We start from the raw sequence: 52,049 nt of genomic DNA, 5'->3' as shown, positions 1-52,049 counted from the left end.
CCCGTAATCTTTCAAAATGCGTGTTTTTAGGCGCCTTTATTTTTTGTCCTGCCGCATTTTAAAAAGCGAGTAATGGCTCATTCCCTTGCGAGTTTTTTAAAAATGCGGCAGGGCGAAAAAGAAAAAGCATAAATCACGCATTTTGAAAGATTACGGGTATATAACCCCCTGTTGACGATCGAGATTATATGATTTTCATTCTATGGCAGCGAGTTATCTTAATTTACTTCAGTGCCAAACCAGAAATGGTTGCCCGCCTGCGCGGGCATGACAGGTTTTTTTGTCATGTACAGAGATGCAGGACTAAATTATATCTGGAATAAATAATACGTTATGTATGCCATTTGTGAGCCGTCAGGATGACAAAAAAGTCGCATTTTGAAGTATCTTGAGTATATACTTACTCATTTTTTTAAGGAACCAAGATGCGTCCTAGCAATCGTGAAGTTAATCAATTAAGAGGCATAAAAATTACTCGCAATTTTACTCATCATGCCGAGGGGTCGGTTTTAGTTGAATTTGGTAATACGAGGGTACTTTGTACCGCATCCGTGACCGACGGTGTTCCGAGATTTTTAAAAGGAAAAAATCAGGGGTGGGTGACGGCAGAATATGGAATGCTGCCTCGTGCGACTCATAGCCGAACAGAGCGTGAAGCTGCTAAGGGTAAACAAGGCGGACGAACCTTAGAAATACAACGCTTGATAGGCCGTTCTTTACGCACCTGTGTGGATTTAAAAACGTTAGGCGAACACACCATCACGTTGGATTGCGATGTGATTCAAGCGGATGGAGGAACTCGAACCGCAGCTATAACGGGCGCTTGCGTCGCTTTAAAAGATGCCTTAGATTGGATGTTGTCACGCGAAAAATTACGAAAAAGACCTGAGTTTCATTATGTTGCTGCGGTTTCAGTTGGGGTTTACCGAGGACAAGCAGTATTGGATTTGGATTATGCTGAAGATGTGTTGGCTGAAACCGACATGAACGTGGTCATGAATGATAAAAACCAATACATAGAAGTACAAGGAACCGCAGAAGATGGCGCGTTTACACGTGAACAACTCAATGAAATGTTGGCTTTGGCAGAAACGGGTATTCATCAGCTCTTTGACCATCAGAAGACAGCTTGATCTACAGAAAAATATAGAGTTAACCTATTCGAAGCTTTGAGCGCTGCATCCCAATAGAGCTTGAGTGTAAGCATGGATGCGGTGCTTAAAGCACAGCACGTTGATACAAGGAATATACCCGTAATCTTTCAAAATGCGTGTTTTTAGGCGCCTTTATTTTTTGTCCTGCCGCATTTTAAAAAGCGAGTAATGGCTCATTCCCTTGCGAGTTTTTTAAAATGCGGCAGGGCGAAAAAGAAAAAGCATAAATCACGCATTTTGAAAGATTACGGGTATATAGGTTCCACCCGTTGCTCTCCATTTATTCTGTGACAAAGTTAAACAGTACATTCTCGGATTGCAGCGAATCGTTGTTTTAAAACATCGTTTTATTCATTGCAACAGCGCGTGCCGTATCTCTAGAGATTAAGTTATCAGAAACTAACTTGGAAAGGTGCTGATCTAAAGTCAGCATTCCTTGTGCTTGTCCGGTTTGAATCGATGAGTACATTTGCGCGATTTTATCTTCACGAATTAAGTTTCTAATGGCTGAATTGCAAATCATGATTTCTAAAGCCGCGACACGACCCCCACCCACTTTCTTTAATAAGGTTTGAGCCACAACCGCTTGTAATGATTCAGATAACATGGATCGAACCATGGATTTTTCTTCGCCTGGAAAGACATCAATAATCCGGTTTATGGTTTTGGTCGCTGAGTTCGTATGTAACGTACCAAACACAAGATGTCCAGTTTCAGCGGCGGTCATCGCCAGTCGAATGGTTTCCAAATCTCGCAACTCTCCGACCAAAATCACATCAGGATCTTCCCTTAATGCCGAACGAAGGGCGGCACTAAAGCTAAAAGTATCTTTATGAACTTCACGTTGGTTCACTAACGATTTATTGCTGTTATGCACAAATTCAATAGGATCTTCAACGGTAAGAATATGATCATAGCGGGTGCTGTTGATATAATCGATCATCGCCGCAAGCGTCGTACTCTTACCAGAACCAGTAGGTCCTGTCACTAATACTAACCCTTTTGGATAACTGGCCATATCCGTAAAAACGCCAGGTAATTTTAAATCATCTAAGCCAAGAATTTTTGAAGGAATAGTACGAAATACCGCGGCGGCCCCACGCGCTTGATTAAACGCATTAACCCTAAATCGAGAAAGATTAGTAATTTCAAACGAGAAATCTGTCTCAAGTTTTTCTTCATAATCTTTACGTTGCTTATCATTCATGATGTCATAAATGATTTTAATGACGTCTTTATGTTCCATGGAGGGAACGTTGATTTTGCGTAAATCACCATCAACGCGAATCATAGGAGGCATTCCCGCTGATAAATGTAAATCGGAAGAATTATTTTTTACTGCAAAGCCTAATAATTCAGTAATATCCATTCAGTACCTTTAAATTGTTAAACATAATAATTCAAAGATTAGCTCAAGAATTAATCATCAGCAACTCGGGGCGTCATGATGCAGGTGTTGATCCTGAACACTCTAACTGACTTGTTCAGATCATCTCTACCCATGATCATTCAAAATGCGTGGTTTTAGGCGCCTTTATTTTTAGTTCTGCTGCATTTTAAAAAGTAAGTAATGGCTCATTCCCTTGCGAGTTTTTTAAAATGCAGTAGGGCGAAAAAGAAAAAGTATAAAACATGCATTTTGGAAGATCACGGGTATAGATATCCATTCAAACTGAAGATACTGGTATTGTTCGCGACTTGATTTTTGTGACAGAGCTATTTCAAGAATGAGTAAATATTTTTACGTAAGTGGAGGTAAAAATCATGGCGCAGGGCTTAATTTACTACGCGCATTTTTTTATTGCAAATCGCTGGCCACGCTAAAAAAAATATGCTTATATTATAGGTCTCCCGATCACAAAAAGTGACTTTATTGAAGTCACTGTGTTAAAATAATGAATTAATTGTAATTATAGTAGCAATTTATTCTATCTTTGTAGGTCAAAATTGCTTAATTTAAATAAAAATGGGGTTTATGTTATGTCCTCGGATGCTTCTATCGCTATACCCTTAACCGTTAATACAATAGACTTAAATCGCAAACATAACACCACCTGGATGCTCAGTCTTTATGGAACAGCAATTGGCGCAGGAACGTTATTTCTTCCCATTGACGCGGGGTTGAATGGCATACTCCCGTTAATTATCATGACCCTATTAGCTTTCCCCATGACTTATTTTTCTCACCAAGCATTATGTCGCTTTGTATTATCTGGTTCCGGTGAGCAGACTGATATTACCGATGTGGTGGATCAACATTTTGGTGAAAAGGCGGGCAAGCTTCTGACCTATCTTTATTTTTTCTCGATTTTTCCTATTTTATTGATGTATAGCGTGGCACTAACCAATACCACGCAAAGCTTCATTGCAAATCAGATGCATCTTCCGACACCCCCACGAGCATTGATCTCATTATTGCTAATCATCGGATTAATGTTGATTATCCGAATGGGACAACATATGGTGATCAAAGCGATGAGCTTTTTAGTGTACCCATTCATCATGATTCTTGTGATGTTGTCACTGTACCTAGTTCCACACTGGAACGGTGCTATTTTTCATTATCAACCTGTAGGCCACAACAGCATTAAATCCTTATTGATGTCGTTATGGCTATTAATCCCCGTCGTTATTTTTTCATTTAATCATTCGCCAATTATTTCTTCATTTGCTGTAAGCCAGAAAAAAAGATATGGCGAGAATGCTGCAGAAAAAAGTTCTGGAATTTTAAAAGCTACGCATTTATTAATGATCGCAACGGTGATGTTTTTTGTATTTAGTTGTGTTTTAAGCTTATCTCCAGAAAATCTTGCTGAAGCAAAGCAGCAAAATATTTCGATTTTGTCTTATTTGGCGAATCATTTTCATACCCCATTGATTGCTTATATCGCACCAATCATCGCTTTTCTAGCAATCGCCAAGTCATATCTGGGTCATTATCTTGGCGCCAGTGAGGGATTAGCCGGTATGATCAACAAATCATTAAAAAAACGCAATAAAACCCTATCTACTCGCACACTTGATATTGGCATCGATTTATTTATCATTTTAACATGCTGGATCATTGCGACGATTAATCCCAATATACTGACGCTCATCGAAACATTAGGCGGGCCTATCATCGCAATATTTTTGTTTATCATGCCTATGTATGCCATCAAAACCGTACCAAGTATGAAGCAATATCGTAAGCCTTTAGCCAATGCATTTACGGCATTCGTTGGACTTATTGCCCTGTCTGCAATTCTTTATGGACTTGAACATACATTAGGTGCTTAGTATGTCCATTGCGCTTAGCATAGAAGAGGTTTACCAGGCTATTAGCAAAGCAGCAGAAGCTTATGATCGCTCTCCTGACACCATTCAACTGTTAGCGGTCAGCAAAAACCAATCGATTGATGCGATCAAAAGTGCTTATGATGCTGGCATCCGAGATTTTGGTGAAAACTATTTACAGGAAGCGCTTCCTAAAATCCAGGCGTTAGCCTCGTTCAATATTCAATGGCACTTTATCGGCCAGATTCAAAGCAATAAAGCACACAGCATTGCTGAACACTTTGATTGGGTGCATAGCGTTTGTCGACTCTCTGTGGCTGAAGCCTTGAATAAGGCTCGAGCACCTCATCTCACCCCTCTTAATGTTTGCATTCAAATCAATTTGGATAAAGAAAACACAAAGGCTGGCCTAAGTCCGGCTGAAGCCCCAGCGCTAGTTGCCAATATTTTACGTCTACCCCACCTGAATTTAAGAGGGTTAATGATTATTCCCAAACGCGAAAATAATGAACTCCAGCAATATGAACGTTTTCTTTGTCTTCATCATTTGTTACAGTCCCTGAATCAAGAATTTGAAATGAATATGGATACGCTGTCTATGGGAATGAGTACTGATTTTCGAGCAGCCATTCGTGCAGGCAGCACTATTGTTCGAATTGGACAAGCCATTTTTGGAAAACGCCAATGAATATTACTTTTGTAGGATTCGGGAATATGGCAAAAGCCATTGCGCTTGGCCTGTTGAAAGAACAGACTTTATCCCTCTTTGCTTCTGCTCCGTCATTACCCGTTGGAACAACCGCTGAGGGTATAAAAACCCATTCCGATAACTTAGCCTTTCTACCTAAATCGGATGTAATCATTCTGGCTGTAAAGCCTGTGATGATGGAAAAGGTCATGCAGGAGATCAACACATCTATTCCGCCCAGTGCGCTTGTAATCAGCATTGCTGCCGGCATTAGCCTCTCTTGGTTTGAATCGTTCAATCCATCGCTTGCGATAGTACGCGCAATGCCTAATATAGGCTCATCCGTTGGCAAAGGTGCAACGCCTTTAGCGGCAAACTCACAAGTTACGCTGACTCAGAAACACCAGGCAGAATTTATTTTTGACGCGACCGGAATTACAACTTGGGTTCAAAACGAACTTGAGATGGATGCGTTTAACGCCCTTTCTGGTAGCGGCCCGGCGTATGTGTTTTTATTTATGGAAGAAATGATTAATGCCGCTAAACTGCTAGGACTTAAGCAATCAACCGCCAAAACCTTTGCATTGCAAACGGTAGCAGGGGCATTAGAGTTGGCGCTTGGAGAAACGCATGAATTATCTGAATTAAGAACGCAGGTCACTTCACCAGGAGGGACAACTGCTGCAGCTTTGGAAGTATTTAAACAACAGGAGTTCGGTGAGCTTATTTTCATGGCAATGAATGCCGCTTACAATCGCGCAAAAGAATTGGGAGAGCATTCCTAACGTTCACAAGGAGTGATATCACAATTCAAACAACTTAGTTTCTTGGAGATCACAACATGGGTGGCTTGTTATCGGCTGGTTATTTTTTATTTTCCTTATTTTTTAGTCTTGTCTTATTTATTTTATGGTTAAGAATCGCTTTACAGTACTTAAGAGTGAGTGTGCTTCATCCAGTTAGCCAGGTCATTCATAAATTAACCAATCCCGTTGTTAACCCGATAAACCGCTTGTTTAGTTTTAATAAAAGCCGACGCAGCCGCTATGATTGGGGAACGATGATTGTGTTACTGGTCGTCGAAATCATTAAGATTTCCTTAGCTAGTCTTATGTTCTTTGGCGTCTTTATGCCCATTGAATACTTTATTTTATATGTTCTGGCTGATTTAATTATCCAACCTTGCAATTTATTGTTTTACGCCGTTATTATTCGCGCCGTCATGAGTTGGGTTAATCCAACTTGGCATAACCCAGCCGCTGAGATCTTATACCTTCTGACCGAACCTTTGCTTCGCTTAGGTAGACGGGTTATTCCAGATATTTCTGGTTTTGATTTTTCACCCATTTTAGTGATCGTGGTTTTAAAGGTCATTACCCTTTTTATTGGCGGCCTGCTTCCTGTAGCTTTGCTTTAAGCAACTCACCTTGAGAGACCTTGTGGCTCATTGATATAAAGTGCGTGACTCGTTTATACCCGTAATCTTTCAAAATGCGTGTTTTTAGGCGCCTTTATTTTTTGTCCTGCCGCATTTTAAAAAGCGAGTAATGGCTCATTCCCTTGCGAGTTTTTTAAAATGCGGCAGGGCGAAAAAGAAAAAGCATAAATCACGCATTTTGAAAGATTACGGGTATATTAGGTTTAAGAGGTAGCTAATTTAACCTAAAAGAAGATGATTTACAGACCGCTCACGGAACGCCACACTCTTTCTTTACTAATTGTTTTAAATAACTACCATAAGTTGAGTTTCTGAAAAATTTATTGATATTTTTTAATTGTTCGATAGAGATCCAATCTTTAGAGAAAGCTATTTCTTCAAGACAAGCAATTTTTAATCCTTGTTTTTGCTCGACAGTTTGAACAAACATTCCAGCCTTTAATAAGTTTTTATAGGTTCCTACGTCTAACCAAGTAAATCTCGGCCTAATCGTTCAACATGCAACTGTTTTTTTTCAAGATAAATTTGATTAATACTTGAAATTTCTAATTCGCCTCGTACGGAAGGTTTTATTTGTTTCGCTATATTAACTACTTGATTATCATAAAGGACGGAGAGATCATAGAAGACGGTACTCATCACTCTCTTCTTCAGAATAAGAATAGCGTTTATGCTTCTCTATGGTATCATCAGCTGAAAGGATTTATACAAGAGTAATAAGGAATCGTGGAAATATGTGGTTGACAGCTTATTTGACATCCTATCCGCCTAAGAGATAGAGTGAATCGCTAAAAACAGCAAATTTTTTGGGTTCTGGCTATAATAAGGATAAGTTCTTTATTAGGTGCAATTCATGACGCGAAACTTTCTATTGTTTTTGGCCGCATCACTGCTACCTATGGCCATATTCGCACAGGATTCGATTTATTGCCCTGAAAATTCTGCTTATGTCAAAGTAGGAATGACTACTGACCAAGTCCTTGCGGCTTGTGGCCCACCGCTGAATAGGCAAGTTGGTGACCGAGTTACTAAGCGCGTCGCTGTGACCCAACTCATTTATAATTCGTTAAATTCTGGATTTGAATCCTGGGGTGGAGTCTCGAACGTATATGATCAATGGTCTTTGCCGCAAGGACCTAGCGGTGTAAATTTAGAAGTTAATATCATGAACAATAAAGTCATTGGAATACAGTTCAATGGCTCTAGCTCTAATGCTATATCCATGTGTTCAGGAGGTAACATTGCAATTGGAGATGATCAAAGCAAAGTTTATCAAGCCTGCGGATCACCTTCTACGGTTAATAACACTTACATCAACCAACCTGTACCCACCAATCAAAAACCAGAGGTTTGGGTTTATCAAAACGATAAATTTCAACAACCTTTTAGCTTGACAATCATAAATGGCAAATTAGAATCCATTAGCCAATGATCAAGATACGTATCAATCAAGATTTGAACGCATAACCGGGCCTACGCATGAACAGTTTGTTCTTGACTCAATAAGAAAATAACTGGTCTTTGCGAGCGTTAGCGAAGCAATCCAGATGGAAACGTTGTTAAAATCCTGTACTGGATTATTCACTTCGTTCGCAAAGACGACAATCTTTTTTATGCGAAGAAGGCCCTGACATAATGAGTGTGTTTTATTTTTATAATTTAGGATTCTTTTTATGAGTGAAACAATTGACGATTTAACCATCGCTTATAGCGAAAACGGTATTGAAACAATCAAAGAATTGGATAAGTGTATTCTTTCCAAAGGTGCTTGGACTACCATTTTATATCGCTATCAAGAATGGGAACATTCTAAACAAGCCTATGGCCCTGTAAAGTATTCAATACGCCGCTATCAAAAACGAAACAATCAATATTGGCAAAAATCTAAATTTAATATTTCCAGTGAAGAGCAAGCGCGTAAAATAATCAGTGTTTTGAGCGAATGGCTTTCAGAATCGCAAGAACAAACTAAATGATTCCCGTTAAATTAGCCCAAATCCTTCCTAAAATTTCATGCCACGCAATGTTTAAATAGGCGAAGTTTTTAGGATTTGGGAAAAACAATTTTTCCCATCGCTCATCAGACCAATAAAAGGTGAAATCAGTTGGAGCAGCGATTGGAGTCAAGCCTTGTTTTTGAAACAAGGCCATGGAACGAGGCATATGAATCGCTGAAGTGACTAAATAAAAAGACTGGCCTTTTAATAACTGTTTTAACTCACGGGCTTGGTCCGCTGTATTAATTGAAGCTGTTTCTAATACAATGTCTTTTGAAGGGATTTCAAACCACTGGGTTAAATCAAACATTCGGCTTGCTTCAGAAGGCTCGCCATTGAAATTTCCACCTGAAAGAATTAATTTGGAGCCAGGAAGCAGACGATATAGTCTAACCCCTTCCATTAGCCGCCGGGTACTTGCACTGGTTAGTAAATTATTTGAAGGCGAGTTTGCATATTGATATTGACCACCCCCAAGCACAACAATCCGCTGAATGGATGGATTTGGTTCCAAAATGGGTGTGTACTGCCCTTCAAGCTGTTTCGTTAAATAGCGAGGCAAAAAGGCGGTGCTAAAAGTCAGTAGACAGATAAACACCATTAAAAACCCTACTTTAACCGCTCGAGAATTTCCTCTCCTAGTCAAAACAATGAGGCACCCTAGAAATAAAATAACCGTGAGAAAAAAAGGATTAATGATTGCTTCTAAAAAGGGTCGGATAAATTTCATTTACTTCACTCGTTTCATTAAATAGAGTCCAAGTAGGGAAAACAATAAAAGCGGGCCAAATGCCGCGATAATGACTGGTAGCTGAAATACTTGACTAATAGGACCAAAAATACGGTTAATCATATGAAAACCAAACCCCATGGTTGCTCCTGCTAACAATTTTGACCCCATAGTAGACGATCGTAAAGGACCAAAAATAAAGGGAATGGCCAATATCATCATGATAACAGTGGTTAATGGTTGCAACAGTCTTTGCCAATAGGCCAGCTGATAATTCACAGCCGACTGGTGGTTTTTCTTTTGAACCCGCAGATAACGTTGGAGTTCGGGAAGGGTCATCTCATCAGGCTCATCGCCGCCAATTTTTAAAATGTTTGGTTTTAAGGGAACATCCCAAGTCAGGGTGTCATAGTGAGTCGCTTTGGTATGATCTGGGTTGATCGTGGATTCATGAACATTATGGGCCGTCCAAATGCCTTGCTTGAAGTTTAATGAATCGATTTTTCGGGTATATCGCAAACGATGTGTCTCATCAAAATGAAATTGAAACACCCGTTTTAATTCATATTCAGATAGTACGGTCCCAATGGTTATAAAATCATTTTGATTTCTTAACCACATTCCTTTGGCGGTCCGAAGGGCTTGACCTTCACTCATCGCTTGCAGTTTTTGATCATTAGCCATCGCCGCAAGCCGAGGCACAATCGTTTCACCAATTGCGGTCACCAGAAAAATCACTAAAAACGCGGCCTTCAATACTGCCAACGTAACCTGCCAAATGGACATGCCTGCCGCGCGCATCACCACTAGCTCATGGTAATTCGCCATAATGCCTAGACCAATCAAACTTCCTAAAAGACTGGCCATAGGAAAAAACAAATAAACTTGATAAGGCATTTGCAGCATAACAAATTGAGCCGCCTCTATGATGCCATAATTGGCCTTACCCAAATCATCTAGTTGGTTCACAAACAAAATAAAAATTTGTAAGCCAGCCAGCATTAGGGTCACTAGTGCAATCGCAGATAATACGTTTTTAGCAATGTATCGGTTTAATAATCTAGGTGTCATGATAATTTGACCTGATTGCGCCAGATTAAATAAATTCCAAGTATAAGTACCGGAATATGTATCCACCAAATGCCGAGCCATAGAGGCGTTTTACCGGCAATGAGCCAATCACGCGCGACAAACATGAGGTTGGCATAAATGATATACACCATCAGCGCTGGCAGTAGTTTTGCAAATTTTCCTGCTCGCGGATTCACACGACTCAAGGGAACTGCCACTAAAGTAAGCGTGAGCACCATGATTGGAACAGACAAGCGCCATTGAAGTTCTGCGACTTTTTTTGGATCGGAATTCAATATCGGCAACAAGGCTTTGGTTTCTGCCGTTCGAATATCATTTTTTACTGCAACGACAGGATGGGGCAATCGCGTCTGGTATCGTTCAAACTCTACAACCTGATAATCCGCTCGCCCCGGTACACCCTGATAAGCTTTGCCATCCTTAAAAACGATATAATTTTCCCCAGTTTGATCATCAGATTTAACAAACGCTTTATCTGCCCACAAAACATCCCATTGGTTTTTACCGTCACTCTCATTAAGCTTCGCTAAAAAAACATGTTTTGCGATGGTATGAGCGGGATTCATCTCTTCTACATAAAACACTTGGCGCCCAGCTTGAACTTCTCGAAAACGCCCAGGAACAATGGTCTGAATTAAGGTTTGTATGCCTGAGGTTCTTAATAGCTTTGCTCGCTCCACCGCAATTAAAGGACTCCCCCAAAGCATGATGACTAAGACAATTACAGAAACCACCACTGCCATAATAAAACTATGCTTCAGCAATTGGTTGGGGCCATACCCACATGCTTGTAGCACCGTCATTTCACTTTCTGCATACAATCGGCCATAAGCAATTAATAAGGCCACATAAAACCCTAATGGCAACAATAACCCCATGAGATTTGGCATTTCCAACATCATGAGCTTCAGGATGAATACCGCAGGAATCTGGCCGCTAGCTGCTCGACTTAAATAACGCATAAATTGATTGCTCATAAAAATGAGCAAGAGGATCGTGGTTAGCGATGCCAGCGTGACAAATACTTCTTTGGCCAGGTATCGGAAAATAATCACGCGTCTATTTACCCTCATATTACGTTTGAAGCATCTACCTAGTAGAAAACTAGGCTTAACCTAAGTAAACTAATCCTTTTACCTCAGATGAGGATTTTACATGAATTACAATTTAATCACTGACTTAAGCCATAGCGCCAGTGAATGTTTGGTTCTTGGTCTATTGGATGATAAAAAATATTCCAATTTTATCGCAAATTTATCTTCAGATCATCAAAACTTAGTTGAAAGACTGAGCACACGTCTAAAAGAAGCAGGTGATTATGTTTGGCAAATGGATGTTGATGGGCATAGTTTACTGATCATTCATTGCGGTAAACAAGAAGATTATACCGCCGAGGCATTACGAAAGCGCACCAAAGAATTGGCTGCTCACTTATTAAAACATCGATTCAAATCAGCAACATTGGCATTGCCTGCTATTCATGATTTAAATCCTAACCAGCAACTTGAACGGATGATCCTAGACTTTGATGCTGAGTGTTATCAATTGCTCGATTATAAGAGCAAAGGGAAAAAGCCCTATGCGCTCAAAGAAGTAAACGTATATTGTCCTGAAGCGCTTCCTAAAACAGTCATTGATGCCAAAGCGCTATCTGAAGGCATTCGATTTTGTAAAACTTTAGCCAATACGCCAGCGAACATCTGCACCCCTACCTATCTTGCCAATCAAGCGATGGAATTAGGGAGTACTCAGAAACAATTAAGTGTAAAAATCATTGAAAAACATGAGATGCAAGAGCTTGGTATGGGCGCTTTGCTGGCAGTTGCCCAAGGTAGTATTGAACCGCCTAAATTAATCGAAGTTCATTATCATGGCGGCGGTGATAAAGCGCCTATTATCTTAGTAGGTAAAGGCGTCACCTTTGATTCAGGCGGGCTTTCATTAAAACCAGCCGAGGCAATGACAGAAATGAAGTACGATATGACCGGCGCGGCATCCGTACTAGGCACGTTAAAAGCATGTTCTCTACTTGAATTACCGGTAAACGTAATTGGGCTTTTAGCCTGTGCTGAAAACATGCCAAGCGGCACAGCTGTTAAACCAGGGGATGTTATAACCAGCCTATCAGGCCAAACCATTGAAATCTTAAATACCGATGCCGAAGGTCGTTTAGTCATGGCGGATGCGCTTACATATGCTGAGCAATACAAGCCTGAGATGGTCTTGGATATTGCGACCCTAACCGGTGCTATGATCGTTGCCCTAGGAAGCGTTTACACCGGTTTCATGACACCAGATGATGCATTGGCAAAACTCATTGAGTCCGCTGCACGTGAAAGCTTGGATAAAGCCTGGCGTTTGCCCCTGGATGAGGCTTATCAAACAGCGATGGATAGTCAAGTTGCAGATATGATTAACTCAGCGTTTGACCGTTCTGCCAGCAGCATAACCGCAGCTTGTTTTTTATCTCGTTTTACGAAAAATTACTCCTGGGCGCATTTAGATATTGCTGGCAGCGCTTGGGTTAGCGGTAAAAAGTGTGATGCCACTGGTCGACCCGTTCCTTTACTCATTCAGATGTTAAGACATGTCGCAGCGCGTTGATTTTTATCTTCTAGAACACAACCAGCCCCAAGGAGAATGGTTGCTGGCTTGCCGTTTGCTTGAAAAAGCCTATCTTCGAAATCATCGAGTGTTTGTGTTTTGTAATTCGCAACAAGACGCAGAATGTCTTGATGAATTATTATGGACGTTTAAAGACGATAGCTTTATTCCCCATAACCTCCAAGGAGAAGGGCCTGAGCCACCACCTCCGATTCAAATTGGTTATCGCGATGAACCTCGCGGATTCAACGATATTTTATTAAATCTTGCTACCAGCATCCCGCCCTTTGCTGCAAGATTTAAACGAATCATCGAAATTGTTGCCGCTAATGAGGAAGCCAAAGAAATAAGCCGAGAACATTATCGCCATTATCGCTCAAACCGTTGTGAGCTCTATACCCATAACATTGACGATCAGTAAGCATCACCCATAACGCTCAGCTAAATAATAAGCCATTGCTTTCATTGCCATGGCTTCCCCGCCTTCTGGCTTTCCTGGTTTACTAGAGACATTCCAAGCCATAATATCGAAATGGACCCAAGAAAGTTCTTCGGGGACAAATTCGTTTAAAAACAGGGCTGCGGTAATTGCCCCTGCATAAGGTGAGGCACTTGCATTGGCCAAATCAGCCACAGAAGAATCCAGCAAGCTCTTATAGCCAGAAAACATAGGAAGGCGCCATACAGGATCGTTTGCTCTCATTGAAGCTTGAGTGATATTGGCCGCTAGCTCATCATCCTCCGTAAACATAGCCGAAATATCCGTACCAACCGCCACACGCGCAGCTCCAGTTAATGTAGCAAAATCGATGAGCAATTCTGGTTTTTGCTCGCACGCTTTAACCATCGCGTCGGCTAACACTAATCGCCCCTCAGCATCGGTGTTATCAACCTCTACGGTAAGGCCGTTTCTCATGGTAAGCACATCCCCTGGTCGAAAAGAATCGCCACTAATCGCATTTTCAACCGCTGGAATTAATACCAGTAAACGAATGGGTAATGATTTACTCATAATCCATTGAGCCAGTCCCATGGCCTGAGCGGCTCCGCCCATATCTTTTTTCATCAGTCGCATGGCCGTAGATGGCTTTACATCAAGTCCACCTGAATCAAAACAAACCCCTTTTCCAATTAAGGCCACCAAAGGATGCTTAGGGTCGCCCCAAGTTAGAGATAATAATCTTGGCGCTTCTTTTGCTGCACGTCCAACGGCATGGATCGCCGGAAAATTATGACTCAACAACTCATCCCCGACCCACTGCTCAAATTCAGCATTATAGCGGCTCGCTAAGTTCGATACGGCTTTTGCTAACTCTACAGGACCTAGATCATTTGCTGGAGTATTGATTAAATCACGCACATAAAACACCGCTTCAGCTTCCCTGATCACTTCGTTTAGAGTCAGCTCATCCAGCGCTAACACGCGTGTTGGCGTTTCTGAATTATTTTTATAACGGTCAAAACGATATTGCGATAAAGCCCACATCATCATAGCCTGCTCAGGAAGTGTATCTTCAAAATAATAGGTTCCTTGAGGCAATCTATTAACAGATTGAGCAACAGCTTGAATCGCATCGCCATTCCCTGAGCCAATAAACACTTTCTCGATCTTACCTTTTGCGTCAAAGATCACCGCAACATTGCCTAAATTTCCTTTAAACTGCTGAGTGTCCATCGCATTTTTTATAGGCTCAGGAACATCTGAAATTCGTTCTTTAAATTGAGCTTTCGTCATTAAACTAAGAGGAACAGCCTGCTCCTTCGTGGTTTGGTAAAACGATTCTGCTTGCATAATTTACTCCTTTACCTGACCGCGAAACTGCCTTGGACGCATCCCAACAATACCGAGGGAGACTATATAAATAATCATCGCGATAAACACTTGCATTAATAATAAACCTAACCGGTGTAAAATAGGTTTTGTCATCCAGTAAGCAACATCACCCACAGCCCACCAAAGGTAAGCTGTCATCACGATATTGGCAATAAGCAACTGAATTAAAAATTTTGACCAACCTGGAGAAGGTTGATAAATATCGCGTTTTAATAATAAAAACAATAATATACCACAGTTAATATACCCAGCTATCGTAGAAGCGAGTGTTAATCCGGCATGGGCTAACGGGCCAATCAATAATGCGCAAAAAATAGTATTAACCACCATAGCAAACGCCCCAACCTTAACCGGGGTTTTAATATTTTGCTTGGCATAAAAGCCCGAAGCCAGAACTTTGACCATCATAAAGGCTGGCACGCCTAAAGCTAACGTAAATAAGCTTTTTTGCGTCTGTAAAACATCGTTTAAGCTAAATTGCCCGTACCCAAAACAACTCGCAATTAATGGGATTGCAAAAAAAGCCAGTCCCAACCCCGACGGAATACCAATAAGCAATAACACACGCAGTCCCCAATCCAGCGCTTTCGAATAAAGTTTTGAGCTGTTTTCCGCATGTTTTCTTGAGAGATGGGGTAAAATTACCGTAGCGATAGCAACACCGAAAACCCCTAAAGGAAAATCAGTTAAGCGATCGGTATAAAATAACCAAGAGACGCTCCCCACTTGCAGAAACGAGGCAAAAATCGTATCGACCATCAAATTAATTTGAGCAATGGATACCCCAAATAAAGCCGGCACCATAAGTGTTAATACTTTTCTCACACCAGGATCATTAAATATAAAACGTGGTTTTACTAATAACTTGCGGTGGTAAAGAAATGGAATTTGAAATACTAACTGAGCAATTCCAGCAATGAGCACCCCCCAAGCGAGCGCTAATACCGGTTGATCAAAATGAGGACTAATGTATAACGCCGCGATAATCATGGAGATATTAAGCAATACAGGGGTAAACGCGGGAACCCCGAAATAGCCATAGGTATTTAAGATTGCGCCGGCCATGGCCGTTAAAGAAATGAGCATTAAATAAGGAAACGTTAACTGCAGCATTTCACTGGCTAGTACAGAACGAGTACTATCTTCTCCAAACCCAGGAGCAAATACAAACACAATCACAGGTGCAGCAACCACACCAATCACCGTTACTAGTGTCAAAACGGCGCTGAGGCTACCAGCAATTCGTGCCAGAAATTGCCGAACCTCATCGATGGTTCGCGTTTTCTGATATTCAGCCAATACAGGAACAAATGCTTGTGAAAATGCGCCTTCGGCAAATAGTCGACGCATAAAATTAGGGATTCGAAAGGCTACAAAAAATGCATCCATCCCTGCCCCTGCGCCAAACGTTTGCGCAATCACCATATCGCGTAAAAAGCCCATAATGCGTGACATAAACGTCATTACGGAAACGAGTGTTGTTGAACGCAACAAACTTTGCTGTTTTGGAACCATAGCCTCAGATGCTGACATGTTACTAAAGGGAAAATCAAAATTTCCATATAATAACTGTATGGTCTATTAAATGCTATTTTTATTGGTCTTGGTTTAGTTTGGTTTTTCCTAGTTACTCAGGGGCAATATACCCGTGATACTTTTCCGCGGCATTGCTAGTGCCTACGGATGTTCCCGGAACCAGTCCGGGATCTTGACATAGAGGAAAAAAAGTTGACTTAGCCCACTGGCAATAGTCCAAAATATAAATTTAAGTCACTTATAGACTAATTTTATATAAGGACCATTCATGGAAAGGTCACTCTGACGCTGGGTTTGACTGATGATAGCAACCGTTCCAGCTTCCCAAGCAGTTGGCACCAAAGAACTAGGCAGCACCTGATAAATCGAATTAATGTAGTCTTGGAACAAATAACCAAGTTGGAAGGTTAATGTTGAATTTTGATTAAAAGTCGTTGTGTAAAATAATCCTATGTTACCGTCTATCTCAGGAACAACAACGGTCTGTCGCTGATTCGAAAGCGTTGTGTTGGTTGGCGTACTGTTAGTCGGCCCGTTGGTATTTGCCGTCCATGAAGTAAAATTGGTGCTTGAAGACAAGCTTCCGACGAATAGGCTACTTCCAATTCCAACATTCGCTCCGAAGTGATTATTCACAAAATAACGACCTTCAACTGCTAACCGTGGACCAAATCCTGTAAGGCTAGAGTCCGTGTAGACTCGGTGAGTATATGGGCCAAAGACGGGATCACGACCAGAATAATTGTTTTTAATATCTTCTTTTAGATAAGCTGCGCTCGCGCCCAAAAGAAGTTCAAGTTGAATAGTGTCATTCAGGTTAAGGAAATGGCTAAGCACCAGGTTAACGTGATCTATGTTAAATTTTACTGTACTATTGGCTGCGGTATTAAGCAAAAATTGTTCTGTCGGTCCGAAGTAGGATTCTGGTCCAACCGAGGTATTTGGCTCGGCAGAAAAATTTGCGGAGTCAGTGTTTTGAAAATGCAACCAGTCTAATTTAACCTGGTCCTGTTTACTTTCGAAATTATAATGCACCCCCAGTGTAAATCCCGGTGCATAATCAGGCTTAACAGACTGTTGGTACCAATTAGGTGCTGGAAGCGGGAGAGGTATTGTATAAACGGCATATTCAAGATTATTCGCACTGGGTTGTATGTAAAGACCACCAATACTGCCACCTAATCCTGGCGATTGTTCTGGAATTGTACTGACATTATGCTTAGTATCCCCACCTGCATTTACAGCGACAGAAACGCTGTATAAAAGAGCCAGTAAAAACGTTTTTCCCTGTACAAAATTCATTAAAAAATACTCCTTTATAAAAAGCAGAAAGTTATAACCCGCTTATCGGCCGCATTTTTAAAATGCCAACGCTTAGCCTCATAAGTAGCGATCCACAGGTGTAAATACTATCATGGAAATTGATTTGTTATGAGTAGCGATGCTGATAAATCGGATAAACAATTGCGTCGCGGTTATAATATAGCAACGGTTGCTCTGGCCAACACGAAAACCCGCGTTCTCTGGGCAATATTATCGACAATCGACGGTTATCGAAAAAAATAATTCTTCGGTGATGAACCAGGATGCTTTAGATGACAAAGATAAAAATAGTGTACATATCTTGACAAAGCGAGACGAGAGGGGCATGATCGCGCTTTTATTCTTTACACCGAGTAAGTGGAGATTGTAAGTGGCAAACATTAAGTCAGCGATTAAGCGCGCCCGACAAAACGTTAAGCGACGCCAACATAATGCTAGTGCGCGTTCTATGTACCGTACCTACGTTAAAAATGTTTTAAAAGCTGTGGAGTCTGGCAATAAAGATGCAGCAAAAGAAGCCTATGAAAAAGCCCAGCCTATTATTGATAAGGCGGCTCAAAAAGGTTTGATTCATGAAAATAAAGCGGCTCGAATTAAAAGCCGTTTAACCGCTCGCATTAAGGAAATGGCGGCTTAAGTTTTTTTGTAGTTTAGTAGCCTGAACGTGAATACGCCCGGGAGATTATGGTAAGATCGAAATCCCGGGTTAAGTCTATAACCTTCACCCAGGCTACAAAAAAGTCAAACTTTCAAGCAAAAGGGACAAACGTCATTATCTGTTAGTCTTCAATTTTCACATTGATTTTCTTGGCTTTTTCATTCGCTTTCTTAGGAATTACAACTTCCAGCACGCCTTTTTTATAGCTTGCTTTGATTTTTGACTCATCGGTGGTGTCCGGTAGAGCAAATCGGCGGTAAAATTGACCCTGAACTCGTTCTATACGAGAAAACCCTTCTTTCTCTTCTTTTTTCTCATAACGACGTTCACCTTTAATCGTGAGCATGTTGTTTTCTAAAGATAGCTGGATATCATCTTTTTCAACGCCTGGAATATCAGCCTTCACAATGTATCTGTCTTTTTCTTCTCGAATATCTACCGCTGGGCTCCATAAGGTTGTTTCGGCTTCTTCTTCAAAGTTGAATGGTCTTAACACTTCATTTAATACGGTACTGAGATAATCTTTTGGCCATCCTTGTTGCTCGCGTTTCATAATATTCATCTCATTTCTCCTTAAGTTAATTCGACTATCACCAGAATCATGCTGGGTATCTATAGATATAGTTCTTTTTTTTTAAAATTCAAGAATGTTTAAAACTTTTTATTCCTCATTGAACGGGGCTTGTCCATTGAGGTAAACGCAATCAACGGTGATACAAATAAGCAATTAGGGAATATTGGTGATTAAATTTGGTTGGGTCAAAAATGACCTAACCAAAAAGCTTAATGACCTTCTTTAGGATCGGTTAATTTAAATAACTCTGCGTTATCGCTGTAATCGATGGGGACGTCTACTAATACCGGTTTTTTGGCGTTGAGGGCCTTATGAAAAATTTCTTTAAATTCCTCGGGTCGATGCAGTTCTAGACCTAATGCTCCGAAGGATGCAGCAAAATCAGGAATATTAACTACCCCAAAATCCACCCCGCTTTTGCGATGGTATTTCATGAGTTCTTGTTCTAAAACCATGTTATATGAGCCATCTCGCCAAATGAAATGCACAAACTTAAGACCTTCTCGAACGGCAGTTTCAAGCTCCATAGCGCTGAATAAGAACCCTCCATCACCGGAAATTGAAATGACGGTTTGATTAGGGCATGCAAAATTGGTTGCAATAGCCCAGGGTAATGCAACCCCTAAGGTTTGTTGACCATTGCTGAATAACAAATGATGAGGACGATAGGAAAAGAAATAGCGTGACATCCACATATAAACCGTTCCGATATCGCAACACACTGTGGTCTCATCATTAACTACCTGAGTTAATTCATAAATGAATCTAAGCGGATGAATTGGCGCCTTTTTATAAGTCTTACCCGACTCAACTTTGTCTAAGAGTTCTTGTCGGGCTTGCATGATTTTTTTATTGCTGTGAATTTCTTCGCGCTTTTTTAAACGCGTAGATAGCGCCTGGATGTTCATTGCGATATCCCCTAGGACTTCACAAACAGGATGGTAGGTATTATGAATATCACAAGGAGCATAATCTAAATGGATCACTGTCTTATCATTTTTTGAGTTCCAAATCTCAGGATCATATTCAACTGGGTTATAGCCAATAGTGAGCACCACATCTGCACCATCAAGAATTTGATCCCCTGGTTGATTTTTAAAAAGGCCAACTCGACCAATGAAACAATCTAAAAGTTCTTTTGAAATTACACCAGCGGCCTGATACGTACTGACAACAGCAAAGGGAGTTTTCTCTAACAAAGCTCGGATGGCTGCGGTGTTATTTGATCGACTAGATTCCATGCCTAAGAAAATGACCGGCTGCTCGGCTTGATTAATTAGGGTTGCCACATCATCAAGCAGTACGTCAGGAGACTGGCCATAACTTGGCTTTGGCATCACAGGGATCGGCGGCCATTGGCTTGTTTGACCCAACACGTCTTGTGGAACGCTGATAAAACATGCACCGCTTGTGGGTTGCAAGGCGATACGAAACGCATTTTCAATGATTTCAGGGATATTATCAGCCGTATGAGCCTCAACACTTTTTTTGGTTACAGCTTCCATCAATTTAACGTTATTAGTTCCCTGATGAGATTGTTTAAGCTCCATAGACTGGGGTACGTTACCCCCGATTGCAATGACTGGATCACCCTCGGTCGTTGCTGTTAATAAACCTGTCGCCAAATTGGCAACTCCAGGACCCGAAGTTACCAACACGACACCAGGTTTTTTAGTGAGTCGTCCGTACGCGGCTGCAATGAAAGCTGCATTTTGTTCATGCCGACAAACGATTAATTCAATACTTGAATCCAATAGAGCATCAAATACGCTGTCAATTTTTGCCCCAGGGATACCGAAAATATATTCAACACCTTGTGCCTCAAGACATTTAACGAGTAATTGACTGCCTGTAAGCTTTGACATAACGATCCTTGTCTAATTTCGGATTAACTAAAATGTTTTGGAGACCAAGTTTGATGCAATTGATCGTATGCCCTTTTTGCTGGGGTGTAATGAGGAAATCGCAGTAATATTTTATTTAATATCATTCTCGATAACACTTCATCTCCACGATTCCACTCATTCATTGCATCAAAATACATCAACTCAACCGGTTGCCCCGCGAGTTCAGGACTTGGATTGACCTGAACGGGTTCAATATAACTAAGTCGTTCTTCGGCTTGTGCTTCAAGCCATTGCAAGACATTGCCCGCTTGCTTGAACCCATTTTGTTGCGCTTTAATCAACAAGTCTTTGCCTTGTTTAGATTGTTGCTCACCTAGAGTACCATCATAATAGAACGTCGCCAGCTGGAATTGGGCATAGGGATTATTCAGGTTCGCTAATTGCTTATAGAGCTCTACGGCTTTTTTAGGATCTTTAGCCGTTCCTTGCCCATATTGATACATTCTAGCTAAGGCTAACATGGCTTTGGTATTGCCTTTATCTGCCGCTTGCTGATAGAAATTAACCGCGGCTGAAGGATCTAACTCTTTGGCGACTCCCGTCTCAGACATTAACCCTAGTTGATATAAGGCTTCTCTATTGCCTAAAGCGGCTGCTTTTTGATACCAATGTAGCGCGGTTCGTTCATCTCTGGGACCATTTAAGCCATTAAAATAAAGACCTGCTAATTGAACCATCGCTTCGGCGTTCTCTGCCTCAGCGGCTTTGAAATAGAGCGCTTGAGCTTTCTCGAAATTAACTGGAACCCCTTTTCCAAGCTCATGCATTAATCCCAAATTGTATTGACCAACCGTATCATTTTGTTTTGCTGCTTGCTGATAGGATGCAAGCGCGATTTGATAGTTATCAAATACTGTGTCATGAATAAATCCTAAGGCAACCGCTGCTGGTGAATAAGACGTTAACGCTTTTTTCATTAAGAGATTTGCTTCTTTATAGTCTGGTTTGTCACCCACCTTTCCTAAGAAATGCATTCTGCCGAGCAAATATTGAGCTACAGGTTGCCCTTGTGTGGCAGCTTTGCTATACCAAAGTTCTGCAGCCGACACATCAACGTTACCGCCCAAGCCTTCTTCATGCATAAAAGCAAGCTTTAATTGCGCTTCTTTATCGCCTTTTTCTGCAAACTCTTGATAAATCTCACGTGCTTGTTGCATTTTTTTCGGATCACTACCTAGGGATAAATAATAGTCCGCGAGCAGTAATCCCGCAGTGCTGTTGCCTAAAGTTCGAGCCGCATTTAATTCTTCTAAAAAGTCCTGATCATCTCGTTGCTTCACCACGGCTAAATTTAAATTACCATATGAAAACCCAGCGTCAGCTGAGTGTTTCAACAGTTGCTTGCTGGTGGCCAGATCCTGACTAATATGTTTTCCTTCATTTAAATAAGTCCCCATAATGAAAGCGCCAACTGGGGTCATGGTGGTTTTCTGATACCAATAAATGGCTTCGGAAGGATTTTTATTCCCCCCAATTCCTCGATCCAACATCAAGCCCAACAATAACGCCGCTTGCGTATTGCCTTGTTCTGCGTGTTGTCTTGCCACCGTGTAAGCATTTTTTTGCTGCTCGACACTTGTATCCATGGCATTAAAAAACGCTAAAGGTAACGCGGCTTCTTGCACCCCTTCTTGAACCGCCCCATGATAAAGTTTCTCAATCGTTTTGTTACGTTTTTTAACCGCGGCCACACTGACATCGTCTTGCTTTTCTCGCACCAGAATTTCGGCTAAGCGATATTGAGCAAGTCCATGATCATTTGAAGAAGCCACGTAGTACATGGCAATCGATTCTGTGGGGTCAGATTCAATGACCAAATTACCTGCATCATCGCGGTATCCTTGCTCTTTAATTCTAGCTAAAGCGTATTGAGCCATGGCATTACCTTTAAAAGCAGCATCTTTCAACCACGATTCAGCTTCTTTATAATTTTGCTCTACCCCCTTCCCTTCCAAATACATAAGACCAATATTATATTCAGCACGCAAATCTTTTTGCTCCGCTGCCAACTGATAAAATTCCATCGCTTTCTGATAGTTTTGATTCACCGCGATACCATGCTCATAGAGTTGACCAAGCTTAAATTGTGCGTCTGGTACGCCCAAGATGGCTTTGCCCAAAATTTTCTCAAACGGTGTTTTTTCGGATCGTGATGGATTGAATTCTGTTTTAGACATAAACGCCAACACATCAAAGTGAGCGTCAACTGGCTGAGGGAAATAATTCATCTCAGCAAACCCAACTGAATTTAATGGACTATTCGCTATTAATGGTTCTTCCGGCTCAAAGGCTTCCAGTGTATCGATAGGGTATTGCGGCAAAATTAGCTTATCGTTGGACAGTGGGTTTAGGCTAGTAGCTAATGCGTTGTAGTACTCACTGATTTTAATATCATTGGGGTTGGTTAATACAAATTGTGGCTTGTACAATTGCTCCCGCGTGACGTTTGCTATTTGTGGCGCAGGGTTGTAACTGTTTTCTTTTAAAGCACGTGGGTTATTCCAAGGGCTTTGGATTCCTGTTAAAGAATATCCACTTGCGGCAAAATCATTGGATTTATCATTACTCAACCAACGCGCCACCTCATCTCGTGATTCAAGGGAGGTTTTTTTAACTGGTTGTTTGGATTTCTCTTGCCATTCCTTCGCCAAATTTTCATCTGGTGAAACGCCAATCCCGTCCTTATACAGCTTGGCAAGTTCGCGCTGTGCTTCAACGGCATTATTTTGCGCGGCTTTTAACATCCATAAAAATCCGCGGTTAGGATCATAAAATTGCCCATCTTTGGTTAAGTACAATTTTGCCAAGGCAATCTGAGCTAGAGTATTATTTTTTTCAGCCGCTTTGGTGTACCATTCTTTAGCTTGTGTAAGATTGCCCAATTGTTGTTCTAAACCGCCCATTTGATAAAGAGCGACAACTGAGCCTTGCTTAATCGCCGCATCAATTAATCTTCGTGCTTCATCGGTGTTTTTGGAGACCAATTTTCCTTCAGCATAGAGCTCTCCTTGTTTTAATTGCGCTTGGTAATTGCCGTGCTCTGCGGATTTATTCAGCCAGATTAACCCTAGTTTTCGATTGTGTGCATTTCGACTGTCTAGAAAATATTCAGCAAGGGTGTATTGCGCAATAGGATTATCATTTTTAGCTGCTGCAATGTAATAACGTCGCGCCATAGTGGGATTTTGTTTTGTGCCATACCCAAACATATACGCGGCAGCACAATACATTTGAGCTTTTAAATCATCCCCATCGGCTGCTTTTTTAAACCAGTACAAGGCTTTTTCAGGATTATTCTCAGCCAGCAATTCATAACGCGCTAACATGTTTTGAGCAGGTAAATATCCTTTTTCTGCCGCTTTTGTTAAGTGCTGTAAGGCAAGGGTGTTATTTTTTAAAAGGCCATAGCCATAAAGACGCATACGCCCTTTGTAGTATTCTGCAACCGGATCGTTTGCTGAATTCTTAGAGAGTATTTCTGCTGCTTTAGCATAATCTCCTTGCCGATAAGCCTCTATTCCATTATCTGCATAAGCGCAATTAAGACCTGCTGCGAAAAGACAAACCCATGGCATTACCGATTTCATTTTTTTCCCCTTGTCCTTTTGCCACGCCAATCAGTTATTCGTACTAACTCATTAGTTTATTGTGGAATAATGCCGTAATTCACGACTTCTCGAACGGCACCTCCTCTGGTATTACTGTTTACAATCCAGTGATTCCCTCGATTGTTTAAACCAAATCGCACTCGGGCAAATTCACATACTTGTAAATGTTTTGAGCAATCAACGACTTTTCCATACTTTGATTTTTTATCCTCAATGGTACAGACGTATTTTATTTCTTTTTCACAAGTGGATAATACCGCCCAACGATTAGGAGATATTTCATGATTGAGGAATGTGCTGTAAGAACTTTCTTGCTCACGCATTTGATATAAATTAATGGGCCTATTGGATTTATTCAGAATAAAATAAAGCGAGTTTCTTTCTCCGGCTTCTTTTGGAAGAATATTTAACGTCTTTAATTCAAATTCATATCCCACATCGACACAGCCTAAAGGGTTTCTACGTTCTTCTTTTTCATCCTCTTTTGCCGTGGCAACGCCTGCGAACATCAAGAGCATTATTCCGATGCTTACCCAGGCGCATACAATATTCTGTTTCATTATTTTTTCTCCCTGGAAGCCAATGGTCTAACGATAACTTTAGTCCCTAAAAAACTATTGGAATCTTTAGAAGTTTCCACAAAATGATGATTCAACCATTTTGCATCACGTGTAAACATTCGTATGCATCCATGACTTGCACGATAACCCGGTATGTCATCTGAGCCATGCAAGGCTAACCCCTTATGGAAATACATGCAGTAAGGCATTTTTGCCCCTCCACGACCAAGGGGGAATACATTAGACTTGCATTTTTCATTCTCCATGCTGAATACGCGAAATATCCCGGTTTTCGTTCTGCACGTTGGGCTGCTGTTATCAGAGCAGCGATCGCTTCCTGAAGAAATTGGCCCCCATTTGACTAAGTTTCCTTCTTCATCGTAAGCACCATAGGCCAGTTTATCCTGATCCACAATAATTTGTTTTGTTTTTTCTTCCGGCTTAATTTTTAAAGGGAAAGGTGAAATGTCTTTCCAGGTCGTATTTTTTAAATCTTTTGGTACAGCAATCACTTTCCCAGCCCAAAGATAATTATAGGTTCTGTTTAATCGTTGTACTAAATCGCGCTCACGCTCATCGGGAAACATACGCTCCCAGGATTGACTATGTCCTACGCGGACACATTCATATTGCGGATATTTGCATAAGGCGGAGCCATAATAAACGGGCTCGTCTTTTCCCATCGCCAGAGAAGCAACTATTGATAAAGCGGTTGCAATCACTACTTGTTTTCTATTCATGATTTTATCCCAATTCATCTTTACTTAATGAGCAGCTTCCCTTATATTCAAGAAAAAATCGCTCAAAATTAATGCAACTTCAAAAACCGATAGTTACACTATCCTTTACTCTTATTTCGACTAAATTAGAAATAAGTTTAGCTGAAAACTAATAAATTTTGGCATGGGTAACTTCTTTTTTTTTATTTAAATATAGTATAGGGCCATTCATAAGTCATGCTTCACTTAGAATCTATACAACCTATTATCGAGCGGGCTTATCAATGGCTTTGTAAAGCGCATTCACATCGAGGAATCAGTAGTGACTGCTGGCATGTACGGCATCATAAAAACGAGCTGCTTCCAGAGCTTTGTGAGTCTCTTGTACGGATGGATTATCAATTCTCTCCTAGAACCCAATACCGCATGCCTAATGAAACCTTAAGTCTTTATAGCAGCCAGGATAGTTTAATATTAAAAGCCATGAGCCTCATCCTGTCCGACATTCTGAAGTCCAGTTTATTATTAAGTCCACATTGCTACCATTTAAAAGGTAATGGCGGATTAAAAAAAGCGGTGAATCATACGAAGGAAAATCTTCAGTCTTATCGTTTTGTTTTCAAAAGTGATATCAAAGGATACTATGAACATATTAATCATCGAGTCTTGCATGAGGATTTAGTGTCATTAATAGAAGATAACCCGCTCACCTCGCTGATTATGCAAAGCCTAAAAGTTCCAAGCACTTGGGGCGGGCTTTATTATGACCATGATAAAGGATTGCCAAAGGGCTCACCGCTTTCCCCGTTATTAGGAGGGATTGCGCTTCATCGGCTCGATTGTGCGATGACTCAAATAAAAGGTGTGTTTTATGCTCGTTTTATGGACGACTGGGTAGTGCTTTGTAAAACAAGACATCAGTTAAAGAAAGTGATTCGCCGCACCTATCAAATCTTGGATGAATTGCAATTAACGCTTCATCCGGATAAAACCTATATCGGAACCATCGAAAAGGGATTTGATTTTTTGGGGTATCATTTCAGTCCCAAACAATTAACCCTTGCCAAAGTCACTTTGGACAAAGCCATCGCTAAATTACGGCAGCTTTTTGAGCAAGGGGCGGGGCTTCCCCGCCTCTGCATGTATTGGCGACGGTTTATACAATGGGCTTATGCTTCATGTGAACCTGACCTACCTCTTGAACTTAGAAGTGATGGTTTCTTGAAACGCATACTCACCATTTTATAAGCCGATGGATTAATTACATTCCCCTAATCCCCAAAGGACCCACCCACCGCCGCCCTAGTATTCCCCCCCTCCGCCTTTTTCCTGTTCGATATTTGTTCCAGGCTCCAATTGAATAGTAGGAGATTCATGCAATTGCACCTTACTTCCTTTCCTCACCTCCCTCAACACATCTTTATCGTCGGGATGGACTAAGCACCTTATCTGTTTCCCGTCCTCCGTTTTAAAGGTCGCCATTACACCCTTGTCCTCCCCCGCCTCATTGGCAAAGGCAAAAGAGCTTGTCAGTGCAAGACCTAAGCAGGTTGCTAATATTTTCTTAGTCATCATGATTTTCTCCAATGTAATAAGTTATCGTTTCTTAATAACGAAACACATTAGTAGTATAGACCATACTCAGGAGAGGGTTAGTAATCGCACAATGAATCAGATCAGGACTTCGATTATATACTTCAGAGAGCCCCTCAAATTAATTCGCCCGTTCAACCGTGAACGGCAAAATTTAAAAATAGTAAAGAGCTATACCCGTAATCTTTCAAAATGCGTGTTTTTAGGCGCCTTTATTTTTTGTCCTGCCGCATTTTAAAAAGCGAGTAATGGCTCATTCCCTTGCGAGTTTTTTAAAATGCGGCAGGGCGAAAAAGAAAAAGCATAAATCACGCATTTTGAAAGATTACGGGTATATTTATAAGTCACGCTTAATCACTTAGAATCTATACCCGTAATCGTTCAAAAAGCTAGTTTTTCGGCGATTCAATTTGGACAAAGCCATCGCTAAATTACGGCAGCTTTTTGAGCAAGGGGCGGGGCTTCCCCGCCTCTGCATGTATTGGCGACGGTTTATACAATGGGCTTATGCTTCATGTGAACCTGACCTATCTCTTGAACTTAGAAGTGATGGTTTCTTGAAACGCATACTCACCATTTTATAAGCCGATGGATTAATTACATTTCCCTAATCCCCAAAGGTTCGCTCAGCTTCTCTCAAGCGGCCAAACAATGGAATGGTTCCCGACATCACCGTCATCTCAAAAGTCATATACCTTCAAATATCCCTGCAATCGCACCACTTGTCCTTTCCTTACCCCTGTCAACACATCTCTATCGTCGCGATGGACTAAGCACCTTATCTGTTTCCCGTCCTCCGTTTTAAAGGTCGCCATTACACCCTTGTCCTCCCCCGCCTCATTGGCAAAGGCAAAAGAGCTTGTCAGTGCAAGACCTAAGCAGGTTGCTAATATTTTCTTAGTCATCATGATTTTCTCCAATGTAATAAGTTATCGTTTCTTAATAACGAAACACGTTAGTAGTATAGACCATACTCAGGAGAGGGTTAGTAATCGCACAATGAATCAGATCAGGACTTCGGTTATATACTTCAGAGAGCCCCCCAAATTAATTACAAAAAACCCCTGATTAAATGATTTGCCGCTAAAGAATATAATTAAAATTATATTTATTATTTGATTGTTATGGTTAATATTGATGCAATTCCACAACGGCAGGCGGTCGCACCACCGCACCCTATCTATGAAAGTGTTGGTAAATTTGTTCGGCCAAATGCAAACTAATCCCTTGCACTTTTGCAATTTCATCAACGGGAGCTTTCGCCAATTCACGAAGCCCGCCAAATCGACGGAGCAAAGCTTGTCGCCGCTTTGCTCCAATGCCTGGAATGGTTTCCAATGAGGATTCAAGTCCCGCTTTACTTCTTTTTTTACGGTGAAAGGTGATGGCAAAACGATGCGCTTCATCACGGATATGTTGCAACAAATGAAGTGCTGGTGAATCGGCGGGTAGCGTCACTTCTCGTTGTTCATCCGCTAAAATTAATTGCTCCCAGCCTGTTTTTCGAGTTGGACCTTTTGCGACACCCAGCAATTGAACGGTAGAAATATTTAATTCTTGCAATACTCCACTGGCTACTGCCACTTGCCCTTTCCCGCCATCAATAACTAATACGTCTGGTAGATTTTTATCGACCATGGCTCGTTTAAATCGTCGGCTTAAAGCCTGTTTCATCGCTGCATAGTCATCACCCGGTGTAATGCCTTGAATATTAAAGCGGCGATATTCATTTTTGTTAGGCCCTTGTTTATTAAACACAACACACGAAGCTACTGTAGCATCCCCTTGTGTATGACTAATATCAAAGCACTCCATCCGTTGAATATCCGTTTCCCGTTTTAAAAAACGCTGCAAGGCCTGATAGCGCTTTTCCGTCATCGTCTCTGAACTCATTTGTTCAGCAATCGCCATTTGAAGATTATTGTTTGCAAAATCCAACCACCGAGCTTTTACTCCTCGAGGTCTGGTTTGAATACGGCAAGATTTTCCGCGTAAAGTCGTTAACATGGATTCTAAAGCCGATTTATCAAAAAGCGAGTGATTGGTAATAATTGTGGCTGGAATTCGCTCGGGAGTGTCTGCATAATAATGATGGACAAAGGCCGAAAAAACTTCTTCCCATAGATCTGAAGATAAGTCTTCAGCATCATACAATGATTGTTTCGGCACCGAAGGAAAAAAGCTTTGACTCGCCAAAACCTGCCCATCTCGAATGGTTACACACTGAACGCAGGCAAAACCAGGTATAGCAAAGATGACGATGACATCCGCATCTCCTCGCAGTTGCACCATGCCTTGTTGCTCCTGAACCAGTCGTAAGTGCTTAATTTGATCTCGGATTCTAGCAGCCTGCTCAAAATTTAATTGACTTACGGCATCCTGCATGCGTTTTTCGAGTTCGTACAACAGATCCTGAGAGCGGCCCTGTAATAGGTTAACTGCATCATCTACGCTTTGACGGTATTCTTCTTCAGAAATATAGCCAGTACAGGGCGCGCTGCAACGTTTAATTTGATATTGTAAACAAGGACGTGAGCGGCCACTAAAATAACTGTCGCTGCAATTTCGAATCTTAAAGACTTTTTGGATGGTACTTAATGTTTCCCGTACAGCAAGTACACTTGGGTATGGGCCAAAAAAATCACCTTTTTTAGGCTTTTTCTTGGTGCGCATAATTTCCATACTTGGATATTGGTGATGGCTGCTGACATGAAGATAAGGATAGGTCTTATCATCACGCATCAAAATATTATACTTAGGCCGCAACGATTTAATCAGACTGCTTTCTAACAGTAAGGCTTCCGTTTCACTGCGAGTTACATCCACTTCGATTGCATTCACTTGGGAAATTAACGATTGGGTCTTTGCGCCAATGTTCGCCTTGCTGAAGTAACTGCTCACCCGTTTTTTTAGATTAGCCGCTTTGCCTACATATAATACAACCCCATCCTGATCCAGCATGCGGTATACACCTGGTTCTGTGGTTAGGTTTGCGAGGTAGTTAGATATATTTTTATCAACTTGATTCATTATCTATAAATTATACTACAAACTATATTTACCGTGATCTTTCAAAATGCGACCGTTAAGCGAATACTTTTTCCGCCTAAGCGTAGAAAAAACGTTCATGATAGGGCTGGCTATCACTTTACTCAACGCTTGGACAAAAAATTATATTGCCTAAAATATCGCATTTTGAAAGATTACGGGTATATCTGGCGGGGATTATTCTTCAGTGACCGAATCCGATGGCTGTTCAATGACTCGGTGCTTCATGGCTAGATAAGTCAATTCGACATCGTTTTTAATTTCAAGCTTTTCAAACATGCGATAACGATAGCCATTGATCGTTTTAGGACTTAAAAATAAGCGCTCAGAAATTTCTTGAACCGTCATGCCTGAAGTAATCATGAACATAACTTGCATTTCACGTTCGGATAAACGATCAAAGGGAGAGTCTTGAGAAGTTTGTAAACTGCTGATTGCCATTTTCTGGGCTACTTCGGCACTCAGGTAGCGCTCTCCTTTAAACACTTTTCGAATCGCAGTAGCCATTTCTTCAGCGCCGGACTCTTTGGTTAAATACCCCATTGCGCCGAGTTGCAATACTCGGCCAGGCAATGGCGCAGCGCTCATAGCCGTGACAGCGATAATTTTGACGTGAGGGTTAGATTTTTTAAGACGTCTTGTGACTTCCCAACCGTCGATTCCAGGCATTTTCATATCCAGCAATACAACATCAGGATGGTGTGCTTTTACCTTAGCTAAAGCCACTTCACCACTCTCAGCCTCAGCAACCACGTCCATATCCGATAAATCTTCTAATAATCGTCGAATTCCCATACGAACCAATGCGTGGTCATCAACAATTAATACTTTAATCAATTTATGCTCCTTGACAGATTAGCCAATGAACACCACGGGTTGGTTGATATTAACAAGAGAACGGTTTGATTACAACGACCTTGACGAACCTACCTGTGTACATAAGACAAAAAAACCACCGAACCTTAATTTCCTGTGAGCATGCGGGTAAGGGGCATGCTTTTGAGGGTTATTTTGAGGCATTTTTAATAAGCCTAGAAACAATTCGTAACTCCACATCCTTAAGCTACTCTCCCCATTGGAAGAAGGAAACTGGCGTATTGACTAAAAATATTATGAAATTAGGCTGTTAATTTTATACAGCCTGAGTACAATTTCCAATTTGCTTTCTTAATTTGAGGGGAGTTTATCATGCCTCTGACGGTGACCACCACAATTTCATCCGATGTTTTTACGTGTGCAAAAGACAGTGAACAATCATTCGCTTCACGTAAGTTGCGAATTATCATTAAAGAAAAAGGTGGAAGCTGGCAAGATACAGTATTACGTAGCGAAAGTGGCTTTCCACAAGGTACTGAATGGATTATGAATTGCTTTCCTGGAAGTAAAGTTTCTCACCACCTGGTTAGACGGGTTAGTTCTGTCAGAAACTTGGAAGATTTGGAATCTGGCGAGTCAGAATTACGTCAACTGTATGGAAGCTTACAAGAACAGCGTAATACTTCCCCTGTGACGGTTCCTGCTCATCGTTATAAAGAATGGTATCGCTTTGTCAATGAAAAAGTATGGAATAAATTTCATAAATCAAGTCACGTTTCATCGGACCTCGGCTCTTTAGATTCTGATCTCGTCATTACTTCTGAAGAATGGCGTCTTTATCAAACCGTCAACAAAAAATACGCCAAGGCTCTGGCACGAGATATAATCTCAGATCTATTAGCAAGGCGGCCGATTAGCCTAGACATCAATTGGCTTCATGACTACCAGATCATGCTGGTGTTTCATTATTTAGAGCAGTATTTAAAATCTGTGATTTCAGAGCTTACCCCATCACCAAGCACTGGTGAACTTAGTCCTCATTATTCAGAAGAAGAACAACGCCGTTTACAAAAAGCCTTGCCCACTGCCCTACGCGCGATAAAAACCAGTTATTTTCATCATATACCCTGGCCAGACGTGGATACGTTTAAAGCAGAATTTCCGAGCATTCCGAACTTTATTCGACCCTCTCTTCCCGAAGACGATGATTCCGATACCGAATCAGAGATAGCGCCAGAGCCAGACGACTTACTCAATACCGGTAAAGAAATAATTGATGGGTTACTCTCCTCCAATCACATTGCTTTTCAAACGGAAAAGGACGCATCAAACTTTATTGACTGTGTGCGATTTTACTATCCTGACGCAAGATTTGAAGCGTTCAGTTCTCGACATACTGCCATAACCTTACCAACAAAAACATTGGATGTTCATGTTAATCCTATCGGGACGGACTACCGTTTATTTGCCACAAGGGATTTAAGTGACCAAGCGATTCTTAATTATTATGGCAAACTCCTCGGTGTTTCAATGAAATGCGAAGGAGACTCAGACGCTCATTTTGATTTACGCTTAGAACAATTAACTGAAGCCGCTATGCATTCTTATCTTAATGCTTTGGTGGAAAGCCTTATTAAAGAGTTAAACGCTCCTGGCGATCTTGCTTCGTTTCTTAAAAGTCGCCTAACACTTGAACCATTGCAAACAGAGGCCTTTCAACAAACCAAGCATGACCTTGATGCTGAATTTCAAGCCCGAGGTATTGAACAACGTTTTTTATTGGATCAACTCCTTAAAGAAGCATCTCAAGGACTTAATCTTTTACAAAAAGCGCAAGCGGACTTACTCAGTGATTATCGGACGTTAAAACCTTTATGGGACTTTAAACGTCGAACCCCTGGAACGCAGTTATTTACTTCGATAGGAAGGTTAGATCCTGAAAAAAATGTTCTTATTTTATTAGACGCTTATTTAACTTATCTTCAACGGTGCATAGCGGAGCATCAACCCATCCGGCATTCATTATTATTATTTATTGTTCCCTCACGGTTAGAAGTTCCAGCTTATCAGCAAGAACTAAACACCATTCTGGAAAAATTTCTTGCTATTAAACGATTTCTTTCAGAACACAGTTATATTGCAGATAATTTTGTGTATTTAGCCGAAGAAAAAACCTTACAAGAAGCCTTAACCAGCCCTGGAAAAACTCCCTCAAAGCCTAAGCTTATATCACCGAACGCTATGGTTGAATTTTATCGACTCGGGCCAGTTATGATTAGCTCGCGAGCCGATGGGATGAATCTCGTGGTCAAAGAGTGGGTTTCTGCTCAAGATAGTCTGGTTCAGAGTTGTCTTCAGAGATTATTTCATTTTGTGCAAGATTATTCTTCTCCAGTAATGTCACGAACCATGGGCCAGGAAGAAAAAGACGCGTTCATAATTTATGCCCGCGCTTTACAGGAGTCATTTACTGAGAACAAACAGCTTTATGATGTACTTACAAAATTAGAACTCGATTTTACAAGTATTTTAACCGCATTTTTTCAAAACTATAAAGAAGAAATCCCAGCGCTACCCATGCTTAGTCAAAATGCTGGGGCTTCAGCGCAATTACAGCAAGCCTGTATTATTGATCCCTTAAATCCCACGTCGCTTCTTGAGCAATTTCAACAAATGGATTGCTTAAACCCTATCCAACGCGTCGCTCGTGCTATAGAACTCAAAAGAACAGTGCAATGTGAAAATGGTCAAGAATGGCGTCGCGATATTATTGATCAAGTCTTAGTCAGACAAACCATGTCCGATTCTAGTCAACACATTGCTCAAACCCTAGTGAAGAAGAATGGGCTAATTTTTATTGACTATGATGGTACCATTTCGCCCCACGTCCCCAATCCCTATGAAGCCTGGCCAGACCCTAGAGCAAGAACTGCTATTTTAGATCTGATGAAAGTCGCCCCTGAACAAGTTGTGTTCATTACGGGCAGAGACATTGCAACTTTTGAATCTATTTTTTGGGGTGGCCCTGGTCGTGAAGAGTTAGTCAGCATTCCTTTAACGGTTATTGGCTCTCATGGTCTTGAAGTAAAATATAGGGATGGCTTTCAAAACGTTTTAGTTGATTTCACTGAGCGTGAACAAGTATTAATTAGGAGCCTAAAATCCGAAACAGCAATCTTGGAACTAAAACAAGCCATACGCGCTATTTTAGTACCCTATTTCGACTCTGATATAGATCCCTCGCTCATTGATGCACTGATTGAGGAAAAAAATTATTCGATTTCTATAGTATCCTCACCCTTGCGTGACCTGATTAAAAATGAATCTGATTTAAACCTAGTAGAACATAAGTTTGCCCAACTTTTAAAAGCTAAATTTCTAACGCCTAAAGAGGGAGAATCTCCAGAAGCATTAGCGAACTTTTCAGTGCAACGAGGCATTCATATTTGTGAGCTACGCTATAACCAGACTAAAGCCAAGGCGGCCTCTGAATTACTGAAAGATGAACGATATCGCTCCGTAACTCATATTGCATTCATGGGAGATGATTTTGGCCAAGCGCATCAACCTGGCACCGATTACTCTTTTGCGGCCTGGATTAATGAGCACAATGCTAATCCACAAAGTCCGTATACAGGTACTGTTATTCAAGTGATGCCCGATCATAAACGCCCAACTCAAAAACAATCGCTTTCAAGCCCTGCTAGACCCAATTTAATCGTTCGATCGCCCAACGTCGCTGGTGAGTTTTTAACTCGTTGTTCCAAATATGCTTTTGAAGCAAACTCTCGTCATGCCCTAATCACACAAGCTATCGCACAATTAAGTCAGCGATTTGCAGAACGCACTGTTTTGTTGCCTTCTAAGACCAAAGCGTTAACTATGGAACAGCCTGAACTTTTTGATGCTGGGCCAGACTCCTGCCAAGGATTTGTCAAGATTTAAAACGACAACAGATTAAGTGCAGTTCTTATTAAAATGGAACAGCCGTGCGAGTTAGCAGACACGGATATGGATACTTGGGTTATTTTCTTCCACTGGAAACAGTGGAGGAAACTCGCCTAATTGACAGGCTTTTTCAATGAACCCTCGTACATCCGAATGCACAAATTCATACAACTCTTCATAACGATGAACCACAAAATATATCGGTTGTAACTGATCGATGCGATAAGGAGTTCGAAAAGCAACAACGGGATTGAAGAGAACGCGCATAGGAACATCGCTTTCAATGCTATATTCTGTTTCACTGATAGAAGAAAGAATTCCCCCCCCATATGCTCGCAGACCTTGCTCAGTCTGAATAAGACCAAACTCGACCGTAAACCAAAACAAGCGCTGCAACAACGCCCATTTGGATTCTGGAAACTCCAAGACTTTACGTGCATAATCGTGAACAAAATCGGCATAAACTGGATTAGTTAACATAGGGCAGTGGCCGAACAATTCATGAAAGATATCCGGCTCTTTAACATAATTTAATTCGTCTTCACTACGAATAAAGGTTGCTGCCGGAAATCGACGCCGAGCCAAAAGCTCAAAAAATTCTCGCGCGGAGATCAAGGCATCGACAGGGGCGACCTCCCAATTAGTCAGTGCTTTTAAGCGCTTCGTGACATCGGGCAATTGTGGGATTTGATCGGCTTTTAATTCTAAACTTTTTAGCCCGTGTAAATACTCGTCAGCGGCTCGTCCCGGTAATAACTCCATCTGCCGCTGATATAAGAGTTGCCAGATACGATGTTCCTCTGGAGAGTAATTAACATATCCGTGCTCATCCGGTTTATGAGAAACATAGCGACTGACAAACTCCATACCCGCTCCTTTTACTAATGATGTTTTTTAAGAACCCAACATGACTTAATCATAGTGCATCTATTAATCATAGTGCATCTATTAGTTAAATTATATACCCGTGATCGTTCTAAATGCGTGTTTTTGGGGCCTTTATTTTTTGTCCTGCCGCATTTTCACAAGCGAGTAAGGGTCTATTTCTTTGCGAGTTTTTTAAAATGCGGCAGGGCAAAAAAACGCATAAATCACACATTTTGAACAATCAGGACTATATGCCTCGTTTTAACTGTTCAATAGGAATTAACGTTTCTGTTCCATGATTGGTTTGGCGGCTAGTTCCTTTCCAGGCATGGCCATAAACCACTTCGTAGGTTAAGGGATATCGCTCATCGATGGTAGGATATAGTTGTTTAAATTGCTTCCATCTCTGCTTGCCTGTTAAGCCTTTATTGCGATTGGAATGGATATTGCGTACACCTTGTGATTTCAATGAGTGCAACAAAGCTTCAAGGGATTGGAAATGGACCGTTAGCATTTCCATGTCCACAACAGGATCCAGGAATTGCTGTTGCATTAGCTCATCGCCTAGATCGTGCATATCCATAAAATCATTGACATGATTAAAGCCATCCACTTCACCCCAGGTTTTCCTTAATTCCAAAAAGGTATCTGGCCCAAGGGTGGTAAACATAAAACATCCACTTAAGTTCATCACCCGACTAATTTCTTTGAGTGTCTCCATAACAGGATAAGACCAATGCAAAACCTGATTAGCGAATACTAAATCAAAGACTCCAGTGGCAAAGGGGAGCTTCGTCATATCACCGTTAATTAATAACCACTTTCTTCGCCAACCTTGTTTATTTTGAGCCTCATGAAGCATTGCTTTCGCCAAATCAAGACCGACTATCTTAGCTTTAGGATAAAATGTTTTAAGCTTTTGGCTAAAAACCCCTGTCCCGCACCCCAGATCTAAAATAAAACATGGGTTTATTTTCAAATATTGCAACCGCTCAAACAACCGATTTCCGATTTCGGTTTGAATTTTGGCTGATTGTTCATACTGCTTGGCCTGTGCATTGAATGAGTTGCAAATTTCAGTGTTTATATTCATGATACCGTCGTTAACTGGCCCTAAGGATCCAACTCGCATGGAATTAAAAAAATGGAGTATAACACAACCCATTGCTCTGCCTTCAATTTGTGCGCTTTGCGAACATTATCATCATAAAGGTCCGGTGTGCAATGAGTGTCAACGCTGGTTGCTTACGCTTGGTTCTTCCTGTCAAATTTGCGCCTTACCCTTGCTTGAAGATACATTTTCTTTTTGTGGTCGATGCATCAAACAAAAACCCGCATTCGATAACGTGTCTGCTTCTTATCGTTATGAGGAGCCTTTGCGGATTTTGCTGCATCAATTTAAATATAACGAAGCATTGTATTTAAATGCTTTTCTTGCAGACCTAATGTTACAATCACCCCCAATCAATATAAAAGCTAGCGAATGTTTAATACCCGTGCCCATGCACCCAGAGAAGCTTCGAACCAGAGGATTTAATCAAGCGGCCGAACTCACTAAATACATAGCAAAGACACTAAACAAGCCATACGACTTAAGGCTTTGTAGTAAGATTGTTAACACACTTTCCCAAGCAGGACTTAATCAAAGAGATCGGCAAAAAAACATCAAATCTTCGTTTTATGTGCGACCGAACCGATATAAACACGTGACCATTATTGATGATCTACTCACCACAGGGTGGACTGCTCATGAGCTTGCGAGCCAATTAAAAGCAACAGGAATTTTAACTGTTGATGTGTGGTGTTGTGCCAGGGCGGTGATGGATTAAAAGACTTGGCTTACTGAAGATATCGTTGTAGATCATTCATTAATAATTGAATCATGGCGACGACTAAAATGATTAACGCAAGGCGGTGTAATAAAATTTCAAGGGGCACAGAGATTGGCTTGCCTCGTATTTTTTCAATCATCGCATACACAATAGATCCCCCATCCAAACCCGGTATAGGCATTAAGTTAACGAGCCCAACCGCAAGACTTAGATTCGCGATAAAAAAGAGGTAAACCGCTACGCCATGTAAAAATGAAATAACCATTTCAGAAAACAACCCCAGGGGCCCAAGCAGCGTGGCAAAGGGAATCGTTGCAGTAAATAGTTGTTTTAACATGACTAAGAAGAAATATAAAATTGAAATCATTTCCGCAAAAGCCTGATATAAAGCTTGAAACAATGATACACCTGGAACTTGTTTTAAATGCGTTTTCGATACATCCGGCTTTATTCCAAGTCCTTTCAATAAATCGTTTTTTTTCTGACTATATTCCCATTGATTTAAATTAAGATGTCGTTGAACTTGTTCGCCTGACGGTTTTTGTATCAAAATTGGAACATTCGACTCATCAAGGAGCATGATAAATTGCATACCCACCGCTCGCCAAGATGGGGTTAGTTGGCCATTAATCGCTAGAAATTGATCGCCCGATTCAAGTCCTGCCGCTGCCGCAGGACTTGGAGACATTATCGCCGCAATGACTGGTGTCATTTCCCGATGCCCGATCATAAAATAACTTTGCAACGCAAATAGCGCAACAATCGCATTAGCGAGAGCCCCAGACAGAAGAATAATCACGCGTTTCCAAATGGCTTTCTTATCGAAACAATAGGGCTGCAGCTCAGGAGGAACCGGTTCAATGCGTGAATTTAATAACTTAACATATCCTCCGATTGGCCATCGTGCCCACGCCCATTCAACACCTTTTTTACTGCATTTTAAGATAATCGGTTTTCCAAAGCCAATTGAAATGCGTTTGATCTTAACCTTAAACAGCTTAGCAGCAAGCGCGTGACCTACTTCATGTAATCCAATCACTAAAATTAATGATAATATAATCGCAATAATGCCAAATACTAAGGACATATACACCTAATTACCGGGTGTTATCGATAACTAATTTCAACATAGGGATGCCTCTTCGTCTAGTTAATTCACACCCCTCACGATAGACCTCAAATGTTCGATAAGGTTCGGCCGTCTCGCTATCCACCAACTCGACATCTTCTCCGCTATCATCCACCAAGGTTACTGTTAAATGCATTTCACGAAATTGCTGAATTTGATAACGTTCTTTAAACATCCGAATCACATTAATTAAACTTTCCGTTGCTTCATCACTGCTATGGTTTCCCTGAAATATAATATCCATATAACCCCCCTCGGGAACAGCCAATCTGTATAAAAATTGATTACTTTATGTAACGGCTGATTTGCTAAAGACTTTAGGATCAAATGATTTGGAACGTTGTTTTCAAATACCACTACCTTTCTTGCTTCTACCTAGTCCGATACGTTTCTCCACCTGGCTGATATGCTTCTCCACCTCGTCCTATTTATTCGGGCCATCTAACTTGATCAGTTATCCTAGCTGAAGCGCTTTAGGTATTTATTCTCTGTACATGACAAAAAACCTGTCATGTACAGAGGTATTTATTAAGAGAGTCTACAAAATTGTCACTCGATAGGTTACAATTATTAACCATTAGATTGTTACTTTTCAGATATTCAACACTGTGTTTATTGCCTGCGGACTTAATCATAAAACAGCTCCTCTTGAGGTGCGTGAAAAAATCGCGCTGCCCGTGGAGAAACAAGCCTCGATGCTGAATCGCCTGGTAGAGCTACCCGAGGTATATGAGGCCGCCATTTTATCTACGTGTAACCGAACAGAGATTTATTGCCACACCCAGGATCCCGATGCAATTGTTCCATGGATAGCCCAAGAACAACAGTTATGTCCCTCGAGTATTCAGCCCTATTTCTATCTTCATCCTGGTCACAGCGGCATTCGACATACCTTACGAGTAGCCAGTGGGCTAGACTCCATGATGCTTGGTGAGCCGCAAATCCTTGGTCAATTAAAACAAGCGTATCAATCGGCTTGCGAAGCCGGTACGGTTAAGCAAAATCTTCGCCAAGTGTTTGAATACGTCTTTAGTGCAAGCAAGCGAATTCGTAATAACAGCGGCATTGGAAACAACCCAGTTTCCATCGCTTTTGCAGCCGTGCAACTAATCAGCCAATTATTTAGTGATTTTAAACCACTTAATGTATTTATTATTGGCTCAGGAGAAATGTCTTCCCTGGTTGCAAAATACTTGCATAAGCATGGGGTTAATCAATTTATGGTTGCCAGTCGCAGTTATGAAAAAGCCCAAACTCTGGCCGCTCCTCTTGGGGGTAGTGCTTTAGCCATCAGCGATATTCCAGAACATCTTGCTAAAGCTGATATTGTGATTTCGGCCACGGCTTGCCCATTGCCATTCATCACGAAAAGCTTGGTTAACCAAGCCATGGCTGAGCGAAATCATGCGCCCATGTTTTTTTTAGATCTCGCGGTTCCTCGTGATATTGAATCAGATGTAGCTGAACTCGATAACGTTCATTTATACAACATTGACGATTTAAAATTAATGGCCGATAAAGGCATGAATGAACGTCGTCATGCCGCACATCACGCTGAGCAATTGGTCAATTATGAGTTAGAAAATTACATTCGCTGGCATCGCTCACTCAAAGCGAATGAAATCATTTGTGATTACCGTTCACATATGCAATCCATTGCCCAAAATGAATTGCTGCGTGCAAAACAAAAGCTTGCAGCAGGCCATAGCCAAGTTAGCGTACTTACCGAATTTACTGCGCGTTTAGTTAACAAACTCGCGCATCATCCCACTATAGGATTACGCCAAGCGGCCGAAGACAATCGCCAAGACTTGCTTGAACTGGCACAATATTTGTTTAAAACCACCACTGGCACAACTCCCAATGAAACCATCACTTGAACTTAAGCTTGAGCAAATGCATGAACGCTTTGAGGAAGTCGGTCGACTGCTGTCTGAGCCCCCCGTCATTGCCGATCAGGATCAATTCAAAGCGTTATCGAAAGAATATGCGCATTTAGAGCCCGTCTCTACGTGCTATAAAGATTACTTAAAAGCCAAAGAAAACCTTTCTTCCTTGGAAGAGCTGGCCGAAGGTGACGATAAAGACATGGCCGCCATGGCCCAAGAAGAAATGGATGCCGCCAAAAGCGAAGTCGAGCGCTTAGACGAAGCGCTGCAATGGCACTTAATTCCCAAAGACCCTGCCGATCAAAAAAACGTATACCTTGAAATTCGTGCCGGAACAGGTGGGGATGAAGCGGCTATTTTTGCAGGAGATTTATTTCGCATGTATAGTCGGTACGCAGAGACGCAGCGTTGGCAAATTGAAGTGATCAGTGCCAGTTATGGTGAGCATGGTGGTTATAAAGAAGTGATTGCTCGAGTCAGCGGCAATAATGTCTACAGCCAATTAAAATTTGAATCCGGTACTCACCGCGTTCAACGCGTTCCTGAAACCGAGTCTCAAGGTCGGGTGCATACTTCAGCCTGCACCGTCGCAATTCTTCCTGAAGTCGAAGAAATTGATGATATTGAAATTAATACCGATGAACTTCGAATTGATACTTATCGCTCTTCTGGAGCCGGTGGTCAGCACGTTAACAAAACCGATTCAGCCATTCGGATCACCCACTTACCGACCGGATTAGTGGTTGAATGCCAAGACGAACGCTCGCAGCACAAAAATCGCTCAAAAGCCATGGCGTTACTCAAAACTCGTTTATTGGATGCCGAACAACGTAAACAACGTCAACAGCAAGCTGAAACTCGAAAATTAATGGTTGGCAGTGGCGACCGCTCAGAACGAATACGAACTTACAACTTCCCTCAAGGTCGGTTAACCGATCACCGGATTAACTTGACGCTTTATCAGTTGCAAGATGTCATTGCTGGTGATTTAACTTTTATTATTGACTCGTTAAAACGTGAATACAATGCTGAGTTACTGGCTGAATTAGGCCATCATGACTAACCTAATATTCTGGGCTTGAGATGGGTACGATTAAAGATGCGCTGACAGAAGCTTCCACAACACTAACCCCACATAGTGAATCGCCCCGTCTGGATGCAGAAATTTTACTAGGGCATGTTCTCAAGCAATCTCGTACGTTTCTGTTCACGCACCCAGAGAACGAATTATCATCCGAACAGAAGGCTAAATTTAACCAACTTGTGGCCAAACGCCAGGAGGGGGTACCTATCGCTTATTTGATCGGTACTCGTGAGTTCTGGTCACTTCCTCTAAAGGTCACGAAAGATACCCTAATTCCAAGACCTGAAACCGAACAACTGGTGGAGCTTACTTTAGCGGCATTAAAAGATATTCCAAACGCATCTGTACTAGATTTAGGCACGGGCAGCGGTGCCATTGCACTTGCTTTAGCTACTGAACGACCAGACTGGAAGATTTGCGCGTCGGATACTAGCATAGAAGCGCTTAAAGTGGCGAGGCATAATGCATCTGAGCTTAGTATTTCTAATGTAGATTTTATCCATTCCTATTGGTTTGACTCCATCCCTTATCAAACGTTTCACGCCATTGTCAGTAATCCTCCTTACATCCCAAAGGGAGATCCTCATTTAAACCAAGGAGACGTGCGATTTGAACCCAGATCCGCGCTACAAAGTGGTATAGAAGGATTAGATGATATTCAGAAAATCATCCATAACGCATCCCATTTTTTAACATCGGGGGGAGTTCTTTTAATCGAACACGGTTATGATCAAAAAACAGCAATATTATCATTACTGAACCAACATGGGTATGATCAAACCCAATGCTGGCAAGATTGGCAAGGCCATGATCGCATTTCCGGTGGCATTCATCCGTGATCAGGAGTCAGCTTAAGCGCTCTCTGAAATATGATTCCTATCTCTATGAATTTATGATAAAAATAGGAAATTAGCCGGATGCTTTTGTTTAAATAAGCTATAGTTGATGAAATAACATTTTTTTGGTATACCTAGCGCTTTTTAAACAAAAGACGTATCGCTTGCCAAACTGGCAACGATGGAATCGCTACGAAACGCAGGAGCACCGATATGTCGAAAGAGCCGATTGATTTAACTAGCAAAAGTGAGCGCAATGTGAAGAGTGATGCAGTAAGTAGCATGGGAATTGCACCCTACCAAGAAAAAAAGGGTGAAGAATATATGAATAAGGACCAGCTGGCGCATATAGAAAAAATTCTATTAGCCTGGCGCCAGTCTCTTATGGAAGAAGTTGATCGCACCGTTACCCATATGAAAGACGATGCTGCAAACTTTCCAGATCCATCCGATCGTGCAAGCCAAGAAGAAGAGTTCAGTCTTGAATTACGAACCCGTGACCGAGAACGTAAACTCATTAAAAAAATTGAAGACTCATTAGAACGTCTTCACGATGATGATTTTGGTTACTGCGAAGCGTGTGGAATTGAAATCGGCTTGCGCAGGCTTGAAGCCCGCCCAACTGCGACGTTATGCATCGATTGCAAAACCTTATCCGAAATTAAAGAACGCCAAAACCAAGGCGGTTAATCCTTATTTTTCTGAATGCTTGTTGAATTCTTTCAACAAGCATTGTTTACTGGGGCGATGGCAAAGGGAAAAACGGCTGTAAGAAACTCAAATTCTTTTCTAAACTGCCTTGATTTGCCTCAAATACTTGATTGGCATTTTTAACAAGCGTATCTTTTACCGCTTTGTTGTGATGCAATTCAATAATCTTCTCAATCAACGTATCCGCATCTTCAGCCATACAAATTGCATTCGCAGTAAGTAAAGCATCAAAGATAGCCTTTGAGTTTTGATTATAAGGCCCGGTTATGACAGGAACCTTCAGTGCAATTGGCTCAAGTAAGTTATGACCGCCAATAGGAACTAAACTCCCTCCAACGAAACCATAGTCGCTAAGCTGATAGAACGCTTGAAGTTCGCCTAAGCTATCAATGACAACCACATCGCAAGTTTCAGTAATAGACGAACTATTACTCCTTAATCCCGTCTTTAACCCCAAAGAATGAGCCATTTGATAAACTTCTTGAAATCGTTCAGGATGACGTGGCGCGATAAGCAGTAGTACTTTATCAATCTTTGAGCGCAAACGACTGTATCGAGTTAATAGTTGTTCCTCTTCATTAGCATGGGTGCTCGCCAACAATAATACTGGGCGAGAGGTTCCCCAGGTCATTTTTAAGTGCGCTACGGGATTGATATCAAAATCAGCCTGTTGTAAATCAAACTTCAAATTACCAACAACGGCAACTCTGTTTTCGTCGGCACCAAGTTGAATAAACCGTTCTCCGTCTTGATGACTTTGCACCAGAATACGCGTCAACTTATTCAGAATGGGTTTAAATAAAAATCGCATTCTTTGATATTGTCTTAAAGCTCGATCGGAAATACGGCCATTGATGATAAACAAAGGCATATGAATTTTATGAGCGATATAAATAAAATTAGGCCAAATCTCCGTTTCAAGAATAATTCCTAACTTTGGATTATAGGTGGAATAAAACCGTCGCGCTGCATAGGGCAGATCATAGGGTAAATACTGATGATACACGCGATCACCAAACAGCGTTTTAACTCGCTCAGACCCTGTTGGGGTCATGGTGGTTATCACCACTTTTAAATTCATAGCCAGTAACGTTTTTATTAAAGCAGATGCAGCGTTCACTTCACCAAGAGAAACGGCATGTAGCCAAACATCAGCGGGTTTTTCCTTTAAACTGAGTGAGAAACGTTCTGGAATACGATGACGATAAGCGGCTAGTTTTTTTCCCTTGCGGTATAACCGGAACAGAATATAAGGAATGCAAAGAAACAGTAAAATTGTGTAAATACGGCGCATAGGCTCATCAATTTTCGGAGATAATGGCTATTATACCCGTAATCTTTCAAAATGCGTGTTTTTAGGCGCCTTTATTTTTTGTCCTGCCGCATTTTAAAAAGCGAGTAATGGCTCATTCCCTTGCGAGTTTTTTAAAATGCGGCAGGGCGAAAAAGAAAAAGCATAAATCACGCATTTTGAAAGATTACGGGTATATACCGTTATATGATCATAGAGGTAAGGACTGTTTGAAAAACGGGGCTAAGATCACCTATGATTTAAGAAAACCCTGCCTAGTAGCAAGAAGTATTATATAGTAGTTAACATGCCAAATTTTAAAGATCCTCAAACTAAAATGAATTTACGCCAATTTTTTACGACCCAAACCTGGTGGGGAAAGATCATTGGGGCCATTATGGGCTACTTAATGGCCGGTTCTGCCGGTGCCTTGTTCGGAATCCTGGTGGGTAACTTATTTGATCGAGGCTTAGCGCAACACTTTGCTCATCCCTATTGGCATTATCATTCTGAAACACGCGAACAAATTCAAAAGAAATTTTTTGAAGTAACATTTTCGGTCATGGGGCATATGGCAAAAACCGATGGTCGTGTATCAGAAGAAGAAATCAAGCTCGCTTCCGCTTTGATGCAGGAAATGAAATTAAATTCAAAACAAAAAAAACAAGCACGGGAACTTTTTCGCAAAGGAAAAAGCGCTGGATTTGACTTAGAAAAAGAACTTACTGAATTAAGATTAGCCTTGCATGATAACTCGGAGCTTTTAAAACTCTTTATCGAAATTCAGTATCGCGCTGCCCAAACGGATAGTTTATCTGCAAATAAATTAGACGCTATGAATACTATATTGCGCTATTTGGGATTTGCGCCACTCTATGAACAATATCGATTTTATGAAGATTTTGACTACAACCCCAACGCTCATTCGAAAGAACAAGCCCATACGCACCGCTCCTCTTCAAGCAGACAAAGTACTCACCGCCCAAGCGATTCATTAGCGCAAGCCTTTGCTATTCTCGAAGTGGATCAAAATGCAAGTAAACAAGAAGTTAAAAAAGCTTATCGCCGCCTTATGAGTAAAAATCATCCCGATAAGCTCATTGCCCAAGGTTTACCCGAGGAAATGATTCGCTTGGCGAATGATAAAACCCAAAAAATTTCAAAAGCTTATGAACAAATTTGTGCAAGTAAAGGGTGGTAACCTTACCGCATAAATTCTATTTCTTCCAAAAGGATGTGGTATGAAAGCATGGCATACAAAAAGCGTTGAAGAAACCCAAAAAATTCTGGAGGAATCCACAAAGGATTACGGCCCAAATGAACTGCAAAAGATTAAATCAACGCGTTGGTATACCATGCTGGCTCGCCAATTTTTTAATATACTGATTCTTATCCTGGTTCTTGCCACCCTGTTATCGTTTTTTCTTGGAGATATTATTGATGCCATCGCCATTTTGACCATTGTAATCTTTAATGGGTTTTTAGGGTTTATCCAAGAATGGAAGGCTGAAACTGCTATAAAAGAATTACAAGAAATGCTATCCCCTCAATGCACAGTCATTCAAAACGGTGAAGAAACAGTAGTTGATGCGAAAACTCTTAAACCGGGTGATTGCGTTCTTTTACACTCAGGCGACGTTGTTCCTGCGGATATTCGCCTTACGGATTCTGCCAATTTAACCATTAACGAAGCAGCATTAACTGGAGAGTCTGCTCCCATTGCTAAAAACACCAAACCACTTCCCGAAGATACCTCTCTAACTGAACGTAAAAATATGGCTTTCATGGGAACCCACGTGGTGAGCGGTCGTGGGCGAGGGTTAGTGGTAGAGATAGGAATGCAAACGCAATTTGGACGTATTGCCGAATTAACTGAACAAGTTAGTGAAACTCAAACTCGTTTGCAAAAGGAATTGTCCATTTTGGGTCGGCAATTTGGGATCATTGCCCTAGTCATTTCAGCAATTGTTGTCATTGTAGGTATTATAGGTGGTCGAGACATCATGAAGATGTTTATGACGGGTATCTCGCTTGCTGTTTCTGCGATACCAGAAGGACTCCCCGCAGTTGTCACAATAGCCCTCGCGCTAGGGGTGAGAGCCATGGCTCGGAAAAAAGCGTTGCTACGGAAGTTACAAGCTGCAGAAACATTGGGCGCTGTGTCCATTATTTGCACAGACAAAACCGGAACGCTAACAAAAAACAAAATGAATGTTCAAAAAATTTGGCAAGCCGATGCAACTTATAACATCCAAGGAACAGGATATGAACCTTCTGGAACATTTGAGCAAGACAACGAGGAAATTGATCCTCATTCAAATAATGATTTAATGGCTTTAATCGAGACCGCTAGAACCTGTAATAATGCTCGCATTAAAGAGAAAGAAAACACTTGGGAGGCGGTTGGCTCACCCGATGAAGCGGCGCTCATGGTTATGGCGATGAAAGCGGGACTAAAACAAGAACCTGAGTCAGAAATAATAAGAGAATTTTCTTTTGATTCAAACCGTAAACGCATGTCAGTGATAGCGAAACATAACTCAAATCAGGTTGTTTATGTCAAAGGCGCACCAGAAGTGATTTTATCCTTGTCAACCACCTATTTAATTGATGGTGAGTCCAAAGAACTCACTAAAGATCAGCGCAACACGATTGAAGACGCATACATTAAATTAGCCGAAGACGGGTTGCGCACGCTAGCATTAGCGCGAAAGACAACCGGTACTGAAAAAGAACTTACGGTTGAAGAAGCTGAAAGCGAACTAACTTTTCTTGGGTGCGTTGGATTGGTTGATCCACCGCGACCAGAAGTTCTGGAGGCGATAAAAAAAGCTAAGCGTGCAGGCATAAAGGTGATGATGATCACAGGAGACTCTCCCATCACCGCTAAAGCTATTGCAAAAGAAATAGGTCTTAAGGTTGAAAACACCCTGACCAGCAATGATGTGAAGGAACTCAATGATGAGGAATTATCGGACTTATTGCAAACACAGATTCTTTTTGCTCGCACTGTGCCTGAGGATAAACTTCGCATTGTCAAGTTGTTACAGTCCAAAGATCAATTAGCTGCCATGACTGGAGACGGCGTAAACGACGCACCTGCGCTAAAGCAGGCAGATATTGGCATTGCAATGGGAATACGGGGCACGGATGTGGCAAAGAGTGTGGCCGATATTGTATTAACGGATGATAACTTTGCATCCATCATCGCCGCTGTCCAAGAAGGGAGGCGGCAGTATGCAAACATTCAAAAATTCGTACTCTTTCTCGCTTCTTCGAACATGGGGGAAGTGCTGGCAATTCTCATCAACATTTTTATGGGTGGACCATTAATTATGGTTCCTATACAAATTCTTTGGATTAATTTGGTAACAGATAGCGCTACGGCGATCTCATTAAGCGTTGAGCAACCGGAAACCGATATCATGGAACATCCGCCACGAAAAATTAATCAACCTATCTTGAATTGGAATTCGTTATTATTGCTCGTGTTTTTTGGATCTTACATCGGTATTACAGCCTATGTATTATACGCGTTCTATCTGAGGGAGTCCTATGAGCTAGCCAATACGGTTGCCTTCACGGCCATTGCCATTATGGCAAATATTCATGCGCTTAATTTCCGCAATTTACAAAGACCCATTGCAGAAATTGGTTGGTGTTCAAACCCATGGCTATTACTAGCGATTGGTTCAATGGCGGCATTACAGCTGTTAGCGGTTTATTTGCCAGGATTACAAACGATACTGCATACAACGGCCTTATCTTGGCGTGACTGGGCAATCATTACCCTAAGCGCTCTACCCTTATTTCTTATTCCTGAAGGCATTAAATGGCTACGGGGGAAGGCATGGTAAGCTGGATATGGATTATTAGCGGTCTAGTTTTTTTATACTTGGGCGGTGAGGGATTAATACGTGGCAGTGTGGGGATTGCTGAGAAATTGCAACTTTCAACGCTTTTAATAAGCACGGTTATCATTGGATTTGGGACTTCTGCTCCAGAGCTGGTTGTTTCTGTTGCTGCCGCACTCGATGGCTATTCTGAGATTGCTATAGGCAATATTGTTGGCAGTAATATTTCAAACACCATGTTAATTCTCGGGTTGGGGGCAATCATTTTTACCATCCCTTGCAACGCTCCACAAATTAAATTAGATGCGCTCATGGGCGTGATTGCCTGCTTGCTTTTGGCTTTATTGTCAATCCCAGGGTATATCCATCGTTTCACAGGCTTTTTAATGCTACTTCTTTTAATCGTGTACCAAAGTTTTAATATTTGGAAAGAAAAAAAACTCGCTCAAGAAGAAACACAATCAGAAACCAAGTTTAAGAATCAGATTAAAAAAGAAATCATCCCTACAACCATTGCCTTGCCAAGTGCTTTGCTATTATCCATCTTCAGCCTTATATTTTTAGCGCTAGGAGCTCATTGGCTTGTAAAGGGCGCGGTAACGATCGCATATCAATATGGCGTTTCTGAGGCAGTTATTGGCTTATCCTTAGTAGCCATAGGCACATCAGTGCCAGAACTGTTCACCGTTCTTGTCGCGTCCTGGCGTAGGCATCCTGATATGGTCATTGGCAATATTTTAGGCAGTAATCTTTTTAATCTTTTATCCATCCTTGGAATCACCTCCTTAATACAACCCATTCCGTTTACTGGGAAAATTGCCGAACAAGATGTTTGGCTGCTATTAGCTATATCCAGTTTTCTTCTGCTGGTCATTTTAAAACGAAAAAAAATTGACCGCCTTGTCGGCCTGAGCTTGTTGTTATCTTATGGTCTATATCTTTACTGGCTTTTTTTATGATCGATGAAATCTATTTACATAGCTCTCGTGAAACTATAAAAAAATTTAATCCCTACGGCGTCTATCTCAGCTTGTAGACTTTATGGGTTAATTTATATTGGGCGGACAGAAGTTGGTATTAAAGCAGATCAATTGTTTGAAGATTTTGAATGGAAGGCCATTTACTCCTACTTTAAGGAAAAAAATACCCCATGAGTGTCCCGTTTTATCCGAGGTTATTTTAAGGATTGTCCGCTTGGGCGGGCACAAGCCTACAAAAAATGGACATCCTCCGGGGATTAAAACCATGTAGATCGGCTTGCAACAATTTACCATTGCTGCCCCGATGTATCGTAATATGTAAACTAAAACTTAAGGCTAATTGGAAGCACTGCGCTCGGGATGGCGCGGGGAATTACAAATAAACGGATCCCAGAACCAATCTAGAATCCGTTTCATGGAATTTACCAAACAAGAATTCAACCGCTTAGCTATTGACAGTTTTTTTAGCAAATTCAAAGCCGACTTCATCGAATTTCTTCAACGTACGCTCGGAAAGAATCTTATGCGCTAATGCGGTAGGATGAACGGGATCAAAGAACAAATACCCTTCGCAAGGATCAAGATTACCATTTGCTTGTTTAATTAAAGAAGCCGCAATACCCATCATAGAAGGAGGTGAATTTTGGCTATCTTGAGCACTTGGGTATTTATCAAAACAAGTATCTTTGAGCGTTTCTCTCACAAACCCAAAATTTTCTGGGGTAAGAATCAACTCATTAAACATTTCTCCGACGTTTAGGTATACCCACTGCACATCAGGATGTGCTTTTTCAAATTCTTCCACTTGTTGTAATAATGCTACATTATGATCGATGGATAGGACGGATAACTTATCATTGGCTTCATAATCATAGGCTACTGGGGTTTTACCCAGATCGGGTAAATTAACAACCACTATATTTTTTGCGCCTTTCTCCACAAGTCGCTGCAATTCCGCTTTAATACCACCAAGCACCACGGATAATGTTTTTGGCTCATCTTCTGGCATAGCTAGATAATTATTGGAGCCAATCCAAACGACGTATAATGCATCCGCATCGGCTTTATCCTCATGCGCTAAAAAATAGCTGTTAACTTCTTGATGCAGATTAAATAACGCTGAATCTGGATCTTCAACTGGATCTAAAACTCCAGCGCCACCAAAGGCGTAATTCAATAATTCGGTTTCTTTGGCATTCGCTACCAGCTCGATCCAAACGGGGCCATTCGTAAAGCGCCCTTCATAGTAAGGTGCTGTAGGAAATTGTTTTTTCATGTATTCGTAGAAATTACCGTTGTCCGAAAGACTATCACCGAATACAACGATTTTATTGATTGGGTTAGCCGAAGCAGCTAGAGAAAACAACAGAGTAAATATGGTAAAAAAAGTTCTCATGCGTGACCTTTTTTATGCAAGTTTATTAAATACCCATTATATACCCAATCAACTCCAAAATGCGACTATTATGCTATCCATTTCAGAGTAAGATCATGCCATTTAATTAAAAAAATGAACTAAAAAATTGTCTATATTTTGTCATTCCCGCGCAGAAGGCAATCTATTTTGAGATAAAGGGAAGTGAATATTTAAAATAGATTGCCTTCTGCGCGGTAATGACACATATAATACATGTTTTAATCAAAGTATGATTTTACCCTGGTAATTGGAAAACATCTTTTGCCAAATCTATGCCTAGCACAGTAATATTGTTCATTGGACTCTCCTTTTCTTTTTTGTTTTTAGACAAAAACATTTTGGCCCATCTAGTGGCCGTTTAAAAGGGAGGATGAGTCCATATCATTGTCCCTAAAGTGTTTTGCAATCTTCTCACTCTTAATCTGAGCACAGATGTTTCAGTTTACTTCGATCTGCCCCCTCTCCCGCGCTAGGCGTTTGAGTCGTATGATAATGTCTGTGTGACCGGCACATAGGTAACAAAGATGCCTGGTCACATCGGTAACACTAATTTATCATAATTTATTTACTTTGAGAGTTTTCTCATCAAATATGGCCAACGGCAAAAAAGAGAAGTGCATAAGCCATTCCGTTTCGCTATGAGCTTTCATTCCGATTGTTTCGCCAATAAGCGTTTCAGAAACAAAAAGCTCTTTCCCTCGCCATTTCATAGTGCCATTCGTTCTAATTTTTCTGGTTATATCAAAATCATTACTGTATTCAACATTCGGTATTTTGGATGGAAACTCACGAGTGGATTGTGTGTATACCAGTAATCTTTCAAAATGCGTGTTTTTAGGCGCCTTTATTTTTTGTCCTGCCGCATTTTAAAAAGCGAGTAATGGCTCATTCCCTTGCGAGTTTTTTAAAATGCGGCAGGGCGAAAAAGAAAAAGCATAAATCACGCATTTTGAAAGATTACGGGTATATAACCAAGCAGGTCGGTTAAAGTTAAGTCCTTCATGAGGTCTTTGCTCATTAAACTCTGTTCTAAAAGCATTGAATCGTTGCTGTTGT

At 41.2% G+C, this 52,049-nt stretch carries 45 protein-coding genes (1 of these 45 only partly in view); 20 read left to right on the top strand and 25 right to left on the bottom strand.

Features of this window, described 5'->3' with window-relative positions:
* Positions 1–425 precede the first annotated feature (425 nt).
* On the top strand, positions 426–1,133 hold the full coding sequence (rph, locus tag E1O47_RS04265; RefSeq protein ID WP_133130030.1) for a ribonuclease PH: 708 nt from the start codon (positions 426–428) through the stop codon (positions 1,131–1,133).
* A gap of 355 nt (positions 1,134–1,488) precedes the next feature.
* On the opposite strand, the gene E1O47_RS04260 is transcribed toward rph, so the two are convergent.
* Positions 1,489–2,523, bottom strand: a complete 1,035-nt coding sequence (locus E1O47_RS04260) for a type IV pilus twitching motility protein PilT (protein ID WP_133130029.1) — start codon at positions 2,521–2,523, stop codon at positions 1,489–1,491.
* A gap of 611 nt (positions 2,524–3,134) precedes the next feature.
* Here E1O47_RS04260 and E1O47_RS04255 point away from each other — a divergent pair.
* The 4 genes from E1O47_RS04255 to E1O47_RS04240 are packed head-to-tail and all read left to right on the top strand — an operon-like array spanning position 3,135 to position 6,535.
* Positions 3,135–4,433, top strand: a complete 1,299-nt coding sequence (locus tag E1O47_RS04255) for an amino acid permease (RefSeq protein WP_133130028.1) — start codon at positions 3,135–3,137, stop codon at positions 4,431–4,433.
* Between the two features lies 1 nt (position 4,434).
* Positions 4,435–5,118, top strand: a complete 684-nt coding sequence (locus E1O47_RS04250) for a YggS family pyridoxal phosphate-dependent enzyme (RefSeq protein WP_133130027.1) — start codon at positions 4,435–4,437, stop codon at positions 5,116–5,118.
* Positions 5,115–5,903: a pyrroline-5-carboxylate reductase gene (proC, locus tag E1O47_RS04245; RefSeq protein WP_133130026.1), complete on the top strand. Its 789-nt coding sequence runs from the start codon at positions 5,115–5,117 to the stop codon at positions 5,901–5,903. Before E1O47_RS04250 ends, proC begins: the two co-directional genes overlap by 4 nt.
* Before the next feature lie 56 nt (positions 5,904–5,959).
* Positions 5,960–6,535 (top strand): YggT family protein, encoded by a 576-nt coding sequence (locus tag E1O47_RS04240; RefSeq protein WP_133130025.1) that lies wholly within the window; start codon positions 5,960–5,962, stop codon positions 6,533–6,535.
* 271 nt (positions 6,536–6,806) lie between these two features.
* Here E1O47_RS04240 and E1O47_RS12620 read toward each other — a convergent pair whose 3' ends face one another.
* Positions 6,807–6,986: a hypothetical protein gene (locus E1O47_RS12620; protein ID WP_207384289.1), complete on the bottom strand. Its 180-nt coding sequence runs from the start codon at positions 6,984–6,986 to the stop codon at positions 6,807–6,809.
* A 35-nt stretch (positions 6,987–7,021) separates the two neighbouring features.
* Complete coding sequence (locus tag E1O47_RS12615) at positions 7,022–7,195, bottom strand: hypothetical protein (protein WP_207384288.1); 174 nt, start codon at positions 7,193–7,195, stop codon at positions 7,022–7,024.
* A gap of 214 nt (positions 7,196–7,409) precedes the next feature.
* Between E1O47_RS12615 and E1O47_RS04230 the strand changes: the two genes are divergently transcribed.
* Positions 7,410–7,988 (top strand): DUF2845 domain-containing protein, encoded by a 579-nt coding sequence (locus tag E1O47_RS04230; RefSeq protein ID WP_133130024.1) that lies wholly within the window; start codon positions 7,410–7,412, stop codon positions 7,986–7,988.
* Between the two features lie 241 nt (positions 7,989–8,229).
* A complete protein-coding gene (locus tag E1O47_RS04225) occupies positions 8,230–8,532 on the top strand; it encodes a hypothetical protein (protein WP_133130023.1) in 303 nt (100 codons plus the stop codon).
* On the opposite strand, the gene E1O47_RS04220 is transcribed toward E1O47_RS04225, so the two are convergent.
* The 3 genes from E1O47_RS04220 to lptF are packed head-to-tail and all read right to left on the bottom strand — an operon-like array spanning position 8,525 to position 11,430.
* Entirely contained in the window at positions 8,525–9,283 is a 759-nt protein-coding gene (locus E1O47_RS04220) for a YdcF family protein (protein ID WP_133130022.1), read from the bottom strand. The genes E1O47_RS04225 and E1O47_RS04220 overlap by 8 nt on opposite strands.
* Positions 9,284–10,354 carry an LPS export ABC transporter permease LptG gene (gene lptG / locus E1O47_RS04215; RefSeq protein ID WP_133130021.1) on the bottom strand — a complete coding sequence of 357 codons (1,071 nt, stop codon included), beginning with the start codon at positions 10,352–10,354 and terminating at the stop codon, positions 9,284–9,286.
* Positions 10,351–11,430, bottom strand: coding sequence for an LPS export ABC transporter permease LptF (gene lptF, locus E1O47_RS04210; protein WP_133130020.1), 1,080 nt, complete (start codon positions 11,428–11,430; stop codon positions 10,351–10,353). Before lptF ends, lptG begins: the two co-directional genes overlap by 4 nt.
* Positions 11,431–11,530: 100 nt before the next feature.
* On the opposite strand from lptF, the gene E1O47_RS04205 reads away from it, so the two are divergent.
* Positions 11,531–12,979, top strand: coding sequence for a leucyl aminopeptidase (locus E1O47_RS04205; protein ID WP_133130019.1), 1,449 nt, complete (start codon positions 11,531–11,533; stop codon positions 12,977–12,979).
* The gene (locus tag E1O47_RS04200) at positions 12,963–13,400 is read left to right on the top strand and encodes a DNA polymerase III subunit chi (protein ID WP_133130018.1); all 438 of its coding nucleotides are present in this window, start codon (positions 12,963–12,965) and stop codon (positions 13,398–13,400) included. Before E1O47_RS04205 ends, E1O47_RS04200 begins: the two co-directional genes overlap by 17 nt.
* A gap of 3 nt (positions 13,401–13,403) precedes the next feature.
* Here E1O47_RS04200 and E1O47_RS04195 read toward each other — a convergent pair whose 3' ends face one another.
* From E1O47_RS04195 to E1O47_RS04185, 3 genes are all read right to left on the bottom strand, one after another.
* Entirely contained in the window at positions 13,404–14,771 is a 1,368-nt protein-coding gene (locus tag E1O47_RS04195) for a leucyl aminopeptidase family protein (protein ID WP_133130017.1), read from the bottom strand.
* Between the two features lie 3 nt (positions 14,772–14,774).
* Entirely contained in the window at positions 14,775–16,346 is a 1,572-nt protein-coding gene (gene murJ / locus E1O47_RS04190) for a murein biosynthesis integral membrane protein MurJ (RefSeq protein WP_133130016.1), read from the bottom strand.
* 237 nt (positions 16,347–16,583) lie between these two features.
* The gene (locus E1O47_RS04185; protein ID WP_133130015.1) at positions 16,584–17,651 is read right to left on the bottom strand and encodes an Lpg1974 family pore-forming outer membrane protein; all 1,068 of its coding nucleotides are present in this window, start codon (positions 17,649–17,651) and stop codon (positions 16,584–16,586) included.
* Between the two features lie 391 nt (positions 17,652–18,042).
* Between E1O47_RS04185 and rpsT the strand changes: the two genes are divergently transcribed.
* Entirely contained in the window at positions 18,043–18,309 is a 267-nt protein-coding gene (gene rpsT, locus E1O47_RS04180; RefSeq protein WP_133130014.1) for a 30S ribosomal protein S20, read from the top strand.
* 142 nt (positions 18,310–18,451) lie between these two features.
* Here rpsT and E1O47_RS04175 read toward each other — a convergent pair whose 3' ends face one another.
* The 5 genes from E1O47_RS04175 to E1O47_RS04155 all read right to left on the bottom strand — a co-directional run bounded on the left by E1O47_RS04175 (position 18,452) and on the right by E1O47_RS04155 (position 25,662).
* Positions 18,452–18,892, bottom strand: a complete 441-nt coding sequence (locus E1O47_RS04175; RefSeq protein ID WP_133130013.1) for an Hsp20/alpha crystallin family protein — start codon at positions 18,890–18,892, stop codon at positions 18,452–18,454.
* A gap of 221 nt (positions 18,893–19,113) precedes the next feature.
* The gene (gene alsS / locus E1O47_RS04170; protein WP_133130012.1) at positions 19,114–20,769 is read right to left on the bottom strand and encodes an acetolactate synthase AlsS; all 1,656 of its coding nucleotides are present in this window, start codon (positions 20,767–20,769) and stop codon (positions 19,114–19,116) included.
* 23 nt (positions 20,770–20,792) lie between these two features.
* Positions 20,793–24,398, bottom strand: a complete 3,606-nt coding sequence (locus tag E1O47_RS04165; RefSeq protein WP_133130011.1) for a tetratricopeptide repeat protein — start codon at positions 24,396–24,398, stop codon at positions 20,793–20,795.
* 56 nt (positions 24,399–24,454) lie between these two features.
* A complete protein-coding gene (locus E1O47_RS04160) occupies positions 24,455–24,979 on the bottom strand; it encodes an endopeptidase IV (protein WP_133130010.1) in 525 nt (174 codons plus the stop codon).
* A complete protein-coding gene (locus tag E1O47_RS04155) occupies positions 24,979–25,662 on the bottom strand; it encodes a L,D-transpeptidase (protein ID WP_423202754.1) in 684 nt (227 codons plus the stop codon). The genes E1O47_RS04160 and E1O47_RS04155 overlap by 1 nt, the downstream gene beginning before the upstream one ends.
* 273 nt (positions 25,663–25,935) lie before the next feature.
* Between E1O47_RS04155 and E1O47_RS04150 the strand changes: the two genes are divergently transcribed.
* Positions 25,936–26,946 carry a reverse transcriptase/maturase family protein gene (locus E1O47_RS04150; protein WP_133130008.1) on the top strand — a complete coding sequence of 337 codons (1,011 nt, stop codon included), beginning with the start codon at positions 25,936–25,938 and terminating at the stop codon, positions 26,944–26,946.
* 54 nt (positions 26,947–27,000) lie between these two features.
* Here the strand turns inward: E1O47_RS04150 and E1O47_RS04145 are convergent, their stop codons facing one another.
* The 4 genes from E1O47_RS04145 to letA form a co-directional block, all read right to left on the bottom strand.
* Positions 27,001–27,273, bottom strand: a complete 273-nt coding sequence (locus E1O47_RS04145) for a hypothetical protein (RefSeq protein ID WP_133130007.1) — start codon at positions 27,271–27,273, stop codon at positions 27,001–27,003.
* 698 nt (positions 27,274–27,971) lie between these two features.
* Positions 27,972–28,199, bottom strand: a complete 228-nt coding sequence (locus E1O47_RS04140) for a hypothetical protein (RefSeq protein WP_133130006.1) — start codon at positions 28,197–28,199, stop codon at positions 27,972–27,974.
* A gap of 268 nt (positions 28,200–28,467) precedes the next feature.
* On the bottom strand, positions 28,468–30,321 hold the full coding sequence (uvrC, locus tag E1O47_RS04135) for an excinuclease ABC subunit UvrC (protein ID WP_133130005.1): 1,854 nt from the start codon (positions 30,319–30,321) through the stop codon (positions 28,468–28,470).
* A 195-nt stretch (positions 30,322–30,516) separates the two neighbouring features.
* Positions 30,517–31,176 (bottom strand): two-component system response regulator LetA, encoded by a 660-nt coding sequence (gene letA / locus E1O47_RS04130; RefSeq protein ID WP_133130004.1) that lies wholly within the window; start codon positions 31,174–31,176, stop codon positions 30,517–30,519.
* Between the two features lie 351 nt (positions 31,177–31,527).
* Here letA and E1O47_RS04125 point away from each other — a divergent pair, with 351 nt between their 5' ends.
* On the top strand, positions 31,528–35,100 hold the full coding sequence (locus E1O47_RS04125; protein ID WP_133130003.1) for a trehalose-6-phosphate synthase: 3,573 nt from the start codon (positions 31,528–31,530) through the stop codon (positions 35,098–35,100).
* A gap of 51 nt (positions 35,101–35,151) precedes the next feature.
* Here the strand turns inward: E1O47_RS04125 and phhA are convergent, their stop codons facing one another.
* Both phhA and bioC read right to left on the bottom strand, forming a co-directional pair.
* On the bottom strand, positions 35,152–35,970 hold the full coding sequence (phhA, locus tag E1O47_RS04120; RefSeq protein WP_133130002.1) for a phenylalanine 4-monooxygenase: 819 nt from the start codon (positions 35,968–35,970) through the stop codon (positions 35,152–35,154).
* A 247-nt stretch (positions 35,971–36,217) separates the two neighbouring features.
* The gene (gene bioC / locus E1O47_RS04115) at positions 36,218–37,063 is read right to left on the bottom strand and encodes a malonyl-ACP O-methyltransferase BioC (protein ID WP_133130001.1); all 846 of its coding nucleotides are present in this window, start codon (positions 37,061–37,063) and stop codon (positions 36,218–36,220) included.
* Positions 37,064–37,100: 37 nt separating this feature from the next.
* Between bioC and E1O47_RS04110 the strand changes: the two genes are divergently transcribed.
* A complete protein-coding gene (locus tag E1O47_RS04110; RefSeq protein ID WP_242601999.1) occupies positions 37,101–37,799 on the top strand; it encodes a ComF family protein in 699 nt (232 codons plus the stop codon).
* 10 nt (positions 37,800–37,809) lie between these two features.
* Here E1O47_RS04110 and E1O47_RS04105 read toward each other — a convergent pair whose 3' ends face one another.
* Both E1O47_RS04105 and E1O47_RS04100 read right to left on the bottom strand, forming a co-directional pair.
* The gene (locus E1O47_RS04105) at positions 37,810–38,889 is read right to left on the bottom strand and encodes a M50 family metallopeptidase (protein ID WP_133130000.1); all 1,080 of its coding nucleotides are present in this window, start codon (positions 38,887–38,889) and stop codon (positions 37,810–37,812) included.
* A gap of 10 nt (positions 38,890–38,899) precedes the next feature.
* Complete coding sequence (locus tag E1O47_RS04100; protein WP_133129999.1) at positions 38,900–39,175, bottom strand: hypothetical protein; 276 nt, start codon at positions 39,173–39,175, stop codon at positions 38,900–38,902.
* Positions 39,176–39,539: 364 nt separating this feature from the next.
* On the opposite strand from E1O47_RS04100, the gene hemA reads away from it, so the two are divergent.
* From hemA to dksA, 4 genes are all read left to right on the top strand, one after another.
* Positions 39,540–40,811 carry a glutamyl-tRNA reductase gene (gene hemA, locus E1O47_RS04095; protein WP_133129998.1) on the top strand — a complete coding sequence of 424 codons (1,272 nt, stop codon included), beginning with the start codon at positions 39,540–39,542 and terminating at the stop codon, positions 40,809–40,811.
* Entirely contained in the window at positions 40,795–41,883 is a 1,089-nt protein-coding gene (prfA, locus tag E1O47_RS04090) for a peptide chain release factor 1 (RefSeq protein WP_133129997.1), read from the top strand. Before hemA ends, prfA begins: the two co-directional genes overlap by 17 nt.
* 20 nt (positions 41,884–41,903) lie before the next feature.
* Positions 41,904–42,743 (top strand): peptide chain release factor N(5)-glutamine methyltransferase, encoded by an 840-nt coding sequence (gene prmC / locus E1O47_RS04085; RefSeq protein ID WP_133129996.1) that lies wholly within the window; start codon positions 41,904–41,906, stop codon positions 42,741–42,743.
* Positions 42,744–42,953: 210 nt separating this feature from the next.
* Positions 42,954–43,430: an RNA polymerase-binding protein DksA gene (gene dksA / locus E1O47_RS04080; RefSeq protein ID WP_131776753.1), complete on the top strand. Its 477-nt coding sequence runs from the start codon at positions 42,954–42,956 to the stop codon at positions 43,428–43,430.
* 46 nt (positions 43,431–43,476) lie between these two features.
* Here dksA and waaA read toward each other — a convergent pair whose 3' ends face one another.
* Entirely contained in the window at positions 43,477–44,745 is a 1,269-nt protein-coding gene (gene waaA, locus E1O47_RS04075; RefSeq protein ID WP_133129995.1) for a lipid IV(A) 3-deoxy-D-manno-octulosonic acid transferase, read from the bottom strand.
* Between the two features lie 334 nt (positions 44,746–45,079).
* Here waaA and djlA point away from each other — a divergent pair, with 334 nt between their 5' ends.
* Genes djlA through E1O47_RS04060 form a run of 3 tightly spaced genes read left to right on the top strand, consistent with a single transcriptional unit; the run spans position 45,080 to position 49,555 of the window.
* Positions 45,080–45,943: a co-chaperone DjlA gene (gene djlA, locus E1O47_RS04070; RefSeq protein ID WP_133130033.1), complete on the top strand. Its 864-nt coding sequence runs from the start codon at positions 45,080–45,082 to the stop codon at positions 45,941–45,943.
* Between the two features lie 40 nt (positions 45,944–45,983).
* Positions 45,984–48,599, top strand: coding sequence for a cation-translocating P-type ATPase (locus E1O47_RS04065; protein ID WP_133129994.1), 2,616 nt, complete (start codon positions 45,984–45,986; stop codon positions 48,597–48,599).
* A complete protein-coding gene (locus E1O47_RS04060; protein ID WP_133129993.1) occupies positions 48,575–49,555 on the top strand; it encodes a calcium/sodium antiporter in 981 nt (326 codons plus the stop codon). Before E1O47_RS04065 ends, E1O47_RS04060 begins: the two co-directional genes overlap by 25 nt.
* Positions 49,556–50,021: 466 nt before the next feature.
* On the opposite strand, the gene E1O47_RS04055 is transcribed toward E1O47_RS04060, so the two are convergent.
* Together E1O47_RS04055 and E1O47_RS04050 are read right to left on the bottom strand one after the other, a co-directional pair.
* Complete coding sequence (locus E1O47_RS04055) at positions 50,022–50,972, bottom strand: SGNH/GDSL hydrolase family protein (RefSeq protein WP_133129992.1); 951 nt, start codon at positions 50,970–50,972, stop codon at positions 50,022–50,024.
* Between the two features lie 887 nt (positions 50,973–51,859).
* Positions 51,860–52,049, bottom strand: partial view of an integrase core domain-containing protein gene (locus E1O47_RS04050; protein ID WP_133129991.1) — the 3' portion only. It continues 281 nt past the right edge of the window; 190 of the gene's 471 nt are visible here — the last part of the coding sequence; its start codon lies beyond the right edge, outside the window; its stop codon occupies positions 51,860–51,862.

Source organism: Legionella yabuuchiae (assembly GCF_900640115.1).
In the GTDB taxonomy this organism is placed as follows: domain Bacteria; phylum Pseudomonadota; class Gammaproteobacteria; order Legionellales; family Legionellaceae; genus Legionella_A; species Legionella_A yabuuchiae.
The sequence above is the reverse complement of the archived record's forward strand: the minus strand, read 5'-3'. Positions and strand labels throughout refer to the sequence as shown.

Excerpts from the sequence above, each read along its gene's own strand:
- bioC (WP_133130001.1), bottom strand. The coding sequence starts at position 37,063 with ATGAATATAAACACTGAAATTTGCAACTCATTCAATGCACAGGCCAAG.
- murJ (WP_133130016.1), bottom strand. The coding sequence starts at position 16,346 with ATGTCAGCATCTGAGGCTATGGTTCCAAAACAGCAAAGTTTGTTGCGT.
- E1O47_RS04155 (WP_423202754.1), bottom strand. The coding sequence starts at position 25,662 with ATGGGAAAAGACGAGCCCGTTTATTATGGCTCCGCCTTATGCAAATAT.
- E1O47_RS04220 (WP_133130022.1), bottom strand. The coding sequence starts at position 9,283 with ATGAAATTTATCCGACCCTTTTTAGAAGCAATCATTAATCCTTTTTTT.
- E1O47_RS04255 (WP_133130028.1), top strand. The coding sequence starts at position 3,135 with ATGTCCTCGGATGCTTCTATCGCTATACCCTTAACCGTTAATACAATA.
- E1O47_RS04125 (WP_133130003.1), top strand. The coding sequence starts at position 31,528 with ATGCCTCTGACGGTGACCACCACAATTTCATCCGATGTTTTTACGTGT.
- rph (WP_133130030.1), top strand. The coding sequence starts at position 426 with ATGCGTCCTAGCAATCGTGAAGTTAATCAATTAAGAGGCATAAAAATT.
- E1O47_RS04230 (WP_133130024.1), top strand. The coding sequence starts at position 7,410 with ATGACGCGAAACTTTCTATTGTTTTTGGCCGCATCACTGCTACCTATG.
- E1O47_RS04240 (WP_133130025.1), top strand. The coding sequence starts at position 5,960 with ATGGGTGGCTTGTTATCGGCTGGTTATTTTTTATTTTCCTTATTTTTT.
- E1O47_RS04195 (WP_133130017.1), bottom strand. The coding sequence starts at position 14,771 with ATGCAAGCAGAATCGTTTTACCAAACCACGAAGGAGCAGGCTGTTCCT.
- alsS (WP_133130012.1), bottom strand. The coding sequence starts at position 20,769 with ATGTCAAAGCTTACAGGCAGTCAATTACTCGTTAAATGTCTTGAGGCA.
- E1O47_RS04065 (WP_133129994.1), top strand. The coding sequence starts at position 45,984 with ATGAAAGCATGGCATACAAAAAGCGTTGAAGAAACCCAAAAAATTCTG.
- E1O47_RS04055 (WP_133129992.1), bottom strand. The coding sequence starts at position 50,972 with ATGAGAACTTTTTTTACCATATTTACTCTGTTGTTTTCTCTAGCTGCT.
- E1O47_RS04140 (WP_133130006.1), bottom strand. The coding sequence starts at position 28,199 with ATGATGACTAAGAAAATATTAGCAACCTGCTTAGGTCTTGCACTGACA.
- E1O47_RS04260 (WP_133130029.1), bottom strand. The coding sequence starts at position 2,523 with ATGGATATTACTGAATTATTAGGCTTTGCAGTAAAAAATAATTCTTCC.
- proC (WP_133130026.1), top strand. The coding sequence starts at position 5,115 with ATGAATATTACTTTTGTAGGATTCGGGAATATGGCAAAAGCCATTGCG.
- E1O47_RS04160 (WP_133130010.1), bottom strand. The coding sequence starts at position 24,979 with ATGAAACAGAATATTGTATGCGCCTGGGTAAGCATCGGAATAATGCTC.
- E1O47_RS04100 (WP_133129999.1), bottom strand. The coding sequence starts at position 39,175 with ATGGATATTATATTTCAGGGAAACCATAGCAGTGATGAAGCAACGGAA.
- E1O47_RS04165 (WP_133130011.1), bottom strand. The coding sequence starts at position 24,398 with ATGAAATCGGTAATGCCATGGGTTTGTCTTTTCGCAGCAGGTCTTAAT.
- E1O47_RS04150 (WP_133130008.1), top strand. The coding sequence starts at position 25,936 with ATGCTTCACTTAGAATCTATACAACCTATTATCGAGCGGGCTTATCAA.
- uvrC (WP_133130005.1), bottom strand. The coding sequence starts at position 30,321 with ATGAATCAAGTTGATAAAAATATATCTAACTACCTCGCAAACCTAACC.
- E1O47_RS04145 (WP_133130007.1), bottom strand. The coding sequence starts at position 27,273 with ATGATGACTAAGAAAATATTAGCAACCTGCTTAGGTCTTGCACTGACA.
- prmC (WP_133129996.1), top strand. The coding sequence starts at position 41,904 with ATGGGTACGATTAAAGATGCGCTGACAGAAGCTTCCACAACACTAACC.
- E1O47_RS04060 (WP_133129993.1), top strand. The coding sequence starts at position 48,575 with ATGGCTACGGGGGAAGGCATGGTAAGCTGGATATGGATTATTAGCGGT.
- E1O47_RS04205 (WP_133130019.1), top strand. The coding sequence starts at position 11,531 with ATGAATTACAATTTAATCACTGACTTAAGCCATAGCGCCAGTGAATGT.
- E1O47_RS04250 (WP_133130027.1), top strand. The coding sequence starts at position 4,435 with ATGTCCATTGCGCTTAGCATAGAAGAGGTTTACCAGGCTATTAGCAAA.
- djlA (WP_133130033.1), top strand. The coding sequence starts at position 45,080 with ATGAATTTACGCCAATTTTTTACGACCCAAACCTGGTGGGGAAAGATC.
- E1O47_RS04225 (WP_133130023.1), top strand. The coding sequence starts at position 8,230 with ATGAGTGAAACAATTGACGATTTAACCATCGCTTATAGCGAAAACGGT.
- E1O47_RS04175 (WP_133130013.1), bottom strand. The coding sequence starts at position 18,892 with ATGAATATTATGAAACGCGAGCAACAAGGATGGCCAAAAGATTATCTC.
- E1O47_RS04200 (WP_133130018.1), top strand. The coding sequence starts at position 12,963 with ATGTCGCAGCGCGTTGATTTTTATCTTCTAGAACACAACCAGCCCCAA.
- E1O47_RS04105 (WP_133130000.1), bottom strand. The coding sequence starts at position 38,889 with ATGTCCTTAGTATTTGGCATTATTGCGATTATATTATCATTAATTTTA.
- phhA (WP_133130002.1), bottom strand. The coding sequence starts at position 35,970 with ATGGAGTTTGTCAGTCGCTATGTTTCTCATAAACCGGATGAGCACGGA.
- lptG (WP_133130021.1), bottom strand. The coding sequence starts at position 10,354 with ATGACACCTAGATTATTAAACCGATACATTGCTAAAAACGTATTATCT.
- E1O47_RS12615 (WP_207384288.1), bottom strand. The coding sequence starts at position 7,195 with ATGAGTACCGTCTTCTATGATCTCTCCGTCCTTTATGATAATCAAGTA.
- dksA (WP_131776753.1), top strand. The coding sequence starts at position 42,954 with ATGTCGAAAGAGCCGATTGATTTAACTAGCAAAAGTGAGCGCAATGTG.
- E1O47_RS04185 (WP_133130015.1), bottom strand. The coding sequence starts at position 17,651 with ATGAATTTTGTACAGGGAAAAACGTTTTTACTGGCTCTTTTATACAGC.
- prfA (WP_133129997.1), top strand. The coding sequence starts at position 40,795 with ATGAAACCATCACTTGAACTTAAGCTTGAGCAAATGCATGAACGCTTT.
- waaA (WP_133129995.1), bottom strand. The coding sequence starts at position 44,745 with ATGCGCCGTATTTACACAATTTTACTGTTTCTTTGCATTCCTTATATT.
- E1O47_RS04110 (WP_242601999.1), top strand. The coding sequence starts at position 37,101 with ATGGAATTAAAAAAATGGAGTATAACACAACCCATTGCTCTGCCTTCA.
- E1O47_RS12620 (WP_207384289.1), bottom strand. The coding sequence starts at position 6,986 with ATGTTTGTTCAAACTGTCGAGCAAAAACAAGGATTAAAAATTGCTTGT.